Source organism: Pedobacter lithocola, assembly GCF_042650845.1.
Classification (GTDB): Bacteria; Bacteroidota; Bacteroidia; order Sphingobacteriales; family Sphingobacteriaceae; genus Pedobacter; species Pedobacter lithocola.
On sequence record NZ_JBHSBW010000010.1, the window covers coordinates 1 to 57,671 of the forward strand.

Sequence of the window (57,671 nt, forward strand, 5' to 3'; positions counted from 1 at the left end):
TTAAAAAAGAACACTGCATTTGTTTACAAAAATGTAAAAGGTCAAAACAACTTCAGTACAGATCCTACAGCAAATACAGTTTTGATCACAAATTCTTCAATGTCACAAATTTTTAATAAATAATAATAATACACCTATTTGGAATGCCAAATATTTTTAATAACTAGCAGTATGAAAACTCAAAACATTGGTAAATTGAAAAAGAATAGTGTATTTGTTTATAAAAATATTAAATCTCAAAATAGCTTTAGCACTGATCCAACGGCGAATACGGTTTTAATAACTAATTCTTCAATGTCACAAATCTTCAACAAGTAGTTTAACTTCTTCCAGATTTTAATAAACTACTCTGTATATAGGCGAAAAAAGCTTCTTTATAGCCTTCCCCAATCTGAATCATTTCGTTATTTACCAATCTAATAATATTGCCATCTACTTTCTTAATGGCTGCTTTAGCAACGATATTTGATTTATTTACGCGAATAAATGCGTGATTCTCTAAAGCCTTTTCAATTTCTTTTAAAGTAAGATAAGTTGTGTTGGTTTCGGTTTTTGTAATTATCTGAATGTAATTCTGCAAAGCCCTGATATATAAAATATCATCAATTAAAATATTCGAGAAAGCATATTTATGGTCGCCTTTAATGTACAAAGCTGCAACCTGGTCGGCTTCCTTCATCGCATTTTTAGCATTATTTGCTTCCTTTTTCAAAATTCTATCTATCCCTAAGGCAAACTTTGCAAATGAAATTGGTTTCAGCAGATACTGGTCTGATTGAACATCAAATGCCTGTAACGCATAATCAGGATGAGCTGTGGTAAAAATAAGGTATTTTGCTTTTTCTCTAATGTTTTTGGCAAGTTCCAATCCGTTAATTCCTGGCATATCTATATCCATAAATAACAAATCAATCTCATCTCCAACACTAATTTCTGTTAGGGCTTGCACAGGGCTTGTGAAGGTTTTAAACACAGTTAGCCCGGGCATCTCAGCTATATGGTCAGTTAATACCTCAATAGCATGTTGTTCATCGTCAATAACAACGCATTTTAAATTCATGATGTGTACTAAGTGTGTTTGGTATGATTTGAATGCAAGTTAGCTAAAAAAGAAATTCTTTTTTATCATCAGCTGAAAAAAAAACTTTTTCGGATTTGACATTTGCTAAAACGGTTTTTATGTAATAATCTGGCATGTTGATGTAAAAAATGCAACAACTAAAAGCTATTTTTTTATATTTATAACTGTTTGCCAAAAACAAGTAATTGAAGAGAGCAGGATTATAATCAATAATGTTCTTTCAATTATAAAATCATCTACCTACCCATGGTTTGTGTAGCCTGTAAATTAAGCTTAACAGGCCATACATACTTGGGTAAATTAGAAAGTTTAAGGTAATTATAATTTAAATTAGGTTAGAAAAATATATTCATTACCCGTAGGAATACAGTAAACACACACATTTACCAAAAAAATACTATCATGGAACTTAAAGACGAAATCGGGCAATTTGCCGTAAGAATTAAGAAAATGCTTCCTCAAGTTCAGTCTGAAGATTTGACAAGAAATGCTTTAGTTATGCCATTCATTCAGATTTTAGGATATGATGTTTTTAATCCGTCGGAAGTACAATCTGAAGCTGTTATAGATTTTGGAATTAAAAAAAGTAAAAAGGTTGATTACACTATAATGAAAGATGGCGAACCGGCCATACTTGTTGAGTGCAAGCACCACGAAGATAGTCTAGACATTAATGACTCTCGTCTATCGAAGTATTTTAGGAAAACCAAAGCTAAATATGGCTTGTTGACAAATGGCTTAGAGTATCGTTTTTACACAGAAAAGATTTTAAGAAGTAAGAAAAACCAGGAACCACTTTTTGTTTTTAATATTAAAGATACCAAAGCGGCTACAATTGCTAAAATGTTAGAAGAACATAAAGACTATTTTAATGTTAAAGAGAACATTGCTAGTTAAATTACTTAGCTGATATAAAAAAAGTCCCGATGCGAATCGGGACTTTTCTTTTTAAAGGAATCTGATAAAACGTATCCTTAAATCATTTCAACACTTCTGCTTACAAAGGCAGTTAGTTCTGCTCCGGTAAGCATTCCTTGAGCAAGCAGGGCTAAATCTATAGCTTGCTTTGCCAAATCACTTTGCTCTTGTCCTTCTGCTTTTAAAATTTTGCTAACCAATTTGTGGTTTCCATTTATGGCAACTTTATAGTTATCAGGCATTTGACCGTAGAAATTCATACCTCCGCCCATTGCAGCCATTTCTTTCATCCTACGCATAAATTCATCCATAGTTATGGTAACTGGCAATTCCTCAGGATGTAAAGCAACAACTTCTACCTGCATGCCTGGTTTTGTAATGGCTTTCTCGAAAATTGTAGTTACTTCCTTAACCTGGTCTTCATTTAAAACATGCTCATTAACTTCATCTTTCTCAATTAATTTATCAGCAACGCTCGAATCAACACGTTTTATAGATGTTTTTTCTAGTTTCTGCTCCAATTGATTAATAAAGTGATTATCGATTGGCGAATCTAAAACCAAAACATCATAATCTTTTTTATTTGCCGATTGAATGAATGCATCTTGTTTTGAAGCATCATTGGTGTACAAATAAACTACCGATTCGTTTTTATCTGTTTGTAGTGGCGAAACTTTTTCTTTGTATTCCGGTAAAGTAAAAAGCTCATTCTTAGTATTTCCAACTAATGCGAAATCTTTTGCTTTATCGTAAAATTTATCTTCACTAATCATTCCGTATTTAACGAACATGCCAATGTCTTTCCATTTATCTTCGTACGATTTACGGTCTTTAACAAAAAGTTCGCCTAATTTATCGGCTACTTTTTTAGTAATGTAGCTGTTAATTTTCTTAACGTTGCTATCAGCTTGTAAGAAACTTCTCGAAACATTTAATGGTATATCAGGCGAATCAATAACGCCGTGTAGCAACATCAAAAATTCTGGAACGATATCTTTCACTTCATCCGTTATAAAAACCTGACGAGAGTATAATTTTATCTTGTTGCGTTGCATTTCAAAGTCGTTTTTCAACTTAGGGAAATACAATACACCAGTTAAGTTAAACGGATAATCAACGTTTAAATGAATCCAAAATAATGGTTCTTCACTAAAAGGATATAATTCGCGGTAAAAACTTAAATAGTCTTCATCCGATAACTCTGAAGGTGCTTTAGCCCATATTGGATTTGTGGTGTTAATAATATTATCAACCTCAACATCTTGATATTTGGTTTTGCCCTCCTCATCTATGCCATCTTCTATAGATTCGGTTTTTGTTCCAAATTTAATCGGAACAGGTAAAAACTTTGCGTATTTGTTTAAAATTTCTTGCAGTTTAGATTCTTCCAAAAACTCTTCAGAATCTTTATTAACATGTAAAATTATATCGGTTCCACGAGTAGTTTTAGTGCCTTCGGTAATTTCGAATTCTGTACTACCATCACAAATCCAGCGAGCTGGTTCGGCACCGTCCTGATACGATAAGGTTTGAATTTCTACCAAATCCGAAACCATAAAGGCAGAATAAAAACCTAAACCAAATTTACCGATGATTTCATTGGCATCTTTAGCATCTTTAAATTTTTCTACAAATTCGCTTGCGCCAGAAAATGCAACTTGGTTAATATATTTCTTAATTTCTTCGGCTGTCATACCCAATCCATTATCGCTAATGGTAATGGTTTTTGCTTCTTTATCTACAGCCACCTGAACCAAAGGTTCACCGATTTCTCCGTTAAACTGACCCAATGAACCCAGTCTTTTAATTTTCTGAACTGCATCTACAGCGTTAGAAACCAACTCACGAAGAAAAATCTCGTTATCAGAGTATAAAAACTTTTTAATTATCGGGAAGATATTTTCGGTATGTATCGAAATATTTCCTTTTTCTTGTATGCTCATATTTGTAAATAATTGTTTAATCTACAATTGCATATCAAGGGCTGTTCCAAATCATTTTATTTGCCAAAATGACAGAAATGAGTTGGTTTTTACTTTAATGATTGCTGATGAATAAGTTTGCAATTCTTAATCTTGAGCATTGCATTCTATAAAATGATTTTAAAATATTTTGGAAAGCAAAACCTGTTTTTCAATTAGTGTTAGTCCCACATTACGCTATAGCTCCGATAGAAAAAATAGGAGCTGCCGCTGCAATTGGGTTTATTAAATTTAAGCCTGCGCTAATACCGTAGTATGGTCGTCATTGCGAGGCACGAAGCAATCTCGTAACATAAGTTTAGCTGCTTAGATTGCTTCGTGCCTTGCAATGACGTGAGTGTGATGAATAAGTTTACCTTTCTTAATCTTGAGAATTGCATTCATTAAAATGATTTTTAAAATAGTTTGGAAAGCAAAACCTGTTTTTCAATTAATGTTAGTCCCACTTTACGCTATAGCCCCGATAGAAAAAATCGTGGGCTGCCGCTGCAATTGGGTTTATTAAATTAAGCCTGTGCTAATAGCTTGATATGGTCGTCTTTGCGAGGCACGAAGCAATCTCGTAACATAAGTTTAGCTGCTTAGATTGCTTCGTGCCTCGCAATGACGTGAGTGTGAGAAATAGGTTAACCATTTTTTATCTTGAAAATTGCGTTCAATATAAATGATTTTTAAAATATTTTGGAAAGCAAAACCTGTTTTTCAATTAATGTTAGTCCCACTTTACGCTATAGCCCCGATAGAAAAAATCGAGGGCTGCCGCTACAATTGGGTTTATTAAATTTAAGCCTGTGCGAATGGTTTAATGTGCTCGTCATTGCGAGGCACGAAGCAATCTTATAATATTTAAGGTCTGGTTGCGTAAATTAGTGCTTAGATTGCTTCGTGCCTCGCAATGACGTGAGTGTAAGTAATTAAATAAAAAAAGCCAAAAAACATTAATGTCTTTTGGCTCCCTACTATGTTTTAATATTAATTAATTCATCAAGTAAGTTTCATCTTGCTCCAAAGAAAGTATTTTACTAATCTTCTTCATCAATACATCCATTTGAAATGGTTTGGATAGAAAATCTACCTGACCATAATTTAGTGTAGCAAAATCTTTCGGGTCATATAATCCAGAAATTAACAATATAGGTATTTGTGAAGTACTTTCGATTGATTTTAGTTGTTCGCACAAAACACGACCATCAATATGTCCTAAAGAAATATCAAGTAATATTAAATCCGGATTAAAACTTTCTATACGATTGAAAACATCTTCTCCATTATTTAACGCCGAAACTTTGAATCCGCCTATTTCAAGTATTAATTGAATGGTTTCTAAAACCTCAATATCATCATCAACTACCAGTATTCTCTTCATATCCTATAAGCACATTATTTACTTTGTAATTATAACAAAATGATTAATATTTAGTTTATATCTTTTTAATAAATATTTATTGTTAAACAACAGTTCGCAATGTAAACGAAGCTAGCAAACTACCACGAACGGCTTAATTAGCGCAATTATTCTATTAATAAAATGGGCCTTTTTATACTGACTGTTTTACTATACCTTCTTTTTGCAGAATAAAATTGTATAAGTCTTGAATTGGCTTTTGCAGAATCTTTCCAACAGTTATTCCATTTTCTTCTAGCACAGTTTTTAGTATATCTTGGTAATAATATGCAATAGAACCAACAAAATGGCATGGAACACTCTTATAGTTTGGATAATCCTTAACATTAGTATCAACAAATTCCTGAAAGCCTTTCTTCAATATGTCATGAACAAAAGGGTGTTCTCTGTTATTGGCTAAAAAGCGACTAAACCCGGCTAGATAAATATTTGGAAATGGTTTTTGGTAAACATTAGTTATTATCTGTTCTTTTTCTGCAGGGAAGGTTTTTTTAAATTCTACTTCCAATTCTACCGGCATTCTTTTGTATAAATAGCTTAATAAAACTTTTTTACCAAAAAACGTTCCTGAGCCTTCATCGCCCAAAACATAGCCCAAACCGTGGTGCCCTTCATGTATTTTCTTGCCATCAAAATAGCAAATGTTAGAACCTGTACCTAAAATACAATTTAAGCCTTCTGTATCTCCGCAGGTTGCATAAACAGAACCAAGCAAATCATGTTCTACTGAAATAAAAGCATTTGTAAATACCGTCGATAATCCATTAGAAACTACTTCATGCTTATCTGGCGATGAACAACCAGCACCAAAAAAGTAAATTTCCTTTACATCTTTTGCTAGTGGCGCTATAACTTCATTCTTTAAAATTATGCGACTAATGTCTTGCTCATTTAAAAAATAGGGGTTAATTCCTTGAGTATCAAATCTAATGGTTTCACCATTTAAATAACCCATCCAATCGGTTTTTGATGAGCCACTATCTGCAACGAGTATCATAGCAATAAATATAAAAATTAATTGGATAAGTTAATATTGCCGCTAATTTCTTTTAGCGTTATCTCTGCAAGTTTTGCTTGATATTGCATTTCAATAAATCTATTTTGCGCATCAATCGAATTTCGCTGTGCTTCTCTTAATTCTAACGGTGCAATACTTCCAAGGCGATATTTTGCCAAGGTGATATCAAGATTTTCTTTTGCAATATCTACATTTCTTTGCTCTAACTTAACCAAATCTAAATATGTGCTATAATTTTGATAAGCGGTAAGCAATTGTGTACTCACATCAAGTTTAGCTTTATCGAGATTAAGGGTAGAGTTTTCGATATCTATCTTTGCGTTTCGTTCGTTTTGCCGCTGTAAAAACCCATTAAATAGATTTAAACTGGCTGTTAAACCATAAGTAAATCCGTTTGCTGCAAATTTTTGATTAAAGCCTGTAGGGCTTGTGCTATTCGTTCGGCTGTAGCCTGAGTTTAAACTTACAACGGGATATCTGGCACCTTTTATTGCCTTTAAATTTAATGCTGCTACCTTTTGGTTTATAAAAGCATTCTGCACATTTGGGTTTTGTTTAGCAGATAATTCTGCCAATTCGCTGTAAACTAGAGATTGATCGGTATCAATATTATTATCAACAGAAAAGGTAAGATTTACATTGCGAACCATTAATTGATTTAAACGCACTTTAGCAACTTGTAGCGCATTTTTTTGCTGTAAATAGTTGGATGTATCAGTATTATAATCTACCTGTGCGGTTAAAACATCTAACTTAGAACCGCGTCCTAATTGTAATTTTGTCTTCGCAATTTTTTCTCTGAAAACAGAAATATCTATTGCACTATCTGCTGCAATTACCAATTTTTGCTGTCTGGCCACATCGTAATACGCCGTTATCACATCAGAAACTGTAGTTAAAATAGCCAAGCGAGAATTTATTTCACCTTGTTTTTGAAGCTCCTTTAATCTATCGTAATTGGCAAACATGGTAAAGCCATCAAAAATAGTCCAGTTTAAATCTGCTCCAATATCATTGTTTGTACTTCTTGCACCTGTAATTACTCTGTCTGGTCCTGTAGCAGGTGTTTGTCGGGTGTTTTGTAAACTACCACCATTTGAATATGTTGCAGCAAGATTTGGTAGCATGCCGGCATTGCCAATATTTGCATTGTTTTTGGCTATGGCGATATTATTCTTACTAATTTTTATATCGTAATTATTTTGCATTGCAATGGTTATGGCTTCTTGTAGAGTCAACTTTTCTTGCGCCTTTACAGCGAAAGATAACATGCTCAAAAGCAATACAAACAGTTTAAATTTTTTAATCATTTTATTTATTTTGCTCCTTCTAAAGCTTCATGCTCAAAGCGTTCTGCTTCTTTTAAATCTTTATTTGGTTTGTATGGTTTTGCCCAGTATGAGTAAATTGCTGGGATAACAAATAAGGTTAAAATTAATGAAAACATAGTACCACCAACAATAACGGTACCCATACTCATTCTACTTTTTGCTGCCGCACCTAAGGCTAATGCAATGGGCAATGCACCAATTGCAATGGCTAAACTGGTCATTAAAATTGGGCGCAAACGCGATACAGATGCTTCGCGGATGGATTCGGGAATAGGCACACCTTTTTCTTTTAATTGGTTGGCAAATTCTACAATCAAAATACCGTTTTTCGTTACCAAGCCAATAAGCATAATGGTACCAATCTGGCTAAAAATATTCCAGCTTTGGCCACATAACCAGAGGGATAAAAATGCTCCGGCAACCGCCATGGGAACGGTTAAGATAATTATAATTGGGTCTTTAAAGCTTTCAAACTGAGCAGAAAGGATTAAATAAACCAGCAACAATGCTAAACCGAATGCAAAGAATGTATTGGATGAACTCTCTTTAAAATCTCGTGATTCGCCACTTAAATCTGTAGAGAAGCTTTCATCTAACACCTTTTTAGCAATGGCATCCATGGCATCAATGCCTTCGCCAATACTTTTGCCTGGTGCTAAACCAGCAGAAACGGTAGCCGATATAAAACGGTTGTTTCGGTATAGTTGCGGTGGACTACTTTCTTCTTTTGCTGTTACAACATTATCTAATTGTACTAAAGTTCCGTTATCGCTTCTTACATATACCGAACTCAAATCCAAAGGATCTTTTCTATCGGTTCTATCAAACTGCCCAATAACCTGGTACTGTTTTCCATTCATAAAGAAATATGAAAACCTTTGACCACTTAGACCTAGATTTAATGTTTGTGCAATTGCAGAAATGGAGACACCCAGATTTTTAGCTTTATCTCTATCAATCGATAAATTAATTTCGGGTTTGTTAAATTTCAAATTTACATCAGAAACGGTAAAAGTGGGGTTTTTGCTAACCTCATCCATAAATAATGGAACTTTCTCTCTAAGTTTTTCGAAATTTTGCGCCTGTATAATATAACTGATTGGTAAACCACCACGGCGACCAACTGAAATTGTGGGTTGCTGATTTACAATCGTTTTACCTTCGCTGTATTTTTTGGTAATTTTAGTAAGCATGTCGGCAATCTCTTTTTGAGATCGTTCTCTATCCTCTGGATTTACCAAACCCATACGAACAAAACCGGAGTTGGTAGAACCTGCACCGCCAAAACCAGGTGAAGTGATGGTAATGTTTACGTTTTTCTCCGGAACAGAATCAATTACCATTTGGTTTATCTTCATGATAAACTTATCCGTATAGGTAAATGACGAACCTTCTGGTGTGGTAACATTTATATTTATAGCACTTCTATCATCATAAGGAGCAGTTTCTTTTGGTAACACTTTCCAAAATAAGAAAATCATGCCCATACAAACCAAAATAATGGGGATAGAAAGCCATCTTCTATCCAAAAACTTATTCAGGTTAGATTCGTAAGAATTATTTAATTTAATGAAGTATGGCTCTGTCCAATTGTAAAATTTAGATGGCTTGTGCCCGCCTTTTTTCATTAAATAGGCATTTAACATTGGTGTTAATGTTAGCGATACAAAAGCTGAAACCAGCACCGCAGCACCAATCACAACCCCAAACTCTCTAAACAATCGCCCAACAAAACCTTGTAAAAATATTACTGGCAAAAATACCGCGGCTAGAGTAATTGAAATTGAAATTACGGCGAAGAAAATTTCGTTAGAACCTTTAATTGCAGCTTCAAATGGCGACATGCCTTCTTCTACCTTCTTAAATATGTTTTCTGTAACAACGATACCATCATCCACAACTAATCCTGTAGCCAAAACAATTGCTAGTAAACTCAGTACGTTTATGGAGAAACCAAAAGCATACATGATAAAAAAGGTGAAAACTAATGATACCGGAATATCAATTAGTGGTCTAAAAGCAATTCCCCAATCTCTAAAGAACAGATAGATAATAAGAATTACCAGTACCAATGATAAACCGATGGTTTCGGCAACTTCGGTTACTGAACGCTTAATAAATAATGTGGTATCTAGCGCAACTTTTAGCTTTATATCTTGTGGTATATCTGCTTTTAGCTTATCAAAACGCTTGTAAAATTCATTGCTTATATCTAAATAATTTGCACCTGGTTGAGGGATAATTGCTACTGCAACCATTGGTCTGCCCGATTCGCGTAAAATTGTTTCTTCGTTCTCAGGCCCTAAAACGGCATAACCAACATCCTTTAATTTTATAACCTGATTGCTATCGGTTTTTAAAATCAGGTTATTAAATTGTGTTTCGTTAGTAAGTTTTCCTAATGTTTTAACCGTTAATTCGGTTGTAGCGCCGGTAATTTTGCCTGATGGTAACTCCACATTTTCATTGTCCAATGCGGTTACAATGTCTTGAGATGTTAATCCGTAAGCGCTTAACTTATTTGGGTCCATCCAAATGCGCATGGCATATTTCCGCTGACCTTGAATTTGCACACTACTCACACCCGGAATGGTTTGGATTCTGTCTGCAATTACGTTTTCTGCAAAATCACTCAGCTCTAATGTATTTCTTTTATCACTTTGAATGGTCATTGATAAAATCGCATCCGAATTTGCATCTGCCTTGCTTACAATCGGCAAACCATCAATATCTCTAGGCAATGTTCTTGCTGCCTGCGAAACCTTATCACGAACATCGTTGGTAGCCTCTTCAATATTCTTATCTAAGTTAAATTCTACTGTTATATTACTCGTTCCCTGGTTACTCGATGAAGAAATATTTCTTATACCATCAATTGAGTTAATGGATTTCTCTAAAGGCTCTGTAATCTGCGATTCGATAATATCAGAGTTTGCACCAGGATAAGATGTTCTTACCGATACAACTGTTGGGTCGATAGATGGATATTCTCGAACGCCAAGAAAATTATAGCCAATTATCCCAAAAAGGACAATCAGCAGGTTCATAACTATGGCAAGAACCGGTCTTTTTATACTCGTGGTTGAGATACTCATAATTACTGTTTAACCAAATTAACTTTAACCGGAGCGTCTTTTTTCAATGCCATAGAACCTGTTGTTAAAACGGTATCACCAACTTTTAATCCCGAAGTGATTACAATGCGATCGTCAGTTCGTGTGCCAGCTTCTACTTTAACCTCTTGCGCCTTGCCATCTTTTAGGATGTAAACGATTTTACCTTTCAAAACTGGTATTACCGCTTCATTAGGGATTAGTATAGCATTTTCTAATGTGTTTAAAGCTAATTTTATTTTAGCAAAAGACCCTGGCAAAAGCATATTATTTGCATTAGGCGCTTGGGCCCTAATTTGAAGTGTTCTAGTTGCTGCATTTATACCTGGCTCAATTGCATAAACTTTACCGGTATTTTGTTTTGATGAACCATCGGTGGTAAATGTAATTTCTGAACCTAATGTTATCTGACCAGCATATTTTTCGGGTACCGAAAATGTAATTTTAACCGGATTTGTACTTACCAGATTTGCAATAACTGTAGCAGGCGTTAAATACGTTCCCGATGAAATGCTGCGTAAACCAATTCTGCCACTAAAAGGTGCACGAATGGTAGTTTTAGCCAATTGAGCTCTTATTAAATTGGTTTGCGATTGAAAAGATTTTAAATCAGCAAGCGAAGTATCATACTCTTCCTGACTGATAGCGCCTTTGGCCAATAACTGTTTGGCTCTGCTTTCGTTAGTGCCAGAAAGTTTTTGTTTGGTTAACGCATCTTGCAACTGTGCCTGGATATCTCTATCGTTAACTTTTACTAAAACAGCACCTTTAGAAACCGAGGTTCCTTCTTTAAAGAATATTCCGGTTACCAAACCAGAAACTTCGCTTTTTAAAACCACAGATTCATTTGCTTCAATTGCACCAGTAACTTCTAAATCAGTATCAAATTTAGATGGCTTTACAATTATACCTTCTACCGTCATCGCAGGTGCAGCCTTGCCATCTTTACCACCTTTGCCTGCGCTAGCTGCAGCACCACCTTTACCCTCTAATTTATTGTTTGCATTAATTCGATAATAAATGAGATAGGCCAACCCTAAAGCCAAAACAATGTAAATAATATATCTTTTTTTCATTTGTATGTATGTAGTCTTTCCCTTTTGTAATTAAAAAACACGTAGGAGTAGGCTGTAAAAATATTCAATTAGTTTAAGCATCAATTTGTTGTATTAAGGATGTTACTAAATTGGTTTTTATATGATTCGATATCGTATCAATTAGATCAACTTTTAATTCTACCAGATAAGTGTACAATCAACAATAAAATGTTCAGAAATAAATATGAAAATTAGCAAATCACAATTATTTTACACCTCAAATTATTTTTTCATACTAAAACATCATCAATAAATATAAATTTGTGGCAAAACACAATTTATATGTTTATTAAAAAGTCAATTTTAAGTTTAGTTGTTTTACTAACGAGTATTATGGCAGCGAAGGCGCAGGTAAAAATAGGTTTGGAGGTTTCCTTTAAAGAGCCTCAGGCGCATTATGCCGAAGTACAAATGAACATTTCTGGCTTAGCTAAAGATTATGTTGATCTTAAAATGCCGGTTTGGACACTAGGTTCTTACCTGATTCGTGAATTTGAAAAAAGTGTAGAAGGCTTTACAGCATCAGCTTCGGGCAAAGCGTTAAAGGTAGAAAAAGTTAGAAAAAATATCTGGAGGGTTTTCTCGGCTAAAGCAAACGATATAAAAATTAATTATCGGGTTTATGCTTTCGAAATTTCAGTTAGAACAGCTTTTATCGATGAATCTCATGCATTTCTATCTCCAACAGGCATTTTTATGCACCCGGCTGGGATGATAAAATCGCCAAGTACCGTTAAAATTATTCCTTTTAATACTTGGAGTAAGGTTTCTACGGGCTTACCGATTGTTGCTGGCGAAACGTTTACGTACAAAGCAAGTGATTTTGATGTATTATATGATAGTCCGATTGAAGTAGGTAACCAGGATACATTCGAATTTATGGCTTCGGGAGTTCGCCATGAAGTTGCTATGTATGGCGGCGGCAATTACGATAAGGAAAAACTTAAAGTAGATATGGCCAAAATTGTAGAACAGGAAACTGCAGTTTATGGCGAAAATCCAAATAAATACTATTTGTTTATTGTGCATAATTTCGCTCGTGGTGGCGGTGGTTTAGAGCATTTAAACTCTACAACTTTAGGCGCAAGCAGAAATGCTTATAGCACAGAGGCTGGTTACAAAGGCTTTTTAGGTTTAGTTGCTCACGAATACCATCACTTATGGAACGTAAAACGGTTACGTCCTGTAGCCTTAGGTCCGTTTGATTATGATAACGAAAACTACACCACTAATCTTTGGGTTGCTGAAGGATTTACATCATATTATGAAAATAAATACATTTTAAGAGCAGGTTTTGACGATCCCAATGGCTTTGTAAATGCTCTTGCTGGTGGAATTGCAACCGTTTTAAACACTCCCGGAGCTAAAGTTCAGTCGGCTGCAGCTTCTAGTTATGATGCGTGGATTATTGGTTATCGCCCTAATGAAAACTCGAAAAATAATTCTATATCCTACTATAATAAAGGTGAGGTAATAGGTATTTTAATGGATTTGGAAATTATTAATGCTACCAAAGGTGCAAAGAGTTTAGATGATGTAATGAAAGCCATGTATTTACAATGCAAAACCCTTAAACGTGGTTATACTGATGCTGAATTTAAAGCAATGGTTGAGAAAATATCAGGTATAAGTTTTACAAATTTCTGGGCAAAATATGTAAATGGAGTAGATGATGCAGAATACGTTAAATATTTTAGTTACGCTGGTGTAAATGTATCTACAGAAAACGCAACACCTGATAAGCCTGTAACTGGAGCATCTGGGCAATTAGTTAATGATGGAATTACCGTTACTTCTACAACAAGAAATTCAGCTGCATGGGATGCTGGTTTAAACGTTAATGATGTCATTTTATCGCTTGATGATACCACAGTTGGCGATGCTTTAAGTACCATTAAATTACGTTCGCCGATGGTTTCGTTAGAATCTTTACCAATTGTTGCTAAAAAGAAAATTGGCGATGTATTAAAATTAAAAGTAAAACGCGACGGAATTGAAAAGGAAATTTCTTTAACATTAAAAGCAAATCCAAGTGTTCGATTGAAAGCCACTATTGATGAAAATGCATCTGCTGCACAAAAAACAGTGCTTAAAAAGTGGATGGGTATTTAACAAGTATCACAACTTATATAAACAAAAAAATTCCGCTGAAAATATTTTCAGCGGAATTTTTTTATGATTAATGCTATTAGTTAGAAAGTATATCTAAATCCTAAACCGAATCTACCAGCGTTAAAGTCGCTATCATTACTTCCAACATAAAGTCTTGGTCTCCAATCTAAAGCTAAAGCTAAAGGTGCACCACTAAATTTATAATCTAAACCAGCCATTGGTACAATATAAAAGCTAGAACCTCCATCGTATAATTGAATTGATGGACCACCACCAGCATAAAAATCTAAGCCTGCAGCACCTTTAATTGGTGTGTTGTATTGTAAAAATGCTTGAATAATTGTAGAATTTCCTCCGAATAAAACCTCAGCTTGTACTGCACCTTTACGGCTAAAGTGATGTCTTAATGATGGACCAACCAATGTTGCACCATCGCCAAAATCTAATCCTAAACCAACACCGGTTTTGTAATTCTGAGCTTTAACTTCAGTCGTAGTTAAGGCAAATAAGGCTGCACAGCCAAAAAGAGTAAAGAATAATTTTTTCATAATCTAAATGTTTTATGTTTTTAAAAGTATTATCAGCCTATCAACTTTAATGCCGATTATGTTTTGTAGGTAAAAATGTAAGTTGATAAAAACAATGCTTGCATAGTAATTTTGTAATTGCTAAGTTTATTAAAATATTTTTATCCAATACATTTTTTTTAATAATGAGGATGGAAACTTTTACTGAATATTAATATAAAGGTGATGCATCTTTATGTTTGATTTTTTAACTTAACCAAATATTATAATTATATGGCTGCAGCAATTACCCGGGTTTTCGATCTTTTAAAGCATAGTCTTGAAGAACCTCAAAAAGAGTTTATCAGCGGTAAAATAAAAGGTAAGTGGTTTAATTACAGCACTGTAGATTTTTGTAGTACTGTAGATAGCATTAGTCGCGGTTTAATAAAAATTGGAATAGGCAAAGGCGGACGTGTTGCGGTAATGTCTCATAATCGCCCTGAATGGAATATGGCCGATTTCGCAGCAAACCAATTGGGGGCTTATCAAATTCCCCTTTACCCTACACTAGCCGACCACGACATACAATTTATCCTAAGAGACGCAGAAATTTCTGTAATTTTTGTTGCAGATGAAGAGTTATATAAAAAAGTAAAACCGAATGTTGATGCGGTAAATCCGGAGATAAAAATATACACTTTTGATGAAATTGCCGGAGCTAAAAGCTGGAAATCTTTAATAGATGATGGACAAGCAAATCAAAATATCTACCTTGATGAGTACCGAAGTAAAATAGAACCCGAAGATATTTTAACCATAATCTATACCTCGGGTACAACCGGTACGCCAAAGGGTGTTATGCTAACGCACCATAATTTGGTTGCAAATTTTACAAACTCATCTGTAGTAATGCCAGAGGGAGTGAAAAAAGGGCTTAGCTTTTTGCCACTATCTCATATTTTCGAACGGATGATTATTTATCTATACCTGTATAACCGAACTGCTGTTTACTACGCAGAAAGTATGGAAACCATTGTGGCCGATATCCAACAGGTAAAACCAAATGCTTTTTCTACCGTTCCACGTTTGCTCGAAAAAGTGTACGATAAAATAATGGAAAAGGGTAAGGCATTAAAGGGAGTAAAAAAGGGAATTTTCTTTTGGTCGGTTGCTTTGGCCGAAAAGTACACAACTAATGCAAGTGCGTGGTATAATTTTCAATTGAAGATTGCTCGAAAATTAGTTTTTAAAAAATGGCAAGAGGCGCTCGGTGGCGAAATTATTGTTATAGTATCTGGTGGTGCAGCGCTTAACCCACGTTTAGCAAGAATTTTTTGGGCTGCTGGAATGCCTGTTTTTGAAGGTTATGGCTTAACAGAAACCTCTCCCGTAATTACAGTAAATCACTTTGGTGGCACCATGTTCGGTTCGGTTGGGGAAGTTATTAAAGGTGTTGAGGTTAAAATTGCTCAAGATGGGGAAGTCTTAACCCGAGGGCATCAGGTTATGAAAGGTTATTATAATCGCCCGGATTTAACTGCAGAAGCAATAGATAGTGATGGCTGGTTTTATACAGCTGATATTGGTGAATTGGTAAATGGTCGTTTCTTACGTATTACCGACCGGAAAAAGGAAATGTTTAAGACAGCAGGCGGTAAATACATTGCTCCACAAATGCTCGAGAATAAGTATAAAGAATCTATTTTTATTGAACAGATAATGGTTCTGGGTGAAAATAAAAAGTTTCCATCCGCGTTAATTGTTCCTAATTTTGAAACGCTTAAAACCTGGGCAGCAAAAAAGGGTATTGAATGTACTAGCAACCAGGAGATTATTAAAAACGAGCAGGTTTTAGTAAAATATAATGAGGTTATAGAGGCCCTAAGTGTAGGTTTTGGTAAGTGGGAGCAAGTGAAAAGATTTGCATTATTACCCAAAGAATGGAGCATTGATGGAGGGGAACTTACGCCAAAATTAAGTTTAAAACGTAAAGTAATTACTGAAAAAAACAGTAGTATAATTGAAAAAATTTATAAAGATGCAGAAGACTATAAAGCACCCAATTAATACATTCTTATTAGGCTACACTTTAGCCATAGTATTATTATCAGGTTGTGTTACCGGTCAGTTAGGTAAAAATAATAGTGGCGAATTTAAAAACGGGATGGTGGTTTCCGCACATCCTGAAGCATCGGAAGTTGGTGTAGAAATTTTAAAAAAAGGTGGTAACGCAGTTGATGCAGCAGTTGCCGTTCAATTTGCATTAGCAGTGGTTTACCCAAATGCAGGAAATATTGGTGGCGGGGGTTTTATGGTTTATCGTTCATCAAAAGGAGAAACCAATACGTTAGATTTTAGAGAGAAAGCAGCTGCATCGGCAAGCAGAGATATGTATTTAGATTCTGTTGGAAATCCTGTCATTACTAAAAGTTTGTATGGCCAATTGGCTGTTGGTGTACCAGGAACCGTTGATGGCATGGTTGAAGCCCACAAAAAATATGGCAAATTAAGTTGGTCTGAAGTGGTTCAGCCTGCTATTGATTTAGCCCAGAACGGCTTCAAGATTACCAAAAGACAATCGTCTGAATTGAATGGTTTGCACAGAGATTTTATGAAATATAATCCCAAAGGTTCGGCTTTTATAAATTTAGAAAGTACCTGGAAGGAAAATGATTTGTTAGTACAAAACGAGCTGGCAAATACTTTAAAGCTAGTTCAAAAGAATGGAAGAGCTGGCTTTTACGAAGGCGCAGTAGCAGATTCTATAGTAGCAGAAATGCAAAGCGGCAAAGGATTAATTTCGAAAACAGATTTGCAGAACTATCATTCTGTATGGCGCACACCTATAACAGGAATGTATCGTGATTATAAAATTATTACCATGCCACCTACATCGAGCGGCGGAATTGCCTTAGTTCAATTATTACAATCCGTTGAGCCTTATCCATTAAAAAGATGGGGACATAACTCCGATTCTACTGTTCAATTAATAGTTGAAGCCGAGAGAAGAGTTTATGCCGATAGAGCTAAACATTTAGGTGATCCGGACTTTTATTCAGTTCCTAAAAATGAACTTTTGGCAGCCTCTTATAATAAAAGTAGAATGGCAACATTTAATTGGGTAGCTGCAACTCCAAGCTCATCAGTACTTGCAGGTAACGTAAAAGGGAAAGAACATGAAGAAACCACTCATTTTTCTATTGTTGATAGAGAAGGAAATGCCGTGTGTATTACCACCACTTTAAATGGTTCTTATGGCTCTTTGGTTGCGGTTAAAGGCGGTGGTTTCCTTCTAAACAATGAAATGGATGATTTTTCTGTAAAGCCAGGTTCGCCAAATATGTACGGGTTAGTAGGTGGTGAGGCAAATGCCATTGCGCCAAATAAGCGAATGTTAAGCTCAATGACCCCAACAATTGTAGAAAAAGATGGGAAGTTGTTCGCAGTTGTAGGCACTCCCGGAGGCTCTACAATCATAACGTCTGTTTTTCAAACCATCTTAAATGTTATAGATTTTGATATGCCGATGCAATCTGCAGTTGCGGCAAAGAAATTCCACCACCAATGGTTACCTGATGAAGTTTATGTGGAAAAGGATGCGCTGGATAGCTTAACTACTGAAAAACTGAGGGTTAAGGGTTATAAAATTGTGCCTCGTGGAGCTATTGGAAGGGTGGATGCCATTTTACGAACCAAATGGGGAACTTATCAGGGTGGTGCTGATCCTCGTGGAGATGATAAGGCGATAGGATATTAATGTTTATATGTGAGAAAATATTTTCAAGAATCGCTGTTTTTGGTATAATGATTGTTACAAGCACGACAACGCTTGTTAACGTTAAACTTAAAAAACATGAAATCAAATTTATTTAAATCTTTACCGGTAGTTTTAGCCGGATTATTCGCTGGTACTGCAGCGATGGCTCAGGAACCTGTTGCTTCAACATCTCAATTCAGAACATGGTCTATTGGTGTTAATGCAGGTGCTCTTACTCCACTTTCACCACTAGGTGGCAAAAATGACTTCAGTAACAATAAAACAAGTTTTGGTTACGGCTTATACATTAAAAAACAATTTACCAATTATTTCTCTCTTCGTTTAGATGGAGTTAGAGGTAAATTAAAAGGTGACAATACCGAAGCTTACGAAAGTGGTTTTGTAAACAATTCACCAGTTCGTTCATTTGATACTCAGTTAGAATATTCAGGTACTTTAAGTGCTGCTGTGAATATGTTTAACATCGACATGTTTAAAAAAGAAAATGCTTTACAACTTTATGCTTCTGCTGGTGCTGGTTTAGCTGGTTACAAACCAACTGTCACAACTGCTGCAGGTACAAGTTTATATGCTGGCGATAAAACAATTAAAGAATTAATTATTCCTGTAGGTTTAGGCGCTAAATTCAAAATTTCTGATGCTGTTAACTTTGATTTAGGTTGGACAATCAACTTTGTTGATGGTGATAACTTAGATGGTTACTACAGAGGTGGAAATGACAAATATAACTATGCATATGCTGGTTTAGAATTTGCAATTGGTAAAGGAAAACAATTAGCTTTCCATAACCCGGTTGCTGCAACTTATGATGAAGCATTAGCAGCTAAAAACACTGCAAATGCATTAAAATCTGATCTAGACGCTCAAAAAGCTGAAAATGCTAGATTACGTTCAGACTTAAACAACTTATTAGCTGATGCTGATGGTGATGGTGTTGCTGATAAATTAGATAAATGTCCAGGTACACCTTCTGGTGTTGTGGTTGATGGTGCTGGTTGTCCGTTAAAAGTTCCTGCTCCACAAGTTACTGAGAAAGTTATCGTTACTGAAGCTGACCGTGCTGTTGTTAAAGATGCAATTAAAAACTTAGAATTTGATTTAGGTAAAGCTACAATCCGTTCTAAATCTTATGCATCATTAAACAGAGTTGCTGCTTTATTAGTAGAGAAAAACTTTAGCTTAAAATTAGCTGGTCATACAGATAATACAGGTTCAAAAGCTTTAAACTTACGTTTATCGAAAGAAAGAGCAGAATCAGTAAAAGCTTACTTAGTTTCTCAAGGTGCTAATGCATCTCGTATCGAAGCTACAGGTTACGGAATGGGTCAGCCAATTGCAACTAACAAAACTGCAGCTGGTCGTCAACAAAACCGTCGTGTAGAATTTACAATTTACTAGTCGATTTTAAATAAATACTTAAAGGCTCCCGATGCAAATCGGGAGCTTTTTTTATTTTAACATTTGTCAATTGGGTAAATCGGTTTTTAAATTTTACCAATATGGTATTCTACATAATTCTACATTCACCTTTACTTCAGAGATTTAATAACTTCTTTAATGTTATTTAAATCACTCATCTCAAATGAAGGATTTTGAAAGTAAAACCGCTGGTAAATTATTCTATCATCCTTACTATCATAAACACTTATAATCTTATCGAAGGTGCGTTGTGTATAAACTAAATACTTTATTGCAGCATTTTCATTTAATACCAAGCTATCAAGTTCCGCAGTGGAGATAAATTTAAGTTTATAATTATATGGCTCTTGGATTATAGCAGGTTCATCTAATTTTGGTTTCCGAGCTGAGAAAATCTCCCTAACATACTCAGGAACGTAAAGCGTTTGTTTCGCTAAATCAGGAAGACGGACTTTGTTGTAAAACTGGTAATCTAAAGAGCGGCTTTGTTTTAATATTAATCCATCATTTATTTGTTTTAAATACCCCGCCAAAAAACCTGGGGACCAATTCACAAATCTAGAATTGTTATAAAGTGTATTCAACAATTTTGCTTTCAATGATCTTCTACCACTCGCCTTCATCCCTTGTTCTTTAACTATTAAATTGGTGTATACATCAGCAAATAAGGTTACATAAGCCAAAACATCTTCATTCTTCTCTTTAATTTGCTTGCCGGGTGTAACAAGCTTCAATCCATATACAACATTTGTGTTGGTTATCGTATCGGCCTTTTCCAGAAATGCATCAAAATAAAAAAAAGAATAGTTCTTTAGTGTATCATACTTTGCTAAATCTTCAGGCTTAATTATTTTGTAAGGGGTTATCGTCCAAGTTTTTTTTATTACTTCTTCAAATTTTTCTTTTTGTGCGTAATCCGAATATTGTAGCGTAAATAAAGTTGTAGTTTTTTTAAAGGTTTCAAGTTTATCGCTTGCACCAGTCTCTTCCCCAAAATAAGATACTTGTGCTTTAATGGCACTGCTTAACAAAATCAAAAAGGTAATAATCAGGGATAATTTATAGTGTTTCATAGGTGGTTGTTGTGTTATTCAATATTAAGAATCTTTTAACAAAATTCTTCATTTTACTATTGCATTAACAAAATACATTTATTAGCTTTGTTATGCAAGCATAATAAATTAACCAAATGAAACAACAACAAACATTAGATTACCACGTTAAGTTTGCCTGGCAAAATATGTTTAATAAGTACAATCAAATGGCATCCAGTTTTGGAATTACCCAAGCCATTGGTTATATGCTTATCAATATTAATGATGATGAAGGTACTGCCGTTTCTAATTTAGCTGCGCTGCTTGGCGTAAAAGCAACAAGTTTATCACGAATGTTAAATAACATGCAAGATGCAAACTTAATCTATAGGGAAACCTCGATTGGTGATAAACGTTCTGTTAAGGTTTTTCTAACCGATTTTGGGAAAGAGAAAAAACATTTGGCTAAAGGCGTTGTGCGCAAATTTAATGAGTATCTCGATGAACATTTTTCCAAAAAGGAAAAAGAAACCTTCATCAATCTGCTGATAAAACTAAATGATATTACTGTAGCATATACTGTTGATTAACAAATATTATGACAAAACGAAGCATTAATAAGGTTGCTGTTTTAGGCTCAGGTATTATGGGTTCGCGTATTGCATGCCACTTCGCCAACATTGGTATAGAGGTTTTGCTTTTAGATATTGCCCCCAAAGAACTGGCCCCGGAAGAGCAAGCAAAAGGATTAACGTTAGATAACCCAAGTGTTAAAAATCGAATTGTAAATACAGCTTTGCAAACGACTGTTAAAACCAATCCATCTCCGGTTTATTCTAAAAAAGCATTAAATAAAATCAAAACAGGGAATTTCGATGATGATATGTCGAAAATTGCTGGTTTTGATTGGGTAATAGAAGTCGTTGTAGAAAATCTGGATATTAAGAAAAAGGTTTTTGAACAAGTAGAGCAATTCCGCAAACCAGGTACGCTAATTACTTCTAATACTTCCGGCATCCCAATTCATTTAATGGCAGAGGGTAGAAGTGACGACTTTAAAACACATTTCTGCGGAACTCACTTTTTTAATCCTCCACGCTATTTAAAATTATTGGAAATAATTCCAACGCCACATACAAAACCAGAAATTGTTGATTTCTTAATGCATTATGGCGATAAATTTTTAGGTAAAACTACCGTTTTATGTAAAGATACACCTGCATTTATTGCAAACCGCGTGGGGGTATATTCCATTATGGCCTTGTTGCATTTGGTAGAAAAACTGGATTTAACAGTTGAAGAGGTAGATAAGTTTACTGGTCCGGCTTTAGGCAGACCAAAATCGGCTACTTTCCGTACTTCGGATGTGGTTGGTTTAGATACCATGATTAAAGTTGCCAAAGGACTTTACGACAATTGCCCTGAAGATAAAGCACACGAGTTATTTAAGCTTCCTGATTATGTTAAAAAGATGGAGGAACAAAAATGGCTTGGTGATAAAACCAAACAGGGTTTCTATAAAAAAACAAAAACTGCTGAAGGTAAAACAGAAATTCTGGCGCTGGATTTAAAAACCTTAGAATACAAACCACAGCAAAAGGTAAAATCGGCTACTTTAGAAATGACCAAACCAGTTGAAAATCTTCGTGAACGTATGAAGATTTTTGCCAAGGGAAAGGATAAAGCAGGCGAATTGTTCCGCCACTCATCATTCGGCTTATTCGAATACGTTTCAGATAGAATTCCAGAAATTTCTGATGAGTTGTATCGTATTGATGATGCAATGAGAGCAGGTTTCGGTTGGGAATTAGGTCCATTTGAACTTTGGGATGCTGTCGGTGTGAAAGAGGCAATTGAAGGAATGGAGCAATATGGAAACAAAGCTGCGGCTTGGGTTCATGAAATGCTCGATGCCGGAAATACTTGTTTCTATAAAGTTGAGGGTGGTGTTAAAATGTATTATGACATCCCTACAAAAACTTACAAAGCCTTACCAGGAACAGATGAGTTCATCATTTTAGATAACATCCGTGAAAATAAAACCCTCTGGAAAAATTCGGGTGTTTCGATTATTGATTTAGGCGATGGTATTTTAAATGTAGAATTCCATACCAAAATGAATACCATTGGTGGCGATGTAATTTCTGGCATCAATAAAGCCATTGATATGGCCGAAAAAGATTACCGCGGTTTAGTTATTGGTAACGATGGCGCAAATTTTTCTGCCGGTGCAAATGTGGGGATGATTTTTATGATGGCAGTGGAGCAGGAGTGGGACGAATTAAACATGGCAATTCGCATGTTCCAGAATACTTCGATGCGCATTCGTTATTCTTCTATCCCGGTTGTAGTGGCTCCGCATAACTTAACACTGGGCGGCGGTTGCGAATTTAGTTTACATGCCGACCACGTGCAGCTTTCTGCCGAAACCTACATGGGTTTGGTAGAGTTCGGTGTTGGTGTAATTCCAGGTGGCGGCGGAACGAAAGAATTTGCTTTACGTGCTTCTGATGAATTTAAAGACGACCAGATTGTTCAAAACGCATTAAAAGAGCGTTTCTTAACCATCGGAATGGCAAAAGTTTCTACTTCGGGTTACGAAGCTTATGAATTAGGATATCTGCAAAAGGATAAATTTTCTATCTCGATGAATCGCAATCGTTTATTGGCCGATGCGAAAGCAAAAGCTATTGAATTGGCCGATGCTGGTTATACCAAACCAGTTCAACGTACTGATATAAAAGTGTTGGGTAAACAAGGTTTAGGAATTGTTTATGCAGGTGCAAACAGCATGTATGCTGGTCACTTCATTTCCGAACACGATAAAAAAATCTCTGAAAAATTAGGTTACGTAATGTGTGGCGGAGATTTATCTGCTCCAACAGAAGTAAGCGAACAATATTTATTGGATTTAGAGAGAGAGGCCTTTTTATCACTGGCGGGTGAAAGAAAATCTTTAGAGCGAATTCAAAGCATCATAACAAAAGGGAAACCGTTGAGGAATTAGAAAGTAGATATGAGAAGCTAGATATGAGATACGAGAAGCAAAACGTTTAAAGAAAAAATGATGAACAAGTTAAATGAACTGAAAATTTGGACCAAATCAATCAACTTAACAGTTGATGTTTACAAAGTAACAGCAAGTTTTCCATCTGATGAACGTTTTGGATTAATTAGTCAATCTCGTAGGGCGGCTGTCTCAATTCCATCTAATATTGCAGAAGGTGCTGGAAGAAATTCTTTCAAAGAATTTAATAATTTTTTAGGTATCGCAAATGGTTCATCTTACGAATTACAAACTCAGCTTGTGATTGCTAATAAGTTAGAAATATTGGATACCGAATCATTAAATCCACTATTGATGCAAATTGATGAACTCCAAAAAATGACTTACGGCTTTCAGCAAATGTTGGAAAAGAAAATTAATAATAAAAAGATGTGAGATGTTAGATATTAGAATAGGCAATTTGTCTCAAATCTAATGTCTCACATCTTACATCTCAAAAAAAATAAGGTTTGTTTTTTGAGTGTTAGCCAGTCTCACATCTCACATCTCAAATCTCACATCTCAAATCTCAAAAAAATGGAAGCATATATTATTGCCGGATATCGTACTGCAGTGGGTAAAGCACCCCGAGGCGTATTTCGTTTTACAAGAGCTGATGATTTGGCCGCGGAAGTGATTAGAGCTTTGGTGGCTTCAGTTCCGAATTTAGATAAAGAACAAATTGATGATGTAATTGTGGGTAACGCTACACCAGAAGCAGAGCAGGGTTTAAATATTGCCCGTATGATTTCGCTGATGGGCTTGGATACTGATAAAGTTCCGGGTGTTACGGTTAATCGTTATTGTGCATCGGGTTTAGATACGATTGCCACCGCTGTTGCTAAAATTAAAGCCGGAATGGCCGATTGTATTATTGCAGGTGGGGTAGAAGTAATGAGTGGAATGCCATTTGGTGGATGGAAACTGGTACCGAATGCTGAGGTTGCTAAAAACAATCCAGACTGGTATTGGGGAATGGGTTTAACTGCGGAAGCAGTTGCGAAAGAATATAATGTTAGTCGCGAAGACCAAGATGCATTCTCTTTAAAATCCCACGAAAAGGCCATTCATGCCATTAAAAACGGTCATTTGAAAGATGGAGTTTTGCCAATCACTGTAAATGAAAACTATCTGGATGAAAACCTAAAAAAGAAAACCCGCTCTTATGTAGTGGATACGGATGAAGGCCCTCGTGCAGATACGACTTTAGAGAAATTGGCAAAATTAAAACCTGTTTTTGACGCTGTTGGAAGTGTAACAGCTGGTAACTCATCGCAAACATCTGACGGTGCAGCATTTGTTCTTGTGGTTTCTGAAAGGAAAATGAAAGAATTAAATGCAGAACCAATTGCCAGATTGGTAAGTTATGGAGTTGCAGGTGTTCCACCAAGAATTATGGGTATTGGTCCGATTGAAGCCATACCAAAAGCATTAAAACAAGCGGGTTTAAAACAAGATGATATCGATTTAATCGAATTGAATGAGGCTTTTGCATCACAATCTTTAGCAATTATCAGAACATTAGATTTAAATCCAGACATCATTAATGTAAATGGTGGAGCTATTGCTTTAGGTCATCCACTTGGGTGTACCGGAGCAAAACTATCTGTACAAATGATGAACGAGCTTAAAAGACAAAATAAAAAATACGGCATGGTAACGATGTGTGTTGGTACCGGGCAGGGTGCAGCAGGGATTTTTGAGCTTCTGTAGGCAATTTTGTTCGCCACATCGTCATTGCGAGGTACGAAGCAATCTTAATGCTTTGGGTTTGTAATAGCGATAGTTGTAGGATTGCTTCGTGCCTCGCAATGACGGCCGTATTATGCAAGTATCGCGAACGGACGTCTCCCTGAATTAGTTCAGGGTCTTAATACGAAAAAGATGCTGAAATGAATTTAGCATAACGAATTGGCAATGTAGGACTTAAAATAAAATTATTATGATTTGAATTTGAGCAGGTCTCAAATCTCATTTCTCAAATCTCATAACAATGGAAACAACAGAAAAAAAAACAATTAAAGGCGGCGAATTTTTAATTAAAGAAACCGTTTATCAGGATGTATTTATCCCTGAAGAATTTGATGAAGAGCAACAAATGATTGCGCAAACTTGTCGTGATTTTTTGGCTTCGGAAGTTTACCCAAATTTAGATAAAATTGATAAGCAGGAAGACCCCGAATTAATGCCAACGCTTTTAACCAAAGCTGGTGAACTGGGTATTCTTGGCGTTTCTGTTCCAGAGGAATACGGAGGTTTCGGTAAAAATTTCAACACATCTATGTTAGTTGCCGATGTTGTGGGTGCTGGTCATTCATTTGCGGTAGCACTTTCTGCACATACCGGAATTGGCACTTTACCAATCCTTTATTATGGAAATGAGGAACAAAAAGCCAAATACATTCCTAAATTAGGTTCTGGAGAATGGAAAGCAGCATATTGCTTAACGGAGCCAAACTCTGGCTCGGATGCAAACTCTGGAAAAACCAAAGCAGTTTTAAGTGCTGATGGAAAACACTACATCATTACCGGACAAAAAATGTGGATTACCAACGGAGGTTTTGCTGATATTTTTATCGTTTTCGCAAAAATTGATGATGATAAAAACTTAACTGCATTTATTGTTGAGAAAGATTTTGGTGGCATTACCATGAATCCCGAAGAGTATAAAATGGGTATCAAAGGTTCATCAACTCGCCAGGTTTTCTTTAACGATTGTGAAGTTCCGGTTGAAAACATGTTAAGCGAAAGAGAGAATGGTTTCAAAATCGCAGTTAATATTCTAAATATCGGTCGTATAAAATTATCGGCAGCAGCAATTGGTGCTTCTAAAGCAACATTAAATACAGCGATAAATTATTCGAATGAAAGAATTCAGTTTGGTCGCCCGATTTCGAAATATGGCGCCATTCGTTTCAAAATTGCAGAGATTGCATCGAAATTATATGCAGTAGATGCAGCAAATTACAGAGCCGGACAAAACATTGATGATACTTACGATGCTTTAGTAGCTGGTGGAATGGAATCTGGAAAAGCCAGATTAAAATCTGTGGAGCAATTTGCGGTTGAATGTGCGATTTTAAAAGTTTGGGGTTCTGAGGCTTTAGATTATACCGTTGATGAAGGTGTTCAAATTTATGGCGGTATGGGCTTTAGTGCTGATGCACCAATGGATAGGGCGTACCGCGATGCTCGTATCAATCGCATTTTCGAAGGAACAAATGAAATTAACCGCTTGTTAACGGTCGACATGATGTTGAAACGTGCCATGAAAGGTGAACTAGACTTAATGGGACCAGCAACTGCAGTAGCGGCTGAATTAATGAGCATCCCTGATTTTGGTGAAGAAGATACTACCTTATTTGCAGCAGAGAAAAAAGTTTTAGCTAACCTTAAAAAAGCAACTTTAATGGTTGCAGGTGCTGCGGTTCAAAAACTAATGATGACGCTTAGCAAAGAACAAGAAATTTTAATGAACATTGCCGATATGGCGGGTTACGTTTACGTGCTTGAATCAGCTTTACTGAGAACCGAAAAATTAGTGAGCACTCGTGGCGAAGCAGCTTGTGCTGGTCAGCTGGATTTATTAAAAATTTATATGGTAGAAGCTGTTGATGGGATTGCTAAAGCAGGTAAAGAAGCGCTTTGGGCATTTGCCGAAGGTGATGAACAACGCATGATGTTGGTTGGTCTACGCCGTTTTATCAAGGTAGAACCATTTAATGTTAAAGATGCTCGCCAAAGAGTTGCGCAACAATTAATTGAGGCGAATAAATATATTTTTTAGTTTTTAGGTCGAAGGCTTAAAGTAGAAGGTTTAAGGTTTGGGCGTGAAATGCCTAAATCTTAAACCTTTTTGCATTTAATTGATTTTCCCTAAACCCTAAACCCTAAACCTTTAACTCTTGGTTGTGTTAAATTTGGTTAAAAATTGTAGCAACCGTATTAAAAGCTTATTTTTGCAAACTATGGTTAAGATTAAGCACTTTTTATTGTTGTTTTGCATCGTGGGATGTTTTGCTGCATGTAAGAAAGTAGATGTTGGTGAGGTTTACGATCCAATTCCTCAATTTAAAGCAGATACTACTGCAATCCGAGCATTTGTAAAATCGAATAATATTTCCGTACTGAAAGACGAAAATACAGGTGTGCTTTATCAAATTATCGCCCCAGGCACAGGTACCTACGTGTACACTACCGCAAGTACCATAACAGTTGATTATACAGGAAAACTGCTCAACGGCACTGTATTCGATTCTTCAAGTGGTACGCCAAGAACATTCACTTTGGGTGGTTTAATTCCTGGATGGCAAATAGCTATACCGAAAATCCAAAAAGGCGGGCAAATTCGATTTTTTGTGCCATCTTATTTTGGTTACGGCAATTTAGGACAAGGTGCCGTACCTGCCAATGCTATACTTGATTTTACTGTTACACTAAACAACATTGCCAATTAAAATGGGTAATAAATTTATAAAATTTATTTGCTTTAGCATTCTATTTGTTGCTACAGGGCTTACATCTTGCAAAAAGGATGAAGATGCAGATCAACAAATCACCTCTTTTATAGAAAAAAATAATATTACTGCGGTTAAAAATCCTTCAGGTTTGTATTATCAAATTATAAAACCAGGAACAGGTTCTTTCGCTTATCCATCCAACACAAAAATTACCATTAAGTACGAAGGCAGATTATTAAATGGAACGGTGATAGATAATGGGAACAATGTGGAGAATACTTTTCAGTTGAATCAATTAATTGAAGGCTGGAGAATTGGTATTCCACTTATTCAAAAAGCCGGCGAAATTAGGTTAATTATTCCATCTGATTTAGCTTATGGGAGCCAGGCTACAGGACCAGTGCCTGCAAATTCGGTTCTAGATTTTACGATACAATTAATAAACGTACAATAATTAATGAAGAATTTTACAAAACTTAGCCTGCTTACTATCGTATTGGCTACAATCCTATTATCATCTTGTAAAAAAGAATATGATTCTATACAAACTGTAGATGATAATGCAATTCAAAGCTATATCAAAAGCAATAATTTGAGTATGACCAAAGCATCTACAGGATATTACTATAACGTAATAACACCTGGAACTGGAGATGTAATTAAAAATTCTGACTCTATTTATTACTCTTATAGTTTTAAATTATTAAATGGAACTGTAGTTAATCAAACATCAGATTTGATGATTCCTGGAACATTTTTAGGCTATACGGATAGGTTTACTATTGGTACAAGTTATGTATTCACACCTGTTAGAGAAGTATTATCTATGTTAAAAAGAGGTGGCACAGCAAGATTGATTATGCCTTCTAACTTAGCATTTGGTAAAAACGGTTTGGCTTCAATCAATGTTGGTTCAAATGAAAATATTCTTGTAGAATTGGGTATCTATAACTTCACTAAAAAACATGAAGTTGATGAATTTGAAATTAATAAATTCATTGCCAACAATAACCTAACAGTGATTAAAGATCCTTCTCGTGCTAGATATAGTATTTCGACACCTGGTACAGGAACTGATATTATTACTACTAACTCTACTATTGTTGCAAACTATACGGTTAGGTATTTGGATGGTACAATATTGCAAACTTCTACTGATAGTGCTTTTAGTGGGATTTTAAGCACTTTATACAAAGGCTGGCAATTAGTAATACCAGGTAAATTAACAGCTGGAGGAAAGATGCGATTGATTTTGCCTTCTGATTTAGCTAATGGTACAGCATTAGATTTTGATATTGAAATTGTAAGCGTTACAAATTAAGATAACGCTTCTTTAAAAACTTTAAGCACTCTTTCGCGTGCAAATGTATGCTCAACCAATGGTTGGGCATATTTTTTGGTTCCAAATTCTGGTACCCACTTTTTAATGTATTCAAATTTCGGGTCGAAGCGTTTCATTTGCAACTCAGGATTAAAAACCCTGAAATATGGTGCAGCGTCATTTCCTGAGCCTGCAGCCCATTGCCAACCGCCAACATTGCTAGCCATTTCATAATCTAAAAGTTTTTCTGCAAAATAAGCTTCACCCCAACGCCAATCGATTAATAAATGTTTAGATAAAAAACTTGCTACAACCATTCTAACGCGGTTATGCATCCAACCAGTTTCATTCATTTGCCTCATACCAGCATCAACCAAAGGGTAACCTGTATCTCCTTCGCACCAAGATTTAAATTCCTTTTCATCATTGCGCCATTTAATTTTATCATATTGTTTTTTAAATGAATTGGTTGCTGCATAAGGAAAATGCCAGATTATCATCATATAAAATTCTCTCCATGCCAATTCTGATAACCAAACAGTTGACTTCGCATCAATTGCATCTTTTGCTGCTTTGCGAATACTTAAAGTACCAAATCTTAAATGTAAACCAATATGTGTAGTGCTATCAAGGGCAGGGTAATCTCGCTCTTTTGCATAGTCAGCAAGCTTATTTTTATAATTTAGTTTAGGAAATTCTAATTTACTTCTTTCAAAACCCATCTCTTTAAGCGTTGGTACAGATAGATTTTTGGTTTGAAAAAGATTTTTGAAATATTTTGTTGTAGGATAAGGTTTTGTGTAGAAATCATTAAGCTTAGCATGCCACTGCTTGTAAAATGGCGTAAATACGGTATAAGGCGTTTTATCAGCCTTTGAAATTTCGCCTTTTTCAAAAATAACCTGGTCTTTAAAAGTTTTAAATGTGATTTTTTCACTGGTTAAAAATTCAACCATATTATCATCACGCTCGCGGGCATAAGGTTCATAATCATGGTTGGTGTAAACTTCTTTAACTTCATAAGTTTTCAAAACTTCAGGCCAAACATCTTCTGGTTTTCCGTATTTTATCAGTAAATCAGAACCTTTTGATTGCAATTCCTCCTTTATATCGCAAATGGTATCATAAATAAATGTAACTCTGGCATCAGTTTCAGGTAATTTATCTAAAATGTTTTTATCGAAAATAAATAAAGGCAGAACAGGGAAATTACTTTTTAATGCATGGTAGAAAGCCGCATTATCTTCTAAACGTAAATCGCGGCGAAACCATAAGATACTTATCCCAGAATTATCAGATGATGATTTTTCTTTTTCTATACTTTTAACACCTGAATGTTCACTTCTCATATTTAATAAAGAATTTTGGTTGAGCTAACTTAATAAGAATGCTATGCTTGTGGTTATCGCTTCTAATTTTAAAGCTTTACTTCGAATAAATCTCTGCCAAAGCTTCTTCTACCCGGGTAAATTTAAATTTAAATCCCGAATCTAATATTTTTTGAGCAGAAGTATTGCTACTCATTAATACGGCATCAACACGTTCGCCAAGTAATAAATCTAATGCCGCTTTAGGTACTTTGATTGGCCAAAATGGCCGATGAAGTTGTTTAGCAATGGATTTGGTTAATGCTTTGTTGGTAACAGGAAATGGAGCGCAGGCATTGTAATTTCCTTCCATGCTTGTGTTTTCTAATGCAGCTATGTACATGCCCACTAAATCGTCATTATGTATCCAGGGTGTCCACTGTTTGCCGGTTCCAATTGCCGAACCAGCGAATAACCGAACAGGCATATCTAATTGTGGCAACGCTCCACCATCTTTACTTAGAGCAATTCCGGTACGAAGTTTAACCACCCGTAAGCCTAATTTTTTTGCTTCGGTAACCGATTGTTCCCAAAGTTTACAACAGTCTGCCAAAAAACCAATTCCATTAGCACTATCTTCTGTTAAAATTTCATCACCACAATCTCCATAATAACCAACTGCAGAAGCTGAAATAAAAGATTTAAGATTATGGTTTTGAGATTCCTTTATCGTACGAATTAGTAATTCAGTAGATTTTACTCGACTATCAATAATTTCTTTTTTGCGTTCGTCAGTCCATTTTTTGTCGGCAACTGGCTCACCTGCCAAATGAATAATTGCATCTACTCCAATTAAACAGGCTGCATCAATTTCTTGCTTTTTAACATCCCAACGATATGTGTTTTCACCTTCAGGCTTTCGAGATAAGGTATTTACCTGATAGCCCATACCTAAAAGTTTTGTTTTAAGTGCTGTACCTACTAAACCTGTTGCTCCTGTTATAAGAATTTTCTGTGCCATGTTTTACAAACACCAAAGGTACAAAAGGGTTTTTATTAAAGGTGTGTAAGGAAAGAGGTTTAAGGTTTAAGGTGTAGGGTGAAAGGTTAAGGGTGTAGGGTTTAAAGTAAAAAGTTTAAGGTTTAGGCGACTACCTATTTGTCCATTTTCCATACCTCCATTTTCCATCTTCCTTACTTCAATCATCCATCTAAACCTACAATCCTGCCAATACTCTATTTTTAGGTGCTTTTACGCTGTAGCCTAATTTAATTGTTTTAGTTTCGTTTGGTGCAATTTTCAATTTCCATGTAAGCATTCCGGTTTCTTTATTCACTTCAGCTCCGCTGCTTTCCAACAGCTCAATTTCGATATCACTTTCTGTTGATAATGGGTATTGATCTTTAAGGTTTAACTCAATTGCTTCCTTTTTGGTGTTTCTAATCTTGATCAAATAGGTAAAGGATTGTTTTTTATTGCTGCCAATAAATTTGGTGCTACTAAAATCTTCTTGCTTCTCTTTGGTAATAATAATCTTTTTGTCTTTACCCATACTTAGGCTTAACGTATCCTGAATGTTTGCTGGGTTTATATATGATTTACCAGTGTAAGTTCCTTCGAAAATAATATTAGCTTCCCCAGCCTGAAGATTAAGTTTTTCCCAATTCATCACATCAGCAAGTAAGTATGCATCGTTACTTACTCTTGGTGCTGCAAAATATTTATAACTGGCGGGTACTTCATACTCTTTAAATGCAACTGTGTGAGGTTTATTATCGCTATTTATATCATAAGGTATATCAATATCAAAAGTTACCCCAAGCTGTGTTTCATTAACTGATGTGTAATTATTTATTGTAGATGCCTTTACCGATGCTTCACTTTTCGTATCCTTTCTTGCGCTACCGTATCCAACTACAACCACTTCATTAAGCATTTGAGGTTCATTCATAATTGGTGATGCAACTCCTCGTATTCTTATTTGTTGCTGATAGGTTGACACAAACCATGGATTTAAATTTGGTGCCGTAATATTATAATTCGGGTTTCCTGTTGATAAAGAGAGTTTAACTTTTTTCCAGTCCAAACCTGTATTTTGCGTTATTGCAGCTTTGTAAACAATGCCTAATGGATTTGAAGTGCTCATCGCTTTAATGTCATAACTTGCTAACCAGTGTGCATTTGGCGTAACATAAGAAAGGTTATATGTGGCTTCTGTGTTTTGTTTAACCATTAATTGAAGTACCAGTTGGCCCAATTGCTGATTTGGATTATTTCTTAATTCATTTATCTGTTGCTGTAAAGCAACTAACCGCTGATTTTGCTTTTCCTCAACCAAAACTAGTGCTGCTATGGCATTTCTAACTTCACTATTTTTGGTTCGGTAATAATCAGCTAGTTTCATAAGTTCAGCAACGTTTGTTCCATTACTTGTACCGCCGGATTTGCGATTTTCATCAAGTAATGCTAAAGTTTGCTCTTCAATAGTTTTTGCGTTTTTTGTTTTTGTTAGTTCGGCAGTTACAGTTTTTAAACTATCATTTAGCTTTTTAATTTCCGGATTTGCTGCTTCAGTATTTAAGAAATCTCTATTAAATTGTACAGATAATATTGTTACACCTGCTGATACACCAACCTGAATTGAATTTTCATTAACCCTGCCCGAAATGTTATTGATTACAATCTCAGATGTACCTTCGGGGAGATTTACTTTACCTTTATGGCTCATCTCTGCGCCGTTATTATAAACAGTTACACGTTCTAAATTAGCCTTCGTTTTAATTTGTTGTTGTGCAAATACGCTCAAAGGGAAAAGCAAGATTAATAGCAGTTTTTTCATTATTTTTTCTTATTATGTGTTGTAAATGAATGATGTTGAGTTTATTCAATTTCCATAATGGGTAAGTTAAATTGTTGGGTATTTGTAAATATTAACCCCGTTTTTGCTCCAGAAAGAAAAATAAGATAAATTTGTAATTGCGTTCTTAAAACTACTTTTCGATAAAATATGTCAAAAAAAATTCTGGTTTGGTTTAGAAATGATCTTCGTTTGCATGATAATGAAATGCTGGTGGAGGCTATTGCTAAATCGGATTCAATTTTACCAGTTTACATTATCGACCCAAGATTATTCGTAGAAACGAAGTATGGTACATTAAAAACCGGTAGCATTCGGGCACAATTTACCATCGAAAGTGTTTCAGCTCTAAGAACTTCATTAAAACAAATCGGCGGCAATCTTTTAGTGGCTCATGGTAAGCCTGAAGATATAATTCCAGCTTTAGTTCAAGAATATGAAATTAATGAAGTTTATCATCACCGGGAAGTGGCTGATGAGGAAACTAAAATTTCTAACTTGGTTGAAAACGGACTTTGGAAACTTCGTGTTAATTTAAAGCATTTTATTGGTCATACCCTGTACAATAAAGAAGATTTGCCTTTTCCAATCAAGGATATTCCAGATGCTTTTAATCTGTTTAAAAAGAAAGTAGAGCGTGATGCCATTATTAAACCTTGTTTTTTATCGCCAGATAGGGTAAATGTCGCTGAAGTTATTGATTGGGGAGCCATACCAACAATAACCGATTTAGGCTTAAATCCTCAGGAAAAGGATAGTCGATCTGATTTTGAATTTTCTGGTGGCGAAGCAAAAGGCATAACAACGTTGCAAAAGGTAATTGTGACCATGCAAGAAGCTGCATCTGCTAAAAATTTAATCCTTGCATCAAAACTATCTGCCTGGTTGGCAATGGGTTGTTTATCTCCACGAAAAGTATATTGGGAAATAAAGAAAATGGAGGGTATGCCAAACACGAAGGCTATATTTAACCATATTTTATTGGGATTGCTGTGGCGAGATTATTTCCGTTTTATGTTTAAAAAATATGGAAACACATTTTTTAAACCAGATGGATTTGGCAGTCGGCGTGTTGTAGATAAAGCAAACACAAACGAAAATTTTAATAATTGGAAAAACGGTAATACCGGTTTTGCTATTGTAGATGCTGTAATGAATGAGCTAAACCGCACTGGTTATATCTCTAATATAGCTCGCCAAACTGCTGCTTTATACTTAATCAATAATTTGGAAGTTAGCTGGGTTTTAGGTGCTGCTTATTTCGAAGAAAGGTTAATTGACTACAATCCGGCAAGCAATTGGGGCAATTGGGCAAACATGGCTGGTGTTGGTAACGACCAAAAAACCAAAAATGTTTTCGATTTAGATAAATACATTAAAAGCCTCGATCCGAAAGGTAATTACGCCTTAACCTGGGCATCATAATAATGATATAATGACTAATTTTTCAATGATTGAATTAACTTAAAAATCATTCATTGTTTAATTCAAAATTCATTCATTTCAGAATTTTAAATCCCTAATTAAAAAATCTTATTTTAATCGAGTTTTTTACCGTTTATGTTAGGTAAAATTCTAATTTTGTAATGCTTATAGTAAACAGTTAATAATGGATAAATTATCTTATCTTAACGGCGCAAATGCCGAATATATAGAGTCAATATATCAGTCGTATCAAAAAGATCCTGAATCAGTTGAATTTGGTTGGCAGAAGTTTTTCGAAGGCTTCGATTTCGGAAGAGGTTCAGAAGCCCCAACGGTAACTACAGAAACTCCAGAACAATTTTTAAAAGAGGTTAATGTTTTAAATTTGATTGATGGTTATAGAACCCGCGGTCATTTATTTACACACACCAACCCAGTACGTGAAAGACGTAAACATTTACCAACATTAGATTTATCAAATTTTGGTTTATCTGATGCAGATTTGGAAACTGTTTTTAATTCGGGTGTAGAAATTGGTATTGGCGCAGCGAAGCTGAAAGATATTGTTGCCTTTTTAAAACAAACCTACGCACATTCTATCGGTGCAGAATATAAATTTTTACGTACACCAGAAGTACTGAACTGGATTCAGCAGAAAATGGAAAGTGTACGTAATACACCAAATTTTTCTATCGATGTTAAAAAACGAATTCTTAGAAAATTAAATGAAGCTGTAAGTTTCGAAAATTTCTTAGGAACAAAATTTTTAGGGCAAAAGCGTTTCTCTTTAGAAGGAGCCGAGGCATTAATTCCTGCTTTAGATTCTGTAATTGAAAAGGGAGCTGAATTAGGGATTGAGGAATTTGTTATTGGTATGGCGCATCGCGGTCGTTTGAACGTGTTGGCGAATATCATGCAAAAAACTTACAAAGATATTTTTGCTGAATTTGAGGGTAAAAGCTACAATCCTGATACACCATTTGGTGGCGATGTAAAATATCATTTAGGTTACTCTACTGATGTTACCACCGTTGCAGGTAAAAGCGTTCACTTAAGTTTATGCCCAAATCCATCACACTTAGAAACAGTAGATGGTGTGGTTGAAGGCATGAGCCGTTCAAAAATCGATTTTAAATATGGTGGTGATAACAGTCGCCTGGCACCAATTTTAATTCATGGAGATGCATCAGTAGCCGGACAAGGAATAGTTTATGAAGTTATTCAAATGGCAGGCCTTGAAGGTTATAAAACTGGTGGTACCATTCATCTGGTGATAAATAATCAAATTGGTTTTACCACCAATTATAAAGATGCTCGTACAAGTACGTATTGTACCGATATTGCTAAAGTAACTTTATCGCCAGTTTTCCACGTAAATGGCGATGACCCTGAGGCGTTAGTTTATGCGATTAATTTGGCAATGGAATATCGCCAGAAATATAAAAATGACGTTTTTATAGATATTTTGTGCTATCGTCGTTTCGGTCATAATGAAGCCGATGAACCTAAGTTTACCCAACCTTTATTATACAAAACAATAGAAAAACACCCTAACCCAAGGGAACTTTATATAGAACAATTAACCAAAGAAGGTAAATTGGAAGCAGGTTTAGCAAAAGAAATGGAGAAAGATTTCCGTGGTATTTTGCAAGAACGTTTAAACGAAGCTAAAGATTTTGTAGCTGGAAATACCGAAGTTAAATTTGGTGGCGCCTGGGCAGATTTACGTATGGCCACTCCGAAAGATTTTGAAACATCTCCGGTAACTGCGGTTAAAAAATCTACCCTATTAGAAATTGGTAAACGAATTACTACGCTACCATCGAACAAAAAGTTTTTCAAGAAGATTGAGAAGTTATTTGGCGAACGGACAAAAATGGTTAATGAAACCAATGTGTTTGATTGGGCAATGGGCGAGCAGTTAGCTTACGGTACTTTGTTATCAGAAGGAAAACGTGTTCGTTTAAGTGGTCAGGATGTAGAGCGAGGCACATTCTCTCATCGCCATGCTGTATTAACTTTAGAAGATAGCGAAGAGGAATATGTGCCATTGGCAAACATTTCCGACCAACAAGCACAATTTGATATTTATAATTCACACTTATCAGAATATGGTGTTTTAGGTTTCGAATATGGATATGCAATGGCAAACCCAAATGCATTAACCATATGGGAAGCTCAATTTGGTGATTTCTTTAACGGAGCACAAATTGTAGTTGATCAATACATTGCAAGTGCAGAAACCAAATGGCAAAGAGAAAACGGTTTGGTTATGTTATTGCCTCACGGTTACGAAGGTCAGGGTCCTGAGCATTCATCAGCACGTATTGAACGTTTTATGGAGCTTTGCGCAGATTATAACATGCAGGTTGCAAATTGCACTACTCCGGCGAACTTTTTCCACGTTTTGCGCCGCCAATTTAAACGCGATTTCCGCAAGCCTTTAATTGTATTTACACCAAAAAGCTTATTGCGCCATCCGGCTTGTGTTTCTAAATTAGAAGAATTTACAGAAGGTGGTTTTAAAGAAGTAATAGATGATGTAAATGTAAAAACTGCAGATGTAACTAGAATTGTATTCTGTAGCGGTAAAATTTACTATGAATTGCTAGAGAAACAACAGGCAGATAAAGTAAAACATGTTGCAATTGTTCGAGTTGAGCAATTATACCCAACACCTGTTGACCAAATGGAAGCGATTAAGAAAAAATATAAAAATGCAAATGAGATTTTGTGGGTTCAAGAAGAGCCAGAAAACATGGGTGCATGGCCATATTTGTTCCGCAAGCTGTATAAAACTGGTCTAAAAGGTATCGACGTTATTTCAAGAAGAGAAAGCAGCAGTACAGCAACAGGCTTTGCGAAACAGCATGCAAATCAACAAGCTTATATTTTAGCAAAGGCATTAGAATTACCAGTTAAGCAAGAAGAAGTTAAAAACGCTGAGAAAAAGGCCACTAAAAAAATGGCGGAAGCTGATTAGTTGAGAGATTGAGGCTGAGGTTAAGATCAAGATTGAGGCTGAGATTAAGATAAGTAGATAATAATTTGGATAAGTTGATGATGAGTTAAAATAATGTTTTAGGTAAGGATTTAGATTAGGATTGTGTTTAGACTTTTGTCTCAGCCTTAACCTCAGTCTCAACCTTAACCTCATCCTCAACCCCAAAAAACATAGAAAAACATATTAAACATTATGAGTTTAGAGATAAAAGTTCCACCTGTAGGTGAGTCGATAACAGAAGTTGTTTTATCACAATGGTTAAAAAAAGATGGCGATGTTGTTGAAATGGATGAAGTTATTGCTGAGTTAGAATCTGACAAAGCAACTTTTGAATTAACCGCAGAAAAGGCCGGAACTTTAAAAACGATAGCTGCTGAAGGTGATACTTTAGCTATTGGTGCAGTAGTTTGTGAAATCGAAGATGGCGGCGCAGCACCTGCAAAGGCAGATGCACCAAAAGCTGAAGAAAAACCTGTTGTTGCAGAAGAAAAAACTGCTGCTCCAGTTGCAGAAAAATCTGGTGATAGTTACGCTACAGGAACTCCATCTCCGGCTGCAGGAAAAATTCTTGCGGAAAAGGGAATTGATTCTGGTGCTGTAAAAGGTACAGGTGTTGATGGTCGTATTACTAAAGATGATGCTGTAAAAGCAGAGGCTGGTAAAAAACCTGAAGCACCAAAAGCAACCGCTCCTGCTGTAGAAGCTGCACCTGCCGGTAGCCGCAACGAACGCCGTGAGAAAATGTCGCCATTGCGTAGAACCGTAGCAAAAAGATTGGTTGCTGTTAAAAATGAAACAGCAATGTTAACTACATTCAACGAGGTTAACATGAAGCCAATTATGGATTTACGTGGAAAATATAAAGATCAATTTAAAGAAAAATACGGTGTTGGTTTAGGCTTTATGAGTTTCTTTACCAAAGCGGTAACCGAAGCTTTAAAAGATTTCCCTGCTGTAAATGGTCGCATTGAAGGTGAAGAATTGGTTTACAATAACTTTGCTGATATTTCGATTGCAGTTTCTGCTCCAAAAGGTTTAGTGGTTCCTGTTATTCGTAATGCAGAAAGCATGACCTTAGCACAAATCGAAAAATCGGTTTTAGAATTGGCATTAAAAGCTCGCGATAGTAAACTTACATTAGAAGAAATGACAGGTGGAACGTTTACGATTACAAATGGGGGTGTATTTGGTTCGATGATGTCTACACCTATCATTAATGCTCCTCAATCTGCTATTTTAGGTATGCACAATATCGTTGAGCGTCCAGTTGCCGAAAAAGGCGAGGTTGTAATTCGTCCGATGATGTATGTTGCTTTATCTTACGATCACAGAATTATTGATGGACGCGAGTCAGTTGGTTTCTTGGTTCGTGTTAAACAATTATTAGAAGACCCAGCAAGATTATTATTAGGTATTTAATTGCCGAAAAAATATATCTATTTAAAGATAAAAGCCTCGGATGTTAAATCTGAGGCTTTTACTTTGTTATCTATTTTAATACGTAGGTCTACTTATCTAATTCTGAAACCACCCTCAACTGCATCAACAAAACCAGTTGCAGCACTTTTGGCGTGGTAGAATAAACATTCCCAATTTTCTGCTGCCGCTCGTTTACCAAATTCTTTTCGTAATTCCATTGCTTTACGACCATCAAAATCATACTTGGCGATAAAATTTTTAACCAATTCTTCGGGCTCTGGCAACACATCGCCACCGAAAAATATTTTTTGATTTCCTTCAGTTAATAAAAAAACCTGATGGTTAGGGCAGTGTGCGCCAGTAAATTCGTAAGCAATTGTATCATCCAAATTTCCATCTCCTTCTATAAACTTTAACTGAGCATTGCGCTGAAGATATTCGAAAATAGCAGGATGGTATGATGAGGAAGTGCTGCTAAAAGCTGTTTCCCATTCCCCACGATTAATTACATATTCAGCATCAGGGAAACTTAGTTCAATTTTATCGCCATTTTTATGTATCATCCCGCCAGAGTGATCGTAATGTAAATGCGACATTAAAACTTTCGTCACATCTGTTGGATCAAATCCAGCATTACGGATATTTTTATGCAAAATCAATTCGCCATGATCATCACTAAAACCTAAACCGGTATCAAATAATACCAAATCATTTTTAAGTTCTACTAAAAACGGTTGCACATTTATAAATAGCGACGCAGGTCTATCTTTAAAACTATGAATGGTAGCATCGAATGGAACAAATTTCTTTGTTGCATCAACAGAATATGTGCCTTCGAAAAGAGTATGAATTTGCAAGGTGTTTAATTTTTAAAGTTTAAGCAAAGGTAAAATTTAATCATAACTATTAAATATTCATCATTTCTAAATCATTGATTAAAAAGCACATTGTATTTAGTGAAAAATGAATCGTTACAACCATATTTATTAAAAATGTATATTTACTGTTCGGAGATAAATTAAATGGAAAAAAGATGGGTGAAAGCATCGGTTTGTAATGCTGAAACCGTAAATACAGTTGCACAACAACTTAATATAGATAAAACGCTTGCCCAAATTTTGGTGCAAAGAAATATATGCGATTTTAATGCAGCGAAAGATTTCTTTAGACCAAACCTTGAACACCTTCATAACCCTTTTTTAATGAAGGATATGGATGTAGCCATTAATAGAATTGAAAAGGCACTTAGCAACCATGAAAAAATTCTGATTTACGGTGATTATGATGTTGATGGGACTACATCAGTTGCATTAACTTATAGTTTTTTTTCACAGTTAACTAAAAATATCGAATACTACATACCTGACAGATATTTAGAAGGTTATGGAATTTCTACCGCTGGTATTGATTACGCAAACGAGAATGGTTTTTCTTTAATTATAGCGCTTGATTGTGGGATAAAATCAATAGATAAGATAGATTATGCAAACAGTTTAAACATCGATTTTATAATTTGCGATCACCATTTACCTGGAGATGAAATTCCAAAAGCAATTGCAGTTCTAGATCCAAAACGTGCTGATTGCGAATATCCGTTTAAAGAATTGGCCGGCTGCGGTATAGGTTTTAAACTCGCTCAGGCTTATGCACAAAAGCATAGTTTACCAAAGGAGCGTTATTTGCAATATCTTGATTTGGTTATGGTTAGTATTGCCGCAGATATTGTTCCTGTAGTTGACGAAAATAGAATTCTGGCTTATTACGGCATTCATAAACTAAATACAAACCCATGCGAAGGCTTACGGGCATTGATGGAAGTTTCGGGCAAAACTGAAAATTATACCATTACTGATGTTGTTTTTACTTTAGGTCCTCGGATTAATGCAGCTGGCAGAATCGATCATGCAAAACATGCAGTTGCGATGTTGTTGTGCGAAGTTGATGGAAACTCCTTAGAACAAAGCGTGGAAATTAACTCCAAAAATACCGAACGTAAGACTTACGATCAGGATATTACACGTGAAGCATTGGCATTAATTGGTGATAGTGAAGAGCTTATTAATAAGAAAACGACTGTTGTTTTTAACGAAAATTGGCATAAAGGTGTAATCGGTATTGTAGCTTCGCGATTAACAGAAAAATATTACCGACCAACAATCGTTCTTACAAAATCTAACGGTCATGTTGCGGGCTCTTGCCGCTCTGTAGCGGGATTTGATTTGTATGAAGCTTTGAGTGGTTGTGCACACCTGCTCGACCAATTTGGTGGTCACAAATTTGCTGCGGGTTTAACCATGCAAGAAGACAATGTTAATGCTTTTGCGGATAAATTTGAAGAAATTGTTTCCTCCACAATAACTGAAGAGTTGTTAACGCCAATGATAAAAATTGATGCGGAAGTTGATCTTGCTCAAATTGATGGGAAGTTTTATCGCATTTTAGCACAAATGGGTCCATTTGGGCCAGAAAATATGGCTCCACTTTTTGTAACACATAATGTTTACCTAACTCAGCATGCCATGGCTGTTGGTGGGAATCATTTAAAAATAAATATAAAGCAACAAAATTCGAGTATTTTTGAATGCATCGGTTTTGGTTTGGCAGAATACCAAAATCTTTTACAACCAAAAGTGCCATTTTCTGTTTGTTATACAATAGAAGAGAATGTTTGGAGAGATAAAAAACGTTTGCAATTAAATATTAAAGGGATTAAAGTAAATTAAAAATCCTTATACTGAATTTATTCAGCAACATAAAGATGAAATTCTGAAATTATTTCAGAATGGAGTGATTTGAAAAACATGGATTTGGGTTTACTTTAATCGTAAATCGTGAATCAAAAATCGTAAATACGAATGATATTAAGAGCCGAAAGTCTGGTTAAAAAATATAAACAGCGTACAGTTGTTAATGATGTTTCCTTTAATGTGAGTCAGGGAGAGATTGTTGGGTTACTTGGGCCAAATGGTGCTGGAAAAACAACTTCATTTTATATGATTGTTGGTTTGATTAAACCGAATGAAGGTCGTATTTTTTTAGAAGATCAAGATATTACTGAGGATGCAATGTATCGCCGTGCCCAAAAAGGCATTGGTTATTTGGCTCAAGAAGCTTCAGTTTTTAGAAAATTAACAGTTGAGGAAAATATTCTAGCCATTTTAGAAATGAGTAAAATGAGCAAGGAAGAGCAAAAGGATAAGTTAGAGGAGTTGATAAATGAATTTAGCTTGCATAAAGTGCGTAAAAATCGCGGCGATTTACTATCAGGTGGCGAGCGCCGTAGAACAGAAATTGCCAGAGCTTTGGCTGCAAACCCGAATTTTATCTTATTAGATGAACCTTTTGCTGGGGTTGACCCAATTGCAGTTGAAGAAATTCAGACGATTGTTGCTAAGCTTAAACATAAAAATATAGGAATTTTGATAACTGACCATAATGTTCAGGAAACTTTATCCATCACCGATAGAGCTTATTTGCTTTTTGAAGGTAAAATTTTAGAGCAAGGTGTGCCAGAAGTGTTGGCAGAAAATGAAATGGTAAGAAAGGTATATTTAGGTTCTAACTTTGTTTTAAAACGTAAGAAATTTGATGTTTAAAAAATTAACTAGTTGTGTTGTGAAGAATTTCGTAATGCCTGCAGAATTAAATAAAAGGCAGCAAAGGCATTCCCTGGGTTTATGCATAAGTTGTAAAGCAATATTTATTTTTTAATCATGGCAATTGTAAATTCAATTTTTACCTGGTTAATGAAAAAGCGGATTCACCAAATCGAGCTTTTTATGAAATATCCTTACGATGTACAGGAAGAGTGGTTTCATACTTTAATAGATAGCGCTGAAAACACAGAGTGGGGTAGGAAATACGATTATAAAACCATTTTAACGCCACATCTGTACCAAGAAAGAATTCCTATTCAAAATTACGATTCTCTAAAGCCATACATCGAAAGGATGCTTAACGGCGAACAAAACATTTTATGGCCTTCGGATATAAAGTGGTTTGCCAAGTCATCAGGTACAACAAGCGATAGAAGTAAATTTATCCCGGTTTCTGAAGAGTCGTTAGAAGAGTGCCACTTTAAAGGTGGTAAAGACATGCTTTCTATTTACTGCAATAATCGGCCGGATAATCAAATGTTTACTGGAAAAGGATTGGTTTTAGGTGGTAGTCATCAAGTTAATCAGCTAAACGAAGATTGTTTCTATGGAGATTTATCAGCGGTGTTGATAAAAAATTTACCGATTTGGGCTGAGTATTATCGTACTCCGGATATGTCTATCGCCTTAATGGATAATTATGAAATTAAGATGGATAGGATGGCGGAGGCAACCATACAGGAAAATGTAACCAGCATTTCGGGTGTGCCTACGTGGACCATCGTTTTGGCTAAGAAAGTATTAGAGTTAACCGGCAAAAATAATTTATTAGAAGTTTGGCCAAATCTGGAACTGTATGTTCATGGTGCCGTAAATTTCGCTCCATATCGCGAGCAATTCAAACAACTCATCCCATCAAACGATATGTATTATTTGGAAACTTATAATGCATCTGAAGGGTTTTTCGGTATTCAAGATCAGGACAACTCAGAAGAAATGCTTTTGATGCTTGATTATGGAATATTTTACGAGTTTGTACCGATGGAAAATATTTGTCAGGAAAATCCAAAAGCATTACTGTTAGGAGAGGTTGAACTCAATAAAAATTATGCAATTGTTATTTCTACAAATGGTGGTTTGTGGCGTTACATGATAGGGGATACCGTTCAATTTACATCTTTAGCACCTTATAGAATTAAAATTACTGGTCGTACAAAACACTTTATCAATGCTTTTGGTGAAGAAGTAATTATCGATAATGCCGAGCAGGCTTTAACTAAAGCGTGTGCGGAAACTGGTGCAGAAATTAAAGATTATACTGCCGGACCAATTTATTTTAAAGGAGAAAATGCTGGTGGCCACGAGTGGATTATCGAGTTTGATAGACAGCCAAATGATTTTGAAAAGTTTATTGATGTAATGGACCAGACATTACGAGAAATTAATTCTGATTATGATGCAAAACGCTTTAAAGATATGGCATTATGCCGCCCAAAAGTTCATAATGCAGCTCCAAATACTTTCTATAATTGGCTAAAAGCAAAAGATAAATTGGGCGGACAGCATAAAGTTCCTAGGTTAGCAAACGAGCGAAAATACCTAGATGATATTTTGGAAATGATGAAATCGAAAATTTGAGTAACCATACTCTTTCAATCGCTATTATGAACCTTAACACACAAAAAATATTAAATTTTTTTAAAAAATCAGAAAGCAAAGCTTCCGTTTTGCTGAGGGATAAAGCTAAAGCAAACGATACCATTCGCGATGCCTTTGGCAAAGCAGTTAACAACAAACATGATTTGGATGGTGTTTGGACTAAAATGACATTACTTTTTGGAATAGCAAAGGATTATGTAAATGGAGATTATACGGAAATTCCTAAACGCTCTATCGTTGCAATATTAGGTGGATTAGTATATTTTCTATCACCCATTGATGTCGTTCCTGATTTCATCCCAGCACTTGGTTTTATAGATGATATATTTATTTTGAACCTTGTTTTTAAACAAGTGGTTAAAGATTTAGAAAAATATAAAATTTGGAAGGATTCCCAAATCAATTTTATAGAAGATGTTGAAGGAACAGAAATTTAGCTTCTTTGAATGGTTAAATCATCATCTTTTAACTTGTCCATTCAAATCTCAATTTGGTATTGATTGCCCTGGATGTGGTTTTCAACGATCAGCGGTTGCATTAATTAAAGGAAACTTTATCGAATCTTTAAAATTATATCCTGCAACAATTCCTTTGGTTTTGCTTCTGCTTTTTACAATTATTCACTTGAAAATCGATTTTAAGTTTGGGGCACAGTTGATAAAAATCGTGTTTATAGGTATTGCAGTAATTATCTTAATCAATTACATTTACAAAATATACAACCACCAACTCATAAACTAAAACTAAATTTATGTCAGAAGAACAAGGAATCCCTGAAGAAAATCGTCCCATAAACCCGGTAAATAACGAAACACCTCCCTTTGGGCCACCGATAACACCACCTGTAACACCACCACCTTTTCAGCAGCAACCACCATTTGGGCAATTTGGCGGAGGTATGGGCTATCAAAATTTACCTAACTCAACAATCGTTTTAGTTTTAGGAATTTTATCTATTGCATTTTGTTGCTGTTATGGAATTTTAGGTCTAATCCCTGCAATAATTGCTTTAGTTTTGAGCAAAAAAGATAAGGCTTTGTACAATGCTAATCCTTCAATATACAGTTTAAGCTCTTATAAAAACCTAAATGCTGGTAGAATTTGTGCCATTATTGGTTTGATATTAAACATTCTATCATTAGCATATTACGCTGTAATTATAATTATGTTTGGCACAGGTATGATGAGCGATCCTCAAAAAATGCAAGAAATTTTGAAAGGTCTTCAATAATCAACTAAATTTAATTTTACCTTTAAAATATAAATCGAATGGCTGATGCTGTTCGATTTTCTTATTTTTGTACTCTTAAATTGTAAATAAAAACTAACGATAATGTATCCAGAATATTTAGTAGAACCAATGCGTAAGGAATTAACTAACGTTGGTTTTGAAGAGTTAAAAAGTGCACAAGAAGTAGATTCAGCTATTAAAGCCGAAGGAACTGTTTTAGTTGTTGTGAATTCTGTATGTGGTTGTGCAGCAGCTAATGCTCGCCCAGCGGCAAGAGCAGCAGCAGCGCATGAAAAACATCCTGATAAATTGGTAACCGTTTTTGCAGGAATGGAAAAAGAAGCTGTTGATCAGGCTAGAAATTATATGATGCCTTTTCCTCCATCATCTCCGGCAATGGCTTTGTTTAAAGATGGTAAATTGGTTCATATGATTGAACGCCATCAGATTGAAGGTCGCCCGGCACAAATGATTGCTGATAATTTAATCGGCGCTTTTGAAGAGTATTGCTAGTTTTTTAGTTAGTTAGAGATTTGGTTTTTTAGTTGGTTGGTTTTCCAACCAACTAAAAAATAATGAACCAAAAAGCCTTTTTAGTTTCGCAGATTTCTAACCAACTAAAAACTAATCAACCTACAAACCACTAAAAATCCTTATTAAGCAATTTTTCAAGCTCACCGAAGGATACATTCATTCTTACCCTACCTTGTTTAGCGTAAGATATTTCTCCAGTTTCTTCTGAAATAATTACAGCAACAGCATCAGTAGTTTCTGATACGCCAATCCCTGCTCTATGCCTTAAACCAAATTGCGATGGCAATTGATCATTATCGGTTAATGGAAGTATGCAACTGGCACTTTTAATTTTATTTTCTGAAATTACCACAGCGCCATCATGCAGTGGACTGTGTTTCTGGAATATGCTTTCGAGCAAACGTTTGGAAATTTTTGCATCTACAACCTCACAGCTATTTGCAAAAAACTGTTCATCATAAAATTTAACAAAAACCATTAATGCACCCGTACGTGTTTTTTTCATGGTTTTGCAAGCGTCAATAATTGGTTTTATCCTGGCGAGGTTGTTTCTCTCAATTTCTTTTCTGCCAAATAAATAGCCCCACCAAGCCTTATTTTTTTGTAAGAAGGCATTTTTACCAATAAGCAAAAGAAATCTTCTGATTTCGGGGTGAAAGATTACAATTAAAGCTATAATACCTACACTCATAAATTTCTCTATGATGGTAGTAAGCAATTCCATGTGTAAGCCTTTCACTATCCAGTAAAAAACGGTGATGATAAACATCCCAACCAATAAATTAACTGCTAGTGTATTGCGAATAAGTGTATAAACGTAATAAATTAATAATGCTACAAGAACAATATCAACTACATCAGTTACAGATATTTTAAGAAAATCGAAATCAAAACCTTTCATTAATGGCAAGATAGCAAAACGGTTTTCAGTTTACAATTTTCGATTGATTAAATATTTCTACTGTAAATAAGCTCATTTTAAATAACCAAATACGGAACCTAACAGTTTAATTTTTCGATTAATTTCACACATTCTACAGCTTCTTTAACATCATGTACACGAAGTATTTTGGCGCCTTTTTGTAACGCTACCGTATTTAAAACAGTTGTTCCATTTAAAGCTTCAGCAGCAGAAGTGCCCAAAAATTTATGAATCATTCCTTTTCGCGAAAAACCAGCAAGTATGGGCAGTTTAAATATTTTAAAATCTTCCATTTGCTTCAAAAGTTCATAATTGTGTTCGATGGTTTTACCGAAGCCAAAACCAGGGTCGATGATAACATCATGAACATTCAATGCTTTTAATGCAGCAACTTTCTTAGCAAAGTAATCAACTACATCAAGTAAAACATTATTGTAAACTGGATTTTGCTGCATAGTCTGGGGCGTTCGCTGCATGTGCATAATAATATAAGGCACTTGTAGTTTTGCTATGGTTTCGAACATTTTGTTGTCCATTTCACCAGCAGAAATATCATTGATTATATGAGCGCCAGTAAAAATACTTTCTTTAGCAATCTTAGCTCTAAAAGTATCAATAGAAATAATTGCTTGTGGCAAATGTTTATTTAAAGCTTCAACAACAGGAATAATTCTGGCAAGTTCATCATCTTCAGTAATGTGAGTAGCGCCTGGTCGTGATGAATAACCACCAATATCAACAAATGATGCACCTTCATTTAAAAATTGTTCGGCTTTAATTAATGCCTCCTTAATCGAATTTGTTCGGCTACCTTTATAAAATGAATCGGGGGTAATGTTTAAAATCCCCATTACTTTCGGGCTACTTAAATTAAAGATATTGCCTCTTATATTCAGACTTTGCTTTGGTTCAAAAAAGTTATTTTCTGCCATATTAAACCCTTTCGGGATTTGGGTTTCGCTTTAAAAATGTATCTTTAGCTTTTGTTTTTCAGAACAAAAATACATTAAAAACTAAATAATTATTGGCCTTGGCACAAACAAATACCGCTACCGAATTTGATGATGTGATTGCACTTTGCAGATCCTTATTTTTAAAAAAAACTAAAGATTATGGTACCGCATGGCGTATTTTGAGGCTAAGCTCTATAACCGACCAAATATTTATTAAAGCACAACGCATCCGTACTTTAGAAGATAAAAAAGTGAGTTTGGTAGGTGAAGGGATAACATCAGAATATATTGGTATTGTAAACTATTGCGTTATTGCTATGATGCAATCAGACTTGACAGAACAAGACTCGAATGAAATACCTTTTGATGAAGTTCAATCTATATTTGATGCTAAAGTTAAAGAAACCAAAGATTTGATGTTTGCCAAAAACCATGATTATGGCGAAGCCTGGAGAGATATGCGGATAAGCTCTTTAACGGATTTGATTTTAATGAAAATATTTCGTGTAAAGCAAATTGAAGATAATGAGGGACAAACATTAGCATCAGAAGGGGTAAATGCAAACTATCAGGACATGCTAAATTATGCTGTTTTTGCATTGATTAAATTAGGAGTAAAATAGATGAAAAATATTGCCTTAACCATTTCCCGAATCTTTGTAGGCGTCCTTTTTATTTTTTCAGGATTAATCAAAGCAAACGATCCATTAGGTTTTGGTTATAAACTGCAAGAATATTTCGAGGTTTTCCATATAAACTTTTTAAGTCCGATGGCAACGGGATTAGCTATTCTTATATGTACGCTTGAAATTGTTTTTGGCGCTTTATTGCTGTTAGGTTTTTGGAATAAAAAGGTAGCATGGGGTTTATTAATTTTAATTATATTTTTTACCCTTTTAACATTTGTATCAGCGGTATTTAAAGTAGTAACAAGCTGTGGCTGTTTTGGTGATGCAATTCCACTAACACCTTGGCAATCTTTTATAAAGGATTTAATCTTGCTGGGTTTAATCATCTATATTTTTATTAAAAAAGATTTAATAAGACCAGTTACAAACCTTGCTCTTGCTCAAAAAAATATAGCGATAACAATAACAATTGCCTCACTACTTTTTGGTTTGTACACTTATAATTTTTTACCTGTAATTGATTTCTTGCCTTATAAAATTGGCGCACATATTCCATCATTAATGGTTATTCCTGCAGGAGAAAAGCCAGATGAATTTCAAATCATGTATCACCTTAAAAATAAAGCTACCAAAGCAGAGAAGGATTTGAGTGATAAGGAATACTTAAAAACAGAAATTTGGAAAGATAATAATTGGGAAATTATTGGTGAACCGACAAAAACACTGGTAAAGAAAGGTTACGACCCAAAAATTAAAGACTTAATCATAACCGATGCTTCGGGAACGGATTATACAAAGGAGCTGTTAGAAAATCCGTATTATAGTTTGGTATTTGTAGCCTATAATTTAAAAGATGCTAATACAAAAGCAATTGGCGATTTAAACGCTTTGGCTTTAAATGCAACACAGCAGTTTAACATTAGAAGTGTGTTGTTAACCTCAAGTTCTGCTAGCGATGCAGAAAAATTTATCAAAAAAAACAACCTGTTTTCTGAGGTTTTTTATGCTGATGCTGTTCCACTGAAAAGTATGGTTAGGGCAAATCCTGGGATAATACTTTTAAAAAATGGTGTTGTAATTAATAAATGGCATTTTCATAATGTGCCAAATTTTGAGCAATTAAGCAATAAGTATTTTAGTAAATAAATGTTAGGCTACGCAATAAAAAAACTTTTATATGGCTTACTGGTTATGGCCGGCGTAGTATTGGTTGTTTTTATTTTGTTTAATATTTTACCCGGCGACCCTGCCCGAATGACAATGGGACAGCGGGCTGATGTGCAATCGCTTGAGGCTGTTAGAAAAGAATTTGGATTGGATAGATCAAAGCCAATGCAGTTTGTACTCTATGTAAATGATTTATCGCCAATAAGCGTATTGGATAATGATAGCGCTTCCCAGAAAAAATATCACTACGTAAAATTGCTTAATTTTAAAGATAAAGCGCTGGTTTTGAAGCAACCTTATCTACGGAGTTCATATCAAACCAAGCGTGATGTAACAGCTATCCTTTCAGAAACTGTTCCGAATACTTTCATACTTGCCTTAACTGCCATGATTTTCGCAACCATTATTGGCGTCTTTTTAGGGGTATTATCTGCCGTTTACAAAGATTCATGGATAGATAAATCGGCAAATGCTTTCGCTATTTTAGGCATTTCTGCACCATCTTTCTTTGCAGGAATTATCATTGCCTGGCTTTTTGGCTTCGTTTTAAGTGATTATACTGGTTTAAATATGAGTGGAAGTTTATACAGCTACGATCCATTTAAGGGCGAAATTTTAACTTTAAGAAATTTGTGGTTGCCTATGACAACCCTTGGGCTTAGGCCTTTGGCAATTATAGTTCAGTTAACCAGAAGTGCAATGCTTGATGTATTGGCACAAGATTACATCAGAACTGCTAGAGCTAAAGGACTAGGAAGAAACGCGATTATTTATAAACATGCACTTAAAAATGCGATGAACCCTGTTATTACGGCAATATCAGGTTGGTTTGCATCACTGCTTGCAGGCTCCTTTTTTGTAGAGTATATTTTTGGCTATAATGGTTTAGGCAGAACAACCGTTACAGCTTTAGAAATGTCTGATTTTCCGGTCGTAATGGGTTCCATTTTATTTATTGCATTTGTGTTTGTGGTTATAAATATATTGGTTGATATTCTCTATGCCTACGTAGATCCAAGGGTAAAACTAGTGCAGAGTTAACAAAGCTTATAAATATGATTATTTTTCTTATTGGATATATGGGCTGCGGTAAAAGCACCAAGGCAAAACAGTTGGCAAATAAGCTGAATTGTCCTGTTATTGATTTAGATGCAGAAATTGTAAGTAAATCTGGTAAAAGTATTGCCGAGTTTTTTGAGGCTTATGGAGAAAGTGGATTCAGAGATTACGAAAGTGAGATGCTTAAAACTTTTAACTATCCAGAAACATGTGTTGTTGCCACGGGTGGAGGTTTGCCATGCTTTTTTGATAATATGGATTGGATGAATGAAAACGGTAAAACCATTTATTTGCAAATGGAACCTGCTCAATTGGTTTCCAGATTGCATAATCGCCAAAAGCGCCCATTAATTAAAGATTTAAATGATGAACAATTACTTGAATTCATTAAAATAAAGCTTGAAGAACGGAATCCTTATTATACAAAAGCACAAATCGTTATTAATGCTTTTGACTTAGATGCTGATAAATTAGTAGAATTGATAAACGCCTAACCAATCTCATCACCAATAATTTTTGCTGATAACAAGGCTAAAGGAATCCCTCCTCCTGGGTGAACGCTTCCGCCACAGAAATACAAACCCGAAATTTTCGATATAAAATTTGGATGCCTCAAAAATGCTGCAAACTGATTGTTTGAGCTGTTGCCATAAAGCGAACCTTGATAAGAACCTGTTTTAAACTCAATACTTCGTGGGTCTAGAATTTCTTCGCAAATAATATCTTCAGAGATATCTTTCTTTAAAATTCTATTAATTTTTTCAATGATATTCTGCCTTGCTTCCTTAATTAATTGATCCCATTCTTGGCCATTATTTGCCGGAACGTTAATCATTACAAACCAGTTCTCACAACCTTCTGGTGCATCGTTTTTAATGTGTTTTGAAGTTATGTTAATGTATATTGTTGGATCATGCGGAATGCTTTTTTCCTTCCAAATGGTATCAAATTCTGTTTCGTAACTCGAGGCAAACAAAATATTGTGCAAATCTAAATCAGGGTGTATATTCTTAATTCCCCAATAAAATATAAGTGCAGAACTACTTCTTTCCTGATTCAAAAGTTTTGTGGGCGGCGGTAAATTTTTAAGTAAAGTTTTATAGGTAAACCAAATATCAAGATTGGAGATAACTGTATCTGCAGCAACGAATTTTCCTCCAACCAATATTCCTTTTATTTTCTTATTCTGGTAATCAATTGCATCTACCTTTTGGTTGAAATCAAATTTAACGCCTACATCTTCAGCAAGTTTCACTAATGCAAGTGTTATACTGTACATTCCTTTCTTTGGCAAAAATGCGCCAAAATGATACTCGAAGTGTGGGATTACATTTAAAGTGGCTGGCGCTTGATAAGGATTGGAACCATTATATGTAGCGTATCGGTTAAAGAGCTGAACAATTCTTCTATCCTTAAAAAAACTTTCATTGGCTTTGTTCTGAGTTCTAAAAGCATCAATATTACCAAAGCGAAATACAGATTTTAAGGTATCCCAATGTAAATAGCTTTTTACTTTGTGCAAGGTTCTTTCTAAAAAAACTTTATGCGTTACAGCATATATGATTTTGCTTTTTGCAAGAAAGCTATCCACTTCAGCCGCATTAGAATTTGTTTTTTCTGCTAATTCTGCACCAAATTTGGTCACATCAGCATAAGCCGTTAATTTTAAGCCATCTTCATAGAAATACCTGCAAATTTCATCAAGCTTTTCATATTCAAAATAGTCTTTTGGGTTTTTGCCTGCCAGTGTAAAAAGTTCATCAACATATTGCGGCATAGTAAATAAACTCGGACCAGCGTCAAACCGAAAACCTTGTATGTTAATCTCTGATAGTTTACCTCCGGCATAAGGATTTGATTCAAATACTTCTACACTGTAGCCTTTAACAGCCATTCGTATTGCCGAAGCGATTCCTGCAATTCCGGCACCAATAATTATTGCTTTGCGCATTTAATTTATTTCAACTGCTCTAAATAAACCCTTGTTTGTTTTTCCAATTCAATGGTGGCAACCTTTATTGATGAACCAACTCTTGTGCTTGCTGATGTTACCGGCATTTTATTTATAGTAGCCAAGGCATCAACATACCATTTGCTCCAAACCTCAATAATATGCTTTTCATCAGATGCTGGTTTTCCTTCAGCAATTGCTTTTTTACTTAAATCAAATTCTATTTTTAATCTTGCCAAAGCATCACTTTTAACTTGAGCAATAGTTGATGTGGCTGCATTTTCATCAGCAGATATTAATGAAAATGCAGCCGTTAAAGCACTTATGCCAACATTTTTCATTTCCGTAGCAGAAACCTTATCGATTCTATCATTATCGGTGTGATAGAAAACATCCGTAAAATGCCACATCAGTAAGCCTGGTATTTTATTTTGAAGAAACGGAGTATGGTCACTACCACCTTCAAAAGGGTTGTAATTTACTTTCCAGTTTGCAAATTTGCCTTGCGCTTTACAGATATCGAAAATAAAATCATTAAAATAATGAGGGAAAAGATCTTTTTCTTTAACATCTCCAGCACCCCATTCTGTGTGTTTATCTGTACCTCTAGTCCAAATTGCTGATGGATCGGGCATCTTTTCGATTAAAAATGAACCACCCGTTTTCTTTGTATCCTCTCCAACCATATCTAAGCTCATGCCCCATAAAATTCCTTTTGCCCGGGTGCTATCTTCTGTAATGTATCTTCTGGTCGATATAATTTCATCGCCCCACAAAAAAGTTAGCGTACGTTTTGGATTTAGTTTTTTTTCCTGATAGAGTGATGCTGTTAAGCGAGCCATTTCTGCTAAAGTACCAACGCCACTAGCATTATCATTTGCCCCAGGTTCTTGAACATGAGCACTAAAAACAAATCGTTCGCTTGGTTTTTCACTACCTTTTACATTTGCAACCAGGGTTAATTCTTCTGCTGTATATATTTTGGTTTCAATATTAACTTTTAGTTTTGTTGTACCTTTTAAGCAAGCTGCCTTAAGTTTTTCCTTTGCTGCGTATGATAAAAGCAAAGTCCATACCTCGCTATTTGCCCTCATGCTACCGAATTGGATTGATGTTTGGTGAACTTCTGGTTGAGTATATTTTGGCATTGAATAACCTAAAACACCTACGGCGCCAGCTTTTAATGCAGTAGCTAATAATCTGGAAGGAGAATTTTCTGAAAATAGAATTTTACCTTTCAAATCCATTTTTTCTATTTCGGCTGGTACAATCTTTTCGATGTAAACAACTTCAGCCGTAATACCTTCAGCTGGTGTAGAACCGCAATTAATCGGAATCATATTGCGATTGGTCTTGTACGAAATTAAAGGTTGTGTTTCTCCAACAATGTCGATATTGGCATCAACAGGCTCCCACGTTTTATTTTTCATCGTTCGTTTTTCGATACGATAAGTTAAAGGTGCCTCAAATTCGTTTTGTTTTTGCGCTACAAAACCTGCTTTTTTTAAAATATCTTCTACATGATGAATGCTTGCATTAAAACCTTCATTACCCGGAACCCGGAAATATTTTTCTACAAAAGCTGTTGTTGTGTAAGCATTGTTTTCGTTAAATCCGGCACGGGTTAGCTTAAAATATTGGTCGGTGGTATTTTGTGCAAAGGCAGTAAAACTGATTACAATTAGGCTCAGAAGTAATTTAATTTTCATAAGGGGAATAAAAGCGAAAGATAGTGAGAATTGTTTATTGATTAAAGGTTCTAATTATTCATATAAGCTTAACGTAAATTTAATTTGAACCGTTTTGGTTTTTGGTCTAATTTTTGTATTATTGTGTAAATAAGGAGGTTTTTAGCCATGAGTAATGAAATATTAGAGTTTTCTGTACAAGTAGATGAGAAATTTGACCTAAAATTTAATTGGTTAGATGGTTTTTGGGGAACAGCATTTAAGTTTTTCTCAAAATGATATTTCAAATCTTTTAATTGTTGCCAACATCTTTTGATTTTCAAATAAACAAAGGCAGTTGTTATCGTTGTAATTTTCAAAATTCTTTCATCCTTCATTTCTTCAATCCGTTTCTGTTTCTCTAATTACAATTTGTAATTGTTCTGAAATTAGCTTTACGCTTTAGTCTTTCAGCTTTTCCACTTATCTTTGCTGCACAATGAGTAGAAAAAAACCATGTACGATAACCATAATTCAAAACGTACATATAATTGATATTGCTGAAGAAGGAAAGGGTGTTGGTAAAGCCGATGAGTTGGTCATTTTTGTAGATAAAGCCGTTCCTGGCGATGTTGTTGATGTTCGCCTAACCAAAAAGAAAAAAAACTTTGCCGAAGCAATTATAGAACAATTACATGAGCAATCTACGTTGCGTACCGAGCCTTTTTGTAAGCATTTTGGTAGTTGTGGTGGCTGTAAATGGCAACACATGGGGTACGATTCTCAATTAAAATTTAAACAAAAAAATGTAGAGGCGGCGCTGCAACGACTTGGTAAAATTGATACTTCCATAGCCGAACCCATATTAGGATCGGCAAAGAATAGATATTACAGAAACAAGCTTGAATTTACATTTTCTAACAAACGCTGGTTAGAGAAAGTAGATGTAGAACGCGATGAAGAATTTGATATGAATGCTTTAGGGTTTCATGTTCCGCTTCGTTTTGATAAAATTTTAGATATAGAGCATTGCTATCTGCAAGATGAACCATCAAATCAGATCAGGAATGCCGTTCGCAAGTTTTCGTTAGCAAACGGATTATCATTTTATGATTTAAGAAATCACGAAGGTGCTTTGCGCAATCTGATTATCAGAACTTCTAGCACTGGTGAAATAATGCTTGCCGTTGTTTTTGCTTATCCAGAGGAAGGGCAAGTAAATGCTTTAATGAATTTCCTTAAATCAGAATTTCCTCAAATAACATCCTTGCTTTATATCATCAACCAAAAGAAAAACGATACCATTTTCGATCAGGATGTAGTAACTTTTTCTGGTCGCGACCATATTTTCGAAGAAATGCCTGCAGGAGTTGAGGGTGGAGAAAGTGTTCGTTTTAAAATTGGTGTAAAATCTTTTTATCAAACCAATTCAGAGCAGGCAACAGAACTTTATAAAATTACACGAGAATTTGCCGATTTTAAAGGTGATGAACTTGTTTACGATTTATATACAGGTGCAGGAACAATCGCGAATTTTGTTGCTAGAAATGTAAAGCATGTTGTTGGTGTAGAGTATGTGCCAACTGCTATTGAGGATGCTAAATTTAATTCGGAACTTAATGGTATTGAAAATACCACCTTTTATGCCGGCGACATGAAGGATATTTTAACGGCAGATTTTATTTTAGCGCATGGTAAACCCGATGTTGTTATCACCGACCCGCCAAGGGCAGGTATGCATGCAGATGTTGTACAACGATTATTGGAAATGGAAGCCGAAAAAATTGTTTATGTAAGTTGTAATGCAGCTACGCAGGCGAGAGATTTGGAATTAATGAAAGATAAGTACGACGTAGTTCGCATAAAACCTGTTGATATGTTTCCACATACACAGCATGTTGAAAATGTGGTTTTGTTAAGATTAAAATGAGGGCGTAATTGAATGAAAGATGGAGTGAATATAATAGAACGCTTATTAATATTTACTTATTCATTCACTCATTTAAAATTTAATTAAAGATGGATAGAGAAGAATTATTAAGTGCAACACCCGAAGATAGTGGCGAGCCGAAAAAGCAGGAAAGTCCGCTTCTAAGTTTAGAAAAAGATTTAGAATTTTATGCAGATGCCATTAAAGAAGTTGCTATAGAAATTATGGTTGAAGGGATTTCTGCACACCCGATTTTTATTGCTCATCAGCATGAAGTTAAGCTTGGTGAGATAATTTTAAACAGAGAAGAACTAAATACCGATTGGACCATCCAGGCATCTACCTTGGAGGAATTTGTTGAGAAGGGAATTATTAATAAGGAGAAGAAAGAGCAATTTTTAAAAGTTTACAAAAAACCTGAGAATTTTATGTGTGTTTTTGTAATTGTGCCAGAAGGCGCAAACTTTATTTATTACCCGTATAAAAAGAGTAAAAATTAATAATTTGATTTTTTAATGGATTAAGCTTGTCGAAATACTTTAAGGTTACGACAAGCTTAAATTTACATCTATTTACTAATCAACTTTTATTACGTCACCACTTTTAGATGATGATGTTTTCTTTACCGAAGCATTTCCTTTGTAGTGTACATCACTTCCACCCGATGCGCTGGCTTCTAAACCTTTGTTAACATTAATATTCGCATCAGAACCACCAGATGATGAAACTTTTGCGT

At 35.3% G+C, this 57,671-nt stretch carries 47 protein-coding genes (1 of these 47 running past the window's edge); 29 read left to right on the forward strand and 18 right to left on the reverse strand.

Translation table 11 applies throughout. The features are described from left to right. Nucleotides 1–319: 319 nt before the first annotated feature. On the reverse strand, nucleotides 320–1,060 hold the full coding sequence (locus tag ACFOWA_RS09985; protein WP_188411456.1) for a LytR/AlgR family response regulator transcription factor: 741 nt from the start codon (nucleotides 1,058–1,060) through the stop codon (nucleotides 320–322). A gap of 423 nt (nucleotides 1,061–1,483) precedes the next feature. Here ACFOWA_RS09985 and ACFOWA_RS09990 point away from each other — a divergent pair, with 423 nt between their 5' ends. Next, on the forward strand, nucleotides 1,484–1,978 hold the full coding sequence (locus ACFOWA_RS09990) for a type I restriction endonuclease (RefSeq protein WP_378984689.1): 495 nt from the start codon (nucleotides 1,484–1,486) through the stop codon (nucleotides 1,976–1,978). Nucleotides 1,979–2,055: 77 nt separating this feature from the next. On the opposite strand, the gene htpG is transcribed toward ACFOWA_RS09990, so the two are convergent. From htpG to ACFOWA_RS10020, 6 genes are all read right to left on the reverse strand, one after another. Further along, on the reverse strand, nucleotides 2,056–3,942 hold the full coding sequence (gene htpG, locus ACFOWA_RS09995; protein ID WP_378984691.1) for a molecular chaperone HtpG: 1,887 nt from the start codon (nucleotides 3,940–3,942) through the stop codon (nucleotides 2,056–2,058). A gap of 1,015 nt (nucleotides 3,943–4,957) precedes the next feature. Beyond that, complete coding sequence (locus ACFOWA_RS10000) at nucleotides 4,958–5,347, reverse strand: response regulator (protein WP_378984693.1); 390 nt, start codon at nucleotides 5,345–5,347, stop codon at nucleotides 4,958–4,960. Nucleotides 5,348–5,519: 172 nt separating this feature from the next. After that, nucleotides 5,520–6,383 (reverse strand): N-acetylglucosamine kinase, encoded by an 864-nt coding sequence (locus ACFOWA_RS10005; RefSeq protein ID WP_378984695.1) that lies wholly within the window; start codon nucleotides 6,381–6,383, stop codon nucleotides 5,520–5,522. A 17-nt stretch (nucleotides 6,384–6,400) separates the two neighbouring features. After that, nucleotides 6,401–7,714, reverse strand: a complete 1,314-nt coding sequence (locus tag ACFOWA_RS10010; protein WP_378984697.1) for a TolC family protein — start codon at nucleotides 7,712–7,714, stop codon at nucleotides 6,401–6,403. Nucleotides 7,715–7,719: 5 nt separating this feature from the next. Further along, on the reverse strand, nucleotides 7,720–10,830 hold the full coding sequence (locus tag ACFOWA_RS10015; protein ID WP_378984699.1) for an efflux RND transporter permease subunit: 3,111 nt from the start codon (nucleotides 10,828–10,830) through the stop codon (nucleotides 7,720–7,722). A gap of 2 nt (nucleotides 10,831–10,832) precedes the next feature. After that, nucleotides 10,833–11,924: an efflux RND transporter periplasmic adaptor subunit gene (locus ACFOWA_RS10020; protein WP_378984701.1), complete on the reverse strand. Its 1,092-nt coding sequence runs from the start codon at nucleotides 11,922–11,924 to the stop codon at nucleotides 10,833–10,835. A 303-nt stretch (nucleotides 11,925–12,227) separates the two neighbouring features. On the opposite strand from ACFOWA_RS10020, the gene ACFOWA_RS10025 reads away from it, so the two are divergent. Next, nucleotides 12,228–14,057: a M61 family metallopeptidase gene (locus ACFOWA_RS10025; RefSeq protein ID WP_378984703.1), complete on the forward strand. Its 1,830-nt coding sequence runs from the start codon at nucleotides 12,228–12,230 to the stop codon at nucleotides 14,055–14,057. Between the two features lie 80 nt (nucleotides 14,058–14,137). Here ACFOWA_RS10025 and ACFOWA_RS10030 read toward each other — a convergent pair whose 3' ends face one another. Further along, nucleotides 14,138–14,605 (reverse strand): hypothetical protein, encoded by a 468-nt coding sequence (locus ACFOWA_RS10030; RefSeq protein WP_378984705.1) that lies wholly within the window; start codon nucleotides 14,603–14,605, stop codon nucleotides 14,138–14,140. Nucleotides 14,606–14,857: 252 nt separating this feature from the next. On the opposite strand from ACFOWA_RS10030, the gene ACFOWA_RS10035 reads away from it, so the two are divergent. The 3 genes from ACFOWA_RS10035 to ACFOWA_RS10045 all read left to right on the forward strand — a co-directional run bounded on the left by ACFOWA_RS10035 (nucleotide 14,858) and on the right by ACFOWA_RS10045 (nucleotide 19,742). Next, entirely contained in the window at nucleotides 14,858–16,633 is a 1,776-nt protein-coding gene (locus ACFOWA_RS10035) for an AMP-dependent synthetase/ligase (RefSeq protein ID WP_378984707.1), read from the forward strand. Next, a complete protein-coding gene (gene ggt, locus ACFOWA_RS10040; RefSeq protein ID WP_378984709.1) occupies nucleotides 16,605–18,323 on the forward strand; it encodes a gamma-glutamyltransferase in 1,719 nt (572 codons plus the stop codon). Before ACFOWA_RS10035 ends, ggt begins: the two co-directional genes overlap by 29 nt. A 96-nt stretch (nucleotides 18,324–18,419) precedes the next feature. Beyond that, on the forward strand, nucleotides 18,420–19,742 hold the full coding sequence (locus ACFOWA_RS10045) for a DUF6089 family protein (RefSeq protein ID WP_378984711.1): 1,323 nt from the start codon (nucleotides 18,420–18,422) through the stop codon (nucleotides 19,740–19,742). Between the two features lie 131 nt (nucleotides 19,743–19,873). On the opposite strand, the gene ACFOWA_RS10050 is transcribed toward ACFOWA_RS10045, so the two are convergent. Further along, nucleotides 19,874–20,836 carry a hypothetical protein gene (locus ACFOWA_RS10050; protein ID WP_378984713.1) on the reverse strand — a complete coding sequence of 321 codons (963 nt, stop codon included), beginning with the start codon at nucleotides 20,834–20,836 and terminating at the stop codon, nucleotides 19,874–19,876. 116 nt (nucleotides 20,837–20,952) lie between these two features. Between ACFOWA_RS10050 and ACFOWA_RS10055 the strand changes: the two genes are divergently transcribed. From ACFOWA_RS10055 to ACFOWA_RS10090, 8 genes are all read left to right on the forward strand, one after another. Then, entirely contained in the window at nucleotides 20,953–21,387 is a 435-nt protein-coding gene (locus ACFOWA_RS10055; protein WP_378984715.1) for a MarR family winged helix-turn-helix transcriptional regulator, read from the forward strand. An 8-nt stretch (nucleotides 21,388–21,395) separates the two neighbouring features. Then, the gene (locus ACFOWA_RS10060) at nucleotides 21,396–23,804 is read left to right on the forward strand and encodes a 3-hydroxyacyl-CoA dehydrogenase/enoyl-CoA hydratase family protein (RefSeq protein WP_378984717.1); all 2,409 of its coding nucleotides are present in this window, start codon (nucleotides 21,396–21,398) and stop codon (nucleotides 23,802–23,804) included. Between the two features lie 57 nt (nucleotides 23,805–23,861). Beyond that, nucleotides 23,862–24,239 (forward strand): four helix bundle protein, encoded by a 378-nt coding sequence (locus ACFOWA_RS10065; protein ID WP_378984719.1) that lies wholly within the window; start codon nucleotides 23,862–23,864, stop codon nucleotides 24,237–24,239. A gap of 141 nt (nucleotides 24,240–24,380) precedes the next feature. Next, on the forward strand, nucleotides 24,381–25,556 hold the full coding sequence (locus ACFOWA_RS10070) for an acetyl-CoA C-acyltransferase (protein WP_378984721.1): 1,176 nt from the start codon (nucleotides 24,381–24,383) through the stop codon (nucleotides 25,554–25,556). A gap of 280 nt (nucleotides 25,557–25,836) precedes the next feature. Beyond that, nucleotides 25,837–27,630: an acyl-CoA dehydrogenase family protein gene (locus ACFOWA_RS10075; RefSeq protein WP_378984723.1), complete on the forward strand. Its 1,794-nt coding sequence runs from the start codon at nucleotides 25,837–25,839 to the stop codon at nucleotides 27,628–27,630. 181 nt (nucleotides 27,631–27,811) lie between these two features. After that, nucleotides 27,812–28,300 carry an FKBP-type peptidyl-prolyl cis-trans isomerase gene (locus ACFOWA_RS10080; protein ID WP_378984725.1) on the forward strand — a complete coding sequence of 163 codons (489 nt, stop codon included), beginning with the start codon at nucleotides 27,812–27,814 and terminating at the stop codon, nucleotides 28,298–28,300. A 1-nt stretch (nucleotide 28,301) separates the two neighbouring features. Next, nucleotides 28,302–28,757, forward strand: coding sequence for an FKBP-type peptidyl-prolyl cis-trans isomerase (locus tag ACFOWA_RS10085; RefSeq protein ID WP_378984727.1), 456 nt, complete (start codon nucleotides 28,302–28,304; stop codon nucleotides 28,755–28,757). 3 nt (nucleotides 28,758–28,760) lie between these two features. Beyond that, nucleotides 28,761–29,624: an FKBP-type peptidyl-prolyl cis-trans isomerase gene (locus tag ACFOWA_RS10090; protein ID WP_378984729.1), complete on the forward strand. Its 864-nt coding sequence runs from the start codon at nucleotides 28,761–28,763 to the stop codon at nucleotides 29,622–29,624. Here ACFOWA_RS10090 and ACFOWA_RS10095 read toward each other — a convergent pair. From ACFOWA_RS10095 to ACFOWA_RS10105, 3 genes are all read right to left on the reverse strand, one after another. After that, complete coding sequence (locus ACFOWA_RS10095) at nucleotides 29,621–30,973, reverse strand: cryptochrome/photolyase family protein (RefSeq protein ID WP_378984731.1); 1,353 nt, start codon at nucleotides 30,971–30,973, stop codon at nucleotides 29,621–29,623. The two genes, ACFOWA_RS10090 and ACFOWA_RS10095, sit on opposite strands and share 4 nt — an antisense overlap. A 76-nt stretch (nucleotides 30,974–31,049) precedes the next feature. Next, nucleotides 31,050–31,952: a TIGR01777 family oxidoreductase gene (locus tag ACFOWA_RS10100; RefSeq protein ID WP_378984733.1), complete on the reverse strand. Its 903-nt coding sequence runs from the start codon at nucleotides 31,950–31,952 to the stop codon at nucleotides 31,050–31,052. Between the two features lie 196 nt (nucleotides 31,953–32,148). Beyond that, the gene (locus ACFOWA_RS10105) at nucleotides 32,149–33,771 is read right to left on the reverse strand and encodes a DUF4139 domain-containing protein (protein WP_378984735.1); all 1,623 of its coding nucleotides are present in this window, start codon (nucleotides 33,769–33,771) and stop codon (nucleotides 32,149–32,151) included. A 168-nt stretch (nucleotides 33,772–33,939) separates the two neighbouring features. Here ACFOWA_RS10105 and ACFOWA_RS10110 point away from each other — a divergent pair, with 168 nt between their 5' ends. The 3 genes from ACFOWA_RS10110 to odhB all read left to right on the forward strand — a co-directional run bounded on the left by ACFOWA_RS10110 (nucleotide 33,940) and on the right by odhB (nucleotide 39,637). Continuing rightward, on the forward strand, nucleotides 33,940–35,214 hold the full coding sequence (locus ACFOWA_RS10110; RefSeq protein WP_378984737.1) for a DASH family cryptochrome: 1,275 nt from the start codon (nucleotides 33,940–33,942) through the stop codon (nucleotides 35,212–35,214). Between the two features lie 184 nt (nucleotides 35,215–35,398). Further along, on the forward strand, nucleotides 35,399–38,197 hold the full coding sequence (locus ACFOWA_RS10115) for a 2-oxoglutarate dehydrogenase E1 component (protein ID WP_378984739.1): 2,799 nt from the start codon (nucleotides 35,399–35,401) through the stop codon (nucleotides 38,195–38,197). Nucleotides 38,198–38,410: 213 nt separating this feature from the next. After that, complete coding sequence (odhB, locus tag ACFOWA_RS10120) at nucleotides 38,411–39,637, forward strand: 2-oxoglutarate dehydrogenase complex dihydrolipoyllysine-residue succinyltransferase (protein WP_378984741.1); 1,227 nt, start codon at nucleotides 38,411–38,413, stop codon at nucleotides 39,635–39,637. 92 nt (nucleotides 39,638–39,729) lie between these two features. Here the strand turns inward: odhB and ACFOWA_RS10125 are convergent, their stop codons facing one another. After that, on the reverse strand, nucleotides 39,730–40,494 hold the full coding sequence (locus ACFOWA_RS10125; protein WP_378984743.1) for an MBL fold metallo-hydrolase: 765 nt from the start codon (nucleotides 40,492–40,494) through the stop codon (nucleotides 39,730–39,732). A gap of 165 nt (nucleotides 40,495–40,659) precedes the next feature. Between ACFOWA_RS10125 and recJ the strand changes: the two genes are divergently transcribed. The 7 genes from recJ (at nucleotide 40,660) to ACFOWA_RS10160 (ending at nucleotide 46,636) form a co-directional block, all read left to right on the forward strand. Continuing rightward, a complete protein-coding gene (gene recJ / locus ACFOWA_RS10130) occupies nucleotides 40,660–42,360 on the forward strand; it encodes a single-stranded-DNA-specific exonuclease RecJ (protein WP_378984745.1) in 1,701 nt (566 codons plus the stop codon). A gap of 132 nt (nucleotides 42,361–42,492) precedes the next feature. Further along, nucleotides 42,493–43,233: an LPS export ABC transporter ATP-binding protein gene (lptB, locus tag ACFOWA_RS10135; protein WP_378984747.1), complete on the forward strand. Its 741-nt coding sequence runs from the start codon at nucleotides 42,493–42,495 to the stop codon at nucleotides 43,231–43,233. Between the two features lie 117 nt (nucleotides 43,234–43,350). Further along, nucleotides 43,351–44,871: a GH3 auxin-responsive promoter family protein gene (locus tag ACFOWA_RS10140; RefSeq protein ID WP_378984749.1), complete on the forward strand. Its 1,521-nt coding sequence runs from the start codon at nucleotides 43,351–43,353 to the stop codon at nucleotides 44,869–44,871. A gap of 26 nt (nucleotides 44,872–44,897) precedes the next feature. Beyond that, nucleotides 44,898–45,329 carry a YkvA family protein gene (locus tag ACFOWA_RS10145; protein WP_378984751.1) on the forward strand — a complete coding sequence of 144 codons (432 nt, stop codon included), beginning with the start codon at nucleotides 44,898–44,900 and terminating at the stop codon, nucleotides 45,327–45,329. Beyond that, complete coding sequence (locus ACFOWA_RS10150) at nucleotides 45,307–45,633, forward strand: DUF2752 domain-containing protein (protein ID WP_378984753.1); 327 nt, start codon at nucleotides 45,307–45,309, stop codon at nucleotides 45,631–45,633. The genes ACFOWA_RS10145 and ACFOWA_RS10150 overlap by 23 nt, the downstream gene beginning before the upstream one ends. 10 nt (nucleotides 45,634–45,643) lie before the next feature. Then, nucleotides 45,644–46,123 carry a CCC motif membrane protein gene (locus ACFOWA_RS10155; protein ID WP_378984755.1) on the forward strand — a complete coding sequence of 160 codons (480 nt, stop codon included), beginning with the start codon at nucleotides 45,644–45,646 and terminating at the stop codon, nucleotides 46,121–46,123. Nucleotides 46,124–46,225: 102 nt separating this feature from the next. Further along, a complete protein-coding gene (locus tag ACFOWA_RS10160) occupies nucleotides 46,226–46,636 on the forward strand; it encodes a BrxA/BrxB family bacilliredoxin (protein ID WP_378984757.1) in 411 nt (136 codons plus the stop codon). 130 nt (nucleotides 46,637–46,766) lie between these two features. Here the strand turns inward: ACFOWA_RS10160 and cdaA are convergent, their stop codons facing one another. Together cdaA and folP are read right to left on the reverse strand one after the other, a co-directional pair. Continuing rightward, complete coding sequence (gene cdaA, locus ACFOWA_RS10165) at nucleotides 46,767–47,558, reverse strand: diadenylate cyclase CdaA (protein WP_378984759.1); 792 nt, start codon at nucleotides 47,556–47,558, stop codon at nucleotides 46,767–46,769. 98 nt (nucleotides 47,559–47,656) lie between these two features. Continuing rightward, nucleotides 47,657–48,511 (reverse strand): dihydropteroate synthase, encoded by an 855-nt coding sequence (folP, locus tag ACFOWA_RS10170; protein WP_378984761.1) that lies wholly within the window; start codon nucleotides 48,509–48,511, stop codon nucleotides 47,657–47,659. A gap of 98 nt (nucleotides 48,512–48,609) precedes the next feature. On the opposite strand from folP, the gene ACFOWA_RS10175 reads away from it, so the two are divergent. Genes ACFOWA_RS10175 through ACFOWA_RS10190 form a run of 4 tightly spaced genes read left to right on the forward strand, consistent with a single transcriptional unit; the run spans nucleotide 48,610 to nucleotide 51,881 of the window. After that, the gene (locus ACFOWA_RS10175) at nucleotides 48,610–49,155 is read left to right on the forward strand and encodes a DUF1599 domain-containing protein (protein ID WP_378984763.1); all 546 of its coding nucleotides are present in this window, start codon (nucleotides 48,610–48,612) and stop codon (nucleotides 49,153–49,155) included. Then, the gene (locus ACFOWA_RS10180) at nucleotides 49,156–50,307 is read left to right on the forward strand and encodes a BT_3928 family protein (protein WP_378984765.1); all 1,152 of its coding nucleotides are present in this window, start codon (nucleotides 49,156–49,158) and stop codon (nucleotides 50,305–50,307) included. It begins immediately after the preceding gene. Then, entirely contained in the window at nucleotides 50,308–51,369 is a 1,062-nt protein-coding gene (locus ACFOWA_RS10185) for an ABC transporter permease (RefSeq protein ID WP_378984767.1), read from the forward strand. Nucleotides 51,370–51,383: 14 nt separating this feature from the next. Further along, nucleotides 51,384–51,881, forward strand: a complete 498-nt coding sequence (locus tag ACFOWA_RS10190) for a shikimate kinase (RefSeq protein ID WP_378984769.1) — start codon at nucleotides 51,384–51,386, stop codon at nucleotides 51,879–51,881. Here the strand turns inward: ACFOWA_RS10190 and crtD are convergent. Both crtD and ACFOWA_RS10200 read right to left on the reverse strand, forming a co-directional pair. Further along, nucleotides 51,878–53,338 carry a 1-hydroxycarotenoid 3,4-desaturase CrtD gene (gene crtD / locus ACFOWA_RS10195; protein ID WP_378984771.1) on the reverse strand — a complete coding sequence of 487 codons (1,461 nt, stop codon included), beginning with the start codon at nucleotides 53,336–53,338 and terminating at the stop codon, nucleotides 51,878–51,880. The genes ACFOWA_RS10190 and crtD overlap by 4 nt on opposite strands. Nucleotides 53,339–53,343: 5 nt before the next feature. Beyond that, nucleotides 53,344–55,047 (reverse strand): M28 family peptidase, encoded by a 1,704-nt coding sequence (locus tag ACFOWA_RS10200; protein WP_378984773.1) that lies wholly within the window; start codon nucleotides 55,045–55,047, stop codon nucleotides 53,344–53,346. Nucleotides 55,048–55,504: 457 nt separating this feature from the next. On the opposite strand from ACFOWA_RS10200, the gene rlmD reads away from it, so the two are divergent. Next, the gene (rlmD, locus tag ACFOWA_RS10205; RefSeq protein ID WP_378984775.1) at nucleotides 55,505–56,935 is read left to right on the forward strand and encodes a 23S rRNA (uracil(1939)-C(5))-methyltransferase RlmD; all 1,431 of its coding nucleotides are present in this window, start codon (nucleotides 55,505–55,507) and stop codon (nucleotides 56,933–56,935) included. Between the two features lie 89 nt (nucleotides 56,936–57,024). Continuing rightward, nucleotides 57,025–57,435 (forward strand): hypothetical protein, encoded by a 411-nt coding sequence (locus tag ACFOWA_RS10210; RefSeq protein WP_378984777.1) that lies wholly within the window; start codon nucleotides 57,025–57,027, stop codon nucleotides 57,433–57,435. 75 nt (nucleotides 57,436–57,510) lie between these two features. On the opposite strand, the gene ACFOWA_RS10215 is transcribed toward ACFOWA_RS10210, so the two are convergent. Then, nucleotides 57,511–57,671, reverse strand: the 3' end of a protein-coding gene (locus ACFOWA_RS10215; protein WP_378984779.1) for a head GIN domain-containing protein. It continues 547 nt past the right edge of the window; only the last 161 of its 708 coding nucleotides appear in the window; its start codon lies off the right edge, out of view — the gene reads right to left on this strand; the stop codon is at nucleotides 57,511–57,513.

Bases quoted from the DNA above. Each gene is read 5' to 3' on its own strand.
- ACFOWA_RS09985 (WP_188411456.1), bottom strand. From the start codon at position 1,060: ATGAATTTAAAATGCGTTGTTATTGACGATGAACAACATGCTATTGAG.
- ACFOWA_RS09990 (WP_378984689.1), top strand. From the start codon at position 1,484: ATGGAACTTAAAGACGAAATCGGGCAATTTGCCGTAAGAATTAAGAAA.
- htpG (WP_378984691.1), bottom strand. From the start codon at position 3,942: ATGAGCATACAAGAAAAAGGAAATATTTCGATACATACCGAAAATATC.
- ACFOWA_RS10000 (WP_378984693.1), bottom strand. From the start codon at position 5,347: ATGAAGAGAATACTGGTAGTTGATGATGATATTGAGGTTTTAGAAACC.
- ACFOWA_RS10005 (WP_378984695.1), bottom strand. From the start codon at position 6,383: ATGATACTCGTTGCAGATAGTGGCTCATCAAAAACCGATTGGATGGGT.
- ACFOWA_RS10010 (WP_378984697.1), bottom strand. From the start codon at position 7,714: ATGATTAAAAAATTTAAACTGTTTGTATTGCTTTTGAGCATGTTATCT.
- ACFOWA_RS10015 (WP_378984699.1), bottom strand. From the start codon at position 10,830: ATGAGTATCTCAACCACGAGTATAAAAAGACCGGTTCTTGCCATAGTT.
- ACFOWA_RS10020 (WP_378984701.1), bottom strand. From the start codon at position 11,924: ATGAAAAAAAGATATATTATTTACATTGTTTTGGCTTTAGGGTTGGCC.
- ACFOWA_RS10025 (WP_378984703.1), top strand. From the start codon at position 12,228: ATGTTTATTAAAAAGTCAATTTTAAGTTTAGTTGTTTTACTAACGAGT.
- ACFOWA_RS10030 (WP_378984705.1), bottom strand. From the start codon at position 14,605: ATGAAAAAATTATTCTTTACTCTTTTTGGCTGTGCAGCCTTATTTGCC.
- ACFOWA_RS10035 (WP_378984707.1), top strand. From the start codon at position 14,858: ATGGCTGCAGCAATTACCCGGGTTTTCGATCTTTTAAAGCATAGTCTT.
- ggt (WP_378984709.1), top strand. From the start codon at position 16,605: ATGCAGAAGACTATAAAGCACCCAATTAATACATTCTTATTAGGCTAC.
- ACFOWA_RS10045 (WP_378984711.1), top strand. From the start codon at position 18,420: ATGAAATCAAATTTATTTAAATCTTTACCGGTAGTTTTAGCCGGATTA.
- ACFOWA_RS10050 (WP_378984713.1), bottom strand. From the start codon at position 20,836: ATGAAACACTATAAATTATCCCTGATTATTACCTTTTTGATTTTGTTA.
- ACFOWA_RS10055 (WP_378984715.1), top strand. From the start codon at position 20,953: ATGAAACAACAACAAACATTAGATTACCACGTTAAGTTTGCCTGGCAA.
- ACFOWA_RS10060 (WP_378984717.1), top strand. From the start codon at position 21,396: ATGACAAAACGAAGCATTAATAAGGTTGCTGTTTTAGGCTCAGGTATT.
- ACFOWA_RS10065 (WP_378984719.1), top strand. From the start codon at position 23,862: ATGATGAACAAGTTAAATGAACTGAAAATTTGGACCAAATCAATCAAC.
- ACFOWA_RS10070 (WP_378984721.1), top strand. From the start codon at position 24,381: ATGGAAGCATATATTATTGCCGGATATCGTACTGCAGTGGGTAAAGCA.
- ACFOWA_RS10075 (WP_378984723.1), top strand. From the start codon at position 25,837: ATGGAAACAACAGAAAAAAAAACAATTAAAGGCGGCGAATTTTTAATT.
- ACFOWA_RS10080 (WP_378984725.1), top strand. From the start codon at position 27,812: ATGGTTAAGATTAAGCACTTTTTATTGTTGTTTTGCATCGTGGGATGT.
- ACFOWA_RS10085 (WP_378984727.1), top strand. From the start codon at position 28,302: ATGGGTAATAAATTTATAAAATTTATTTGCTTTAGCATTCTATTTGTT.
- ACFOWA_RS10090 (WP_378984729.1), top strand. From the start codon at position 28,761: ATGAAGAATTTTACAAAACTTAGCCTGCTTACTATCGTATTGGCTACA.
- ACFOWA_RS10095 (WP_378984731.1), bottom strand. From the start codon at position 30,973: ATGAGAAGTGAACATTCAGGTGTTAAAAGTATAGAAAAAGAAAAATCA.
- ACFOWA_RS10100 (WP_378984733.1), bottom strand. From the start codon at position 31,952: ATGGCACAGAAAATTCTTATAACAGGAGCAACAGGTTTAGTAGGTACA.
- ACFOWA_RS10105 (WP_378984735.1), bottom strand. From the start codon at position 33,771: ATGAAAAAACTGCTATTAATCTTGCTTTTCCCTTTGAGCGTATTTGCA.
- ACFOWA_RS10110 (WP_378984737.1), top strand. From the start codon at position 33,940: ATGTCAAAAAAAATTCTGGTTTGGTTTAGAAATGATCTTCGTTTGCAT.
- ACFOWA_RS10115 (WP_378984739.1), top strand. From the start codon at position 35,399: ATGGATAAATTATCTTATCTTAACGGCGCAAATGCCGAATATATAGAG.
- odhB (WP_378984741.1), top strand. From the start codon at position 38,411: ATGAGTTTAGAGATAAAAGTTCCACCTGTAGGTGAGTCGATAACAGAA.
- recJ (WP_378984745.1), top strand. From the start codon at position 40,660: ATGGAAAAAAGATGGGTGAAAGCATCGGTTTGTAATGCTGAAACCGTA.
- lptB (WP_378984747.1), top strand. From the start codon at position 42,493: ATGATATTAAGAGCCGAAAGTCTGGTTAAAAAATATAAACAGCGTACA.
- ACFOWA_RS10140 (WP_378984749.1), top strand. From the start codon at position 43,351: ATGGCAATTGTAAATTCAATTTTTACCTGGTTAATGAAAAAGCGGATT.
- ACFOWA_RS10145 (WP_378984751.1), top strand. From the start codon at position 44,898: ATGAACCTTAACACACAAAAAATATTAAATTTTTTTAAAAAATCAGAA.
- ACFOWA_RS10150 (WP_378984753.1), top strand. From the start codon at position 45,307: ATGTTGAAGGAACAGAAATTTAGCTTCTTTGAATGGTTAAATCATCAT.
- ACFOWA_RS10155 (WP_378984755.1), top strand. From the start codon at position 45,644: ATGTCAGAAGAACAAGGAATCCCTGAAGAAAATCGTCCCATAAACCCG.
- ACFOWA_RS10160 (WP_378984757.1), top strand. From the start codon at position 46,226: ATGTATCCAGAATATTTAGTAGAACCAATGCGTAAGGAATTAACTAAC.
- cdaA (WP_378984759.1), bottom strand. From the start codon at position 47,558: ATGAAAGGTTTTGATTTCGATTTTCTTAAAATATCTGTAACTGATGTA.
- folP (WP_378984761.1), bottom strand. From the start codon at position 48,511: ATGGCAGAAAATAACTTTTTTGAACCAAAGCAAAGTCTGAATATAAGA.
- ACFOWA_RS10180 (WP_378984765.1), top strand. From the start codon at position 49,156: ATGAAAAATATTGCCTTAACCATTTCCCGAATCTTTGTAGGCGTCCTT.
- ACFOWA_RS10185 (WP_378984767.1), top strand. From the start codon at position 50,308: ATGTTAGGCTACGCAATAAAAAAACTTTTATATGGCTTACTGGTTATG.
- ACFOWA_RS10190 (WP_378984769.1), top strand. From the start codon at position 51,384: ATGATTATTTTTCTTATTGGATATATGGGCTGCGGTAAAAGCACCAAG.
- crtD (WP_378984771.1), bottom strand. From the start codon at position 53,338: ATGCGCAAAGCAATAATTATTGGTGCCGGAATTGCAGGAATCGCTTCG.
- ACFOWA_RS10200 (WP_378984773.1), bottom strand. From the start codon at position 55,047: ATGAAAATTAAATTACTTCTGAGCCTAATTGTAATCAGTTTTACTGCC.
- rlmD (WP_378984775.1), top strand. From the start codon at position 55,505: ATGAGTAGAAAAAAACCATGTACGATAACCATAATTCAAAACGTACAT.
- ACFOWA_RS10210 (WP_378984777.1), top strand. From the start codon at position 57,025: ATGGATAGAGAAGAATTATTAAGTGCAACACCCGAAGATAGTGGCGAG.